Genomic DNA, 56265 nt, shown 5'->3' on the forward strand with positions numbered 1-56265 from the left:
ATGATGCTCGATGAGGAGTCTGTTGAGAAATACATTACCTCACCTTTACTCAATTCAGCCATTTTGACGATCATAGGATCCTCTGCGTTCAGAATACTGACGCCTGTAGGAACTACAACATCTACTTGTGTTCGAATGACGTTAAATAGCTGATCTTCATCGCTAATATGATGCTCTGGAAACAATCCATTTGGATCTACATTGAGGCCAATGCCTACTTGGCAATGGTCGTAAGATAAGCCCTCAATCAACATGGAGCGGTTGTCATTTTCGATGACAGCTAGATCAATCGCTCCATTGTTGAGGACTCTTCGACCATTTTCCCAATTGGAGCTGGATAGACGCGTAATGGATCTTGTTCCAAAGCACAAATCTTTGCTTGTCGAAAGTCCAACATGCGCGTTGGTAAGTCTTGCAAAATGGGCAACCATTTCAGCAACGATAGTTCTGTCTGTGCTCCCACTAATACCAATGATAGGGAGTCGAAAATCATAATGACTAGGAAAGAGGTGCTCGGCGATTGCTTCGCCAACGGGTTGGGGTTTACCGCTAGCAGGCTTTAAATGCATCAATAAACCCGGACCCGCATTGACTTCAACGATTGCTGCATTTTGTTCTTCTAGCGGGCGACCAATATCTTGAGCAACAAGATCAACCCCGGCAATTTCAAGGCCAACAACACGAGCTGCTAGAGCTACTTGGCTTGCAACATCTGGATGCACTAGGTTGGTGACATCAAATGCCACATTGCCATTACTCTAAATTAACACTTTGTGATCACAGGGAGGCACGCTACGCCCGGTGAGCTGTTGTTTTGCAAGTTCTAGCTCCACCGCAGAATCGATGCGGACAGGATTTAGTGGGTGCTCCTCGGCATTGCCACGTCGTGGATCTGAGTTAATTTGTATATTGATTAGTTCTTGTATTGTGTGTTTGCCATCACCAGTAACCCAGACAGTTTCGCCCTTTGCAGCTGCAACTACTTTATTGCCCACTACTAAGAGGCGATGTTCAGCGCCATGAATGTGGCGTTCAACCAATACTTCGCTACCTTCGTCAATTGCTACAGCATAAGCAGCTTCTATTTCCTGTTTGGTGTGAAGGTTGATAAACACACCCCGACCATGATTGCCATCAATTGGTTTGACAACTACGGGCAGTCCAATCTCTTGAGCTGACTCCCAAGCATCTTCTGGGCTGGTTACCGCTCTTCCCTCGGGAGTGGGGACGCCAGCACTTCGGAGTAGGCTTTTAGTTAGGTCTTTGTCTCTCGAGCTGGTTTCGGCAATAGCACTCGTTTGGTCCGTCTCAGCAGTCCAGATCCGACGTTGCTTCGCTCCGTATCCAAGCTGTACCAAATTGCCGCTTGATAAGCGAATGTATGGAATTTCGCGTGCACTTGCAGCATGGACAATACATGCTATGCTTGGCCCCAAGCATAGATCATCACTTAACTCACGCAATTCTTCAATGATGTTATTGCGCTGAGAGATTGGGTCGCCATTGTCTTGAATTAAGGTTAGCAATAGATCACGCGCATGAGTAAAAGCCTTGAGTGTTACTTCTTCTTCAGTGCAGCTCACAATCACTTTGTAAACACCGCGACGCCCCCCATCGCGCGCTCTTCCAAATCCACCAGGGATGCCCGCAAGATTTTGCAGCTCAATCGTAAGATGCTCCAAGATATGACCCGGCCGCGTTCCTTCCTCAACCCGTTTCAGAAATCCACCGGGTTCACCATAACTGCAACGGTGCTCATGAAGACTGGGGAGGCAGTTGTATAGCCGATCATAGAAGCCCGGGATTTTGTCGGAGGGGTAATCCTCGAGTTCGCCAATATCGATTAAAACTTCCAGAGCAGGGTTGTAGCTCCACGTATTTGGGCCACGTAAGTGTCGATGGCTAAGTATTTGAATCGATTTATCGAGTAATTGAGGCATTTAAGGTTAGCAAAGGGGGTGGGTGCCAAGGGATGGATGAAAGAGCCAGCATCCCCAGCTTCTTATTTTTTTAGTTTTCTTTGAAATCCACAAAAAATAGCAAAAATACGTAAAAAAGCTTACTTTATTAATTTAACGGTTTTCCACCCCTTAAAGTTGACATTGCCAATAAATCCAAATAATGGAGCTCCACTATACTTTTGGGATTAATCAAGCCATCCATCCTACCTTTTGCGCCCGAGCTGCCGATAAGATTGGCAAGCTATTCTGAGGGGCGATAAATCCCCATTTAATGGCTTAGAGCACAGTCTAGATGGGGTATTGGCCTGGGTTGAGCTCGATTTAGGTGCTGATCTGCGTTTTGAAAAAAGCCTGCTTCTATTGAGTGAGCAGGGTTTGATTTGGACCGAAGGCAGCAATTTTGAAGTTTGGCATTTCACATTGGCAGTTAACCCCCAGGTTCTGCGCTTACAGTCGAGTTTTCGGCAATTAACGAGAGGGGGCGAGTTTGTTGAGGCGGAGGTTGGCGAGTATGACAAGCAAGTTTGTTCGGTTTGCTTGAGCCCAAAGCCAGCAGACTCTGAAGTCTGTCCAATCTGTGATCCTGAGGATGACAAACCACCATCGACTTGGACGCTGTTTAAGCTGTGGCGTTTTGCAAAGCCCTATCAAAATCAATTGCTACTCGGTTTTGTTTTAACACTGCTATCTACCGGTGCAACACTCATACCGCCATACCTAACTATGCCACTCATGGATCATGTCTTGATTCCGTATGAGCGAGGTAATCCCATTGATTTTCATTTGGTAAGCATGTATCTGCTGGCACTTTTTGGTGCCGCCTTAATTGCCTGGGGATTGGGTTGGTGGAAAACGTATCTGTTGGCATTGGTCAGTGAACGTATTGGGGCGGACCTGCGTAATACCACGTTTGAGCACTTACTGAAGTTATCGCTGGAGTATTTTGGTGGCAATCTAACTGGAGACTTAATCGCTCGTATTGGTGCAGAGACGGATCGCATCTGCGTCTTCCTATCCTTATATGCATTGGACTTTGCGACCGATGTCTTGATGATTACGATGACTGCCGCCATCCTCGTATCGATTGACCCTTTGTTAGCTTTAGTAACCTTAGCGCCATTGCCATTTATTGTTTGGATGATTCATGTGGTGCGAGATAGGTCATGTGGTGCGAGATAGGTCATGTGGTGCGAGATAGGTTACGTTTTGGTTTTGAAAGGATCGATCGGATATGGTTTGAAGTAACCAATATTTTGGCTGATACGATTCCTGGTATTCGTGTAGTAAAAGCGTTTGCTCAAGAAGATCGTGAGCTCAAGCGTTTCGTAGATTCCAATAAGCACAATTTGCAAATTAACGATCGTGTAAATCGCGTGTGGGGATTATTTTCTCCAACCGTCACGCTTTTGACCGAAACCAGTTTGTTGGTGGTGTGGGGTTTTGGTATTTGGCAAGTTGCACATCAAAAAGTAACCGTTGGCGTTTTAATTGCCTTTTTAGCGTACATCGGTCGTTTCTATGTTCGCCTCGACTCGATGAGTCGGACTGTGTCTCACACTCAAAAAGCTGCTGCCGGAGCAAAGCGGATCTTTGATATCTTGGATCATGTGTCCAGCGTGCCAAAACCAGTCAATCCAGCGCCGCTGGGTCCGGTAAAGGGCGGGCTCTCCATGAGAGGAGTCGGTTTTCGGTATGGCAATTGCGCGGTATCCAAGGGAATTGATTTGGATCTCACTCCTGGAGAAATGATTGGCTTGGTAGGCCACAGTGGCTCCGGCAAGAGCACCTTAGTGAACTTAATTTGCCGTTTTTATGACGTGAGTTCAGGCTCGATTGCTTTGGATGGCAGAGACATTCGCAGCATTGGCATTGCAGATTACCGTAAGTGCATCGGATTGGTGTTGCAAGAACCCTTTTTATTCTTTGGCACGATCGCAGAAAATATTGCTTATGGCAAACCCAATGCTGCGCGCGACGAAATTATTGAGGCTGCGCGCGCCGCACATGCCCATGAATTTATTTTGCGTTTACCTTTAGGGTATGACTCGTTAGTTGGTGAGCGCAGCCAATCTCTTTCCGGCGGCGAGCGACAACGTATTTCAATTGCGCGCGCTCTGTGTATTTGATGACACACGTATGCCTTACAAAGAGAAGGTGACCGATACCCAATCTTGGTATGACATCCCAACTTGTAAAGAGCTGGCGTTCCAACCGATTACGTGATGTTGCGCGGTATCTTTATGGCGCCTGGTGTCACGCAAGAGCAAGTCGACTTTTATGTTGAGTTATTCAAAAAAGCTCGCGCTACTCCAGAGTGGAAGGAATTCATGGCTGATGGTGCTTTCAACCAAACTTTCATGACTGGTAAAGAGTTCCGGAATTGGCTCACACTTAACGAGGCTTTGCACAAGCAGTTAATGTCCGAAGCTGGTTTCTTGGCCAAATAATATGCAGTAAATACGATAGGACCTCCATTCGGGGTCCTATTTTTTAAGTAGGCGTCTTTATGACTGGCAGTATTAAGTTGGGCGCTAGCTGGGGTAGTGATGGTCCCGAAGCTGGCTATTTCCCATTTTATGTAAGCTTAATCATCATTATTTCGAGTGCTATTATGCTTTATCAAGCGGCAATTGTGAATAAGAAAAAGAAAATGGAATCCTTTGTCGACAAGGAGTCTTTTGGTCAGGTCTTGGCGGTATTGCTCCCCGCATTTGTGTTTGTGCTGGGTGTTCAGCTTATTGGTATTTATGTTTCCTTGTTTGTCTACATTGCCATTTTTATGGTTTGGTTGGGCAAATATCCAATTTGGAAAGCAGTGGCAGTCGCGCTTGGCGTGAGTGCAGCTCTCTACTTCATGTTTGAATATTGGTTCCAGGTTCCAATGCCACACGGCTCATGGATCAACCCACTCGAATTCTTGGGTGTGAATTAAACAATAACTATTAAAAAAGATTAGAAAAAAAGAGTCCAAGTTAGAAGAAATTAGCGCTCTATTCAGCGGCTTTGCCGTTGCAATGACACCCTTTAATTTATTGCTCATGCTCGCTGGTGTAACACTGGGTGTGATCATCGGCGTTTTGCCTGGTCTTGGTGGTGCGAATGGCATTGCGATTCTGTTGCCGTTGACATTTACGATTCATCATGCTCTCCTGTATCTATTGGGGTGCGTTGTTTGGTGGTGCAATTACTTCGGTACTGTTCAATATTCCGGGCGAACCCTGGTCGGTAGCGACTACCTTTGATGGTTACCCCATGGCACGTAATGGCAAAGCAGGTGAAGCATTAACGGCCGCATTTACCTCTTCATTTGTTGGTGCGTTCATTGCGAACGTGATGACCACGTTCTTGGCGCCATTGGTTGCGAAGTTTGCTCTGCAGTTTGGCCCGCCTGAATTCTTCTCGGTGTACTTGCTGACCTTCTGTAGCTTTGTGGGTATGAACAAGGGCTCACCATTCAAGACCATTTCTGCCATGATGCTCGGTTTTGCATTAGCAGCGGTAGGTATGGATACCGTTACCGGTCAATTGCGTTTGACATTCGGTCATGCAGAATTGATGCGCGGTTTTGATTTCTTGATCGCGGTGATTGGTTTGTTTGGTATTGGTGAGATTCTTCTCTCAATGGAAGAGGGTCTAGCATTCCAAGGCGCAGCTGCGAAGATTCGTGGCAAGGTCGTTCTGGAAACATGGAAGCAGTTGCCGAAATACTGGGCGGCTTCATTGCGCAGTTGCTTAATTGGTTGCTGGATGGGTATTTGGATTAATCAATCTGCAAGAAGGGCATTTTTAGTGAAGCTACCCAAGGATTTGCCTTCAGACGACGCATTGATTCAGGGCTTTGAGGATCAATATCTAGGCTACATTCCCAAAAAGATTGGTCGCGAACCATTGAAGGAATTGGCAATCTTGCATCGAAAAATAAATGATCTAGAAAAATACAAGCGTCAGCTAGGAACGGGTGTATTTGCATTGATGGGAAGTGCTGGAATGAGTGTTTTCTCAAAAAGAGAGCTAATAAGCTTGCTCTCTGAGCAGGCTAAATCCTTGAGGCCTGTTTATGCAATGATCGATGAACGCCTAGAGCACTTAAAGAGTGAGTTGGCTCAAACAAACCAGATCTTTAAGCGTGGCAATGATGCTTGCTATGAAAGAAGGTTAGTGGCATGAATAGATTTCTGCAAAAAATTCCTGGATATCAGGAATATAAGCCTGGGTTAGAGGCCAAAGTATTGAATGAGTTTCCATTATTTACTTTATTGGGTCTACTAGCGATCGCCTTACCAAGCTATTTGGCCAGATTGGTTCTCTCAAATAGAGGGCAAAGGATCGTGGATATTCTTGTAATAGGAACCGAAATATTTTTTAGGGATGGTCTTGACCTTAGCGATTGCTGCATTCATTATTAAGCTATCAAAGGGACCAGCCTATATTGCTGATGCATACCCTTTGTATGATTTCGATAAGCCCAAAGATTAGGTCTTATGGGTTTTTTGGCTGTAGAGTAAAGGCATGCGAAGCTGGTTAATGAAAAGAAATTGTTCGTTTTCGCCAAAACAGGTGGGATTGTTTTATTTATCGATTGTGAGTTTTTCACTCTTGGTGGCTTTTTCCTTCCTATTCATTGGGGTGTGGATGATTATCATCTTTATTTCGATTGAGATCATGGCTTTAACCATGGCCCTATATGTTTACAGTCGTCATGCACTCGATTATGAAAAGATCACCATTATTGGTAAGCAATTGTTATTTGAGCGCAGTTGGGGAGGCAAAGTACAGGTAGAGGAATTTAATACTGTCTGGACGAAGTTGGTGCATAAATAGGAAGGTCGTCGGGATTTAGTGCTGGCAACCTCTACAAAAGAAGTTCCGATTGGCTACTTTGTCGTTGCCAATCAACAAGAGCAGTTTGAACGAGATCTTGGAAGTTATCTTGGACTTTAATTTAAATAAGGAGTGGTCATGAAATCCAATGTATTGGTAATAATGTGTGCAGCTATCGGTATTGCAGTCAGCGGCCTAGCAGTAGCGCAGAATGCTTCAGTAGGCTCGATCAAAATTGAGAATGCCTATACCCGTGCTACGGCTCCTGGCCAGCAAGTTGCCGGCGGCTTTCTGAAGATTGAAAATAAGGGTGCTGCCGACCAATTGGTTTCTGCAAGCTCCCCAGTAGCAGGTGAAGTGCAGTTGCATGAAATGGCGATGGAAGGCAATGTCATGAAGATGCGACAAGTTAAGGACATCCCGGTGCCGGCAAACGGATCGGTAGAGCTTAAGCCAGGCGGTTTGCACATCATGTTTATGAATATCAAGGCGCCATTAGCTGCCGGAGAAACTGTGCCGGTCAAGTTAAAGTTTGCTAAAGCAGGCGATGTTGAAGTCAAAATGCCCGTGAATGCAACTGCACCCATGAAGCATTAACAAGTTCTTAGTTTTGTAAATCAAAAGGCCTCTGAAGTTCAGAGGCCTTTATCATTGGTGCCGAAGAAATAGTTTGAATCAGCTTAGATTTAAATCCAAATCGGTTACCGCACCTTTGCTAGCACTGCTGGCTAGGCTTGCATACTTCGCTAACAGTCCGCGGGTATAGCGTGGCTTGGGTTGCTTCCACGCAGCGCGACGCTTGGCAATTTCTTCATCGCTGACATTGAGCTGAATCAGGAGCTTATGAGCATCAATGGTTACGGAGTCACCTTCATTAATGAGCGCAATCGTGCCGCCAACATAGGCCTCGGGAGCCACGTGACCAACGACCATCCCCCAGGTGCCACCAGAGAAGCGACCATCCGTAATAAGACCTACGGATTCACCGAGGCCTTGGCCAACAAGGGCAGATGTCGGAGAGAGCATCTCCCGCATGCCAGGACCGCCTTTAGGGCCTTCATAGCGAATCACCACGATGTCGCCATCCTTGATCTTTTGAGCCATGATGGCTGCCATCACATCGTCTTCTGAATCAAAGACACGAGCAGGACCAGTAATAGAGGGGTTCTTCAGTCCGGTAATTTTGGCAACACAGCCTTCGGGAGAGATGTTGCCCTTCAAGATAGCCAAGTGACCTTGTTTGTATAAAGGGTTATCTAATGTGCGAATCACTTTTTGATCGGCGCGTGGCACAGAAGGAACGTCTTTTAGAACTTCAGCAATGGTTTTGCCGGTAATGGTCATGCAATCACCATGTAATAGGCCGCCATCTAATAAAATCTTCATCACTTGTGGGATGCCGCCTGCTTGATGTAAATCCGTAGCGAGGTAAGTGCCAGAGGGTTTCATATCCACGATTGCTGGAACACGTTTACGAATGCGCTCAAAATCATCAATCGTCCAATCGATTTCAGCGGCGCTAGTAATGGCCAAGAAATGCAATACCGCATTGGTTGATCCACCAACTGCCATGATCACGCTTACGGCGTTCTCAATCGATTTCTTGGTAATGATGTCGCGTGGGCGCAAATTATTCTTAATGGCTTCCACCAAAACACGTGCAGACTCAGCAGCGCTAGCGACTTTTTCAGCATCTTCATTCGCCATGGCAGAAGAGTAGGGGAGACTCATGCCGAGGGCCTCAAAGGAAGAGCTCATCGTGTTAGCGGTATACATACCACCACAGGATCCACTGCCTGGGCAAGCATGTTGCTCAACACCCTTTAGATCCTCTTCACTCATGCGGCCTGAAGTAAATTCACCAACGGCCTCAAATGCGGAAACAATGTTCAGATCTTTGCCTTTGTAATGACCGGGCTTGATCGTGCCACCATAAACATAAATAGCCGGCACATTCGTGCGCGCAATGGCCATCATGCCGCCAGGCATATTTTTATCGCAACCACCAATCGCTATTACACCGTCTTGCCATAAACCATTTACGCAAGTCTCAATGCTGTCCGCAATCACCTCGCGTGATACGAGAGAATATTTCATGCCCTCGGTACCCATACCGATGCCATCGGATACGGTAGGTGTACCAAACATCTGCGCTTTTGCACCCGCTTCTTCTAGCGCAGTGACAACCGCATCACTTAATTTTTGTAAACCGCTATTACAGGGAGTGATTGTGGAGTGGCCATTTGCAACGCCAACCATCGGTTTAGAAAAATCCTTTTCTTGATATCCCATGGCGTAATACATCGAGCGGTTAGGCGCGCGAGCGACTCCATCGGTGACCATGCGTGAGCGTTCATTAAGGCGTTTCATGCTTATTACTCCAGAAAAGGTTTATTGCAAAAGGCTCTATTGTGCCGTGAGATGCGTAGTTGTTGCACTGCACAATAATGGGTTTAACTACACCCAAACCTAAAATAGTAGAAAAGTACTCACCTTCTTTGCATTTTATAGGTAGTATCTTGTACATAACGATTGTTAGCTCGAAGAGACAATAGAGATTGGTCTATACCCAAAATAAGTTCCCAGCCATTCGTCAAGAGGCTTTTAAAAATGCACGAGAGGCGTTAGGTCTGAGCGTTCAGGATCTCTCGCAAATGTCGTGCTACTCGGTACGTCAGATCGAGCAGATCGAGAACGGCGAGTCCAGTTCTTTTTATGGCGCTCAAGTCAAATTTACTGCTGCAAAAAAAGTCGCTGGCTTATTAAAACTCTCTGAAGAAAATGCCCTCGACTTTAGCGAGGTAAACGCTCTTAAGAAAACTGGGGCATCGACGACTGAGTCATCTGATGTAAAGGTGCAGGAGAGTGCCGTGCCTCCCGCGCCGCAAAGCGTTTCCGAAAAAGATTCTGTGCCAACAACACCTGCACCAAAACAGAAATCGTTAAAGTTAGAAGTATTAAGCTCTGCATCTGTAAAGAGTGCTCATCCACAGAAAAAGATTTTCTTGCTTGTGGCAATTGCAGCAGCCTTTGTATTTTCAATTGTGAACTTGCGCCCATTATTTTTTCCGGAGCCCGTTAAAGAAGAAATTGTGGTGGTGGAAGAAGTGGTGCCGGCGAATCCGCCCACGGATGCTGATGCAAAGAGCGCTCCAGCAAACTCTGAGCCAGCGGCAGTGGTCGCTTCCGCACCAGCTCCTGTGGCTGCCCCCGTTTCTACTGAATGCCCGCCTGCCGATACCAATGTGGCGACTTACAAACCCGATGCTCCGAAAAAAGCAGGGGATATGGTTTATTTACAATCGAAAACGGCACAAACGGTTTGTGTAACCGATGCGAGTGGTAAAACGCAAAATAAAACATTAGAGCCTGGCGTTGGTGCCAGTGTTTACGGCAAGCCGCCATTCAAGGTGTTGACGACTGGACAGGCGGCGGTAGATTTGTTTTATCAGGGCGCTAAGGTGCGCTTATCTAATACGGTTAATAAAACGATCTTATTGGAGTCAGATGAAATCATTCAGCCGATTAGTTCGACAGATTCTCAGTTACGCTAAGGTTGTATTGGCGTCCTGAGAACCTATTCGCAGATTTAAACTGCGGACTCGTTAGTCTCGCCAGTGCGAATACGAATCACTTGCTCAACGGGCGTGACGAAAATTTTGCCATCACCAATTTTTCCAGTGCGAGCAGCTTTTGTAATCGCTTCGATAGCAGCTTCTACGCGATCCCCGGGAACAACGGCCTCAACTTTGACTTTTGGCAAGAAGTCGACCACATATTCAGCGCCACGATAGAGTTCAGTGTGACCTTTTTGACGACCAAAGCCTTTTACTTCGGTTACGGTTAGGCCAGTAACACCAACCTCAGCTAAAGCCTCACGGACTTCATCGAGCTTGAACGGTTTAATGATGGATGTAATGAGTTTCATGTATATCTCCCTAATGCGATGATCATACCGAGAACTGTGAGGACCTGCCAAATTCACCCAATTTCGTGGGTTTGACTCTTCGGTTAGACCCTAAATTGCGAAGTGATGGGGTAGCGCCAGTCCCGACCAAAAGCCTTGGTGGTCACCCGTACACCTGGAGGTGCTTGGCGGCGCTTGTATTCGTTCAGCTTGATCAGGCGAGTGACTTTTTCAACGCTTTCTGGGTCAAAGCCAGCAGCGATGATTTGTTCAATCGACTGGTTTTGCTCCGTATAGCGCTCAACGATTCCGTCCAATACTTCATAGGAAGGAAGGCTATCTTGGTCTCTCTGGTCTGGACGTAATTCGGCGGATGGAGCACGCGTCAAAATCCGCTCCGGAATGACCGGTTGAATACTGTTGCGATAGTCGCATAAACGGTAGACCAATGTCTTGGCAATATCTTTAATCACCGCAAAGCCGCCTGCCATGTCGCCATAGAGTGTGCAGTAACCCACGGCCATTTCACTTTTGTTGCCAGTCGTCAACACCAGACGACCAGTTTTGTTTGAGAGTGCCATGAGCAAGGTGCCGCGGACGCGAGCCTGAATATTCTCTTCGGTAGCGTCTACTGGCATTCCCTTAAATTGCTCGGCTAACGATTGCTCTAAGGCATCCACAGGTCCGCTAATGGGAATTTCATCGTATTGGACGCCGAGATTTTTAGCAAGCTCACGCGCATCGATCCAGGAAATGTCCGCGGTATAGCGAGATGCCATCATGACTGCACGTACCTTATCTGCACCCAAAGCGTCTACAGCGATGGCAAGTACCAAAGCGGAGTCAACCCCTCCTGAGAGCCCAATAATGACGCCAGGAAAGCGATTTTTGGTTACATAGTCGCGTACGCCGAGAACAAGGGCTTGGTAGGCCTGCGCTTCAACACTTAACGGAGGGCAAATTTGGCCTTTTGTTAGCTCGCCAGCTGCGTTTATTGAGACGATTCCAAGACCGGTTTCAAACCGGGGCATTGACATTGCCAGTTTGCCGCTTTTGTCTAATGCAAATGAACCGCCATCAAATACCAACTCGTCTTGACCGCCAACCGCATTCACATAGACCAATGGCATGTTGGTTTGCTCGATATGAGCACGCAATACATCGATACGAAGCGCTCCTTTTTGGAGGTGGTATGGAGATGCATTAGAAACTAATAATATTTTTGCGCCAGCAGCATGTGCTTGTTTTTCTGGCCCAGAATGCCATGCATCCTCACACAGGATCAAGCCATACGAAATACTGTCGCATTCAAAAACGCAGGGCTCGTTACCTGGAACAAAGTAACGAACTTCATCAAACACTTCGTGATTTGGTAATTCTTGTTTGGCATAACCAGCAATCACCTTGCCGTTGCGCAGAACCGATGCATAGTTCTGTAAACCCGAAGTAGACTTTTTGGGGTGACCCACAATCACAGTGAGATCGGGATATTGAGATAGTTGCTGTGTTAACTGAGCAAGCTGCGTTTGTGCCGCCTCAATGAAGGCAGGGCGCAACAATAAATCTTCTGGAGGATAGCCAGTTAGTGAGAGTTCTGGCGTAACAACGAGCTTGGCGCCCTGATTAAAGCCTTCTAGAGCGGCTTTGTGAATACGTTGTGCATTGCCAGCCAGATCGCCCAGTAACGGGTTGATTTGAGCCAAAGCAATTTTTTGCGCACTCACTCCGAATCACAAAGCCTTTGCTAGATAGAAAATAAAAAACGAAATTACGCGTGTTCTTTGTTGTAACGCTCAATACCTTCCAGAATTTCTTTATGAGCCTCAGCAACACCACCCCAGCCTTTTACTTTGACCCATTTACCTTTTTCGAGATCTTTGTAGTGCTCGAAGAAGTGTTGGATCTGATCCAAGCGCAATGGGTTCATATCTTCTGGCTTTTGCCAGTGGGTGTAGATAGGCAAAATCTTATCTTCTGGAACAGCTAAAAGTTTGGCGTCTTGGCCTGCTTCATCTTCCATTAACAAAATACCAATCGCACGGCAGCTAACAACCACACCTGGAATTAATGGGAAAGGCGTAATCACGAGGACGTCAACTGGGTCGCCATCACCAGCAATCGTTTTATTGATGTAACCATAGTTACATGGGTAATGCATTGAAGTACCCATAAATCGGTCTACGAATATGGCGCCACTTTCTTTATCCACTTCATACTTGATTGGATCCGCGTTCATAGGGATTTCAATAATGACGTTGAAGCTCTCAGGGATCTTTTTGCCTGTCTTGACGTTGTCGAGACTCATAAATACTCCGATATAGATTAGTAAATACCCTGATCCTGGATAGGGGGCGCAGGGGTGATTCTGCTACATACTGATACAGCTTAAAGACATAGTTTAAAGCTTTCAGAAACCAGGTCTACCTAAGCGCTAGTAATACAAAACAATAAAGGTCAACTTTAGGGAGTTCAAGCATGAGTAATGTCACTTTAGGCTTGTATTTTGCCTTGGCGTGCGGTGTCCTGGCCGTGATTTACGGTTTTGTGATGCGCGGCTGGATTTTGAAGCAAAGTACCGGCAACGCCAAAATGCAAGAGATTGCAGAGGCGATTCAGCAGGGCGCGGCCGCTTATCTGTCGCGTCAATATAAAACGATTGCAGTTGTCGGCGTGGTTCTGATCATTCTGATGGCGCTCTTCTTGGATTTCGCCACTGCGATTGGATTTGTGGTTGGTGCAGTTCTCTCGGGCGCCTGTGGATTTATTGGCATGAATGTTTCGGTACGCGCCAACGTTCGTACTGCTGAAGCAGCCACTAAAGGCATGAATGAAGCGCTCAATGTGGCATTCAAAGGCTGGGCTATTACCGGTATGTTGGTAGTTGGTCTTGGTCTCTTGGGTGTTGGCTTGTTCTTTGTGTTCCTGGTCTCCATTGGTGCAGGACAAGACCTCTCTTCTGTACTGCATCCATTAATTGGTTTGGCATTCGGATCCTCATTGATTTCCATCTTTGCTCGTTTGGGTGGCGGCATCTTTACCAAGGGTGCTGACGTTGGTGCTGACCTGGTTGGCAAGGTAGAGGCAGGTATTCCAGAAGATGATCCGCGCAATCCCGCGGTGATTGCCGATAACGTTGGCGATAACGTGGGTGACTGTGCAGGTATGGCGGCTGACTTATTTGAAACGTATGCAGTGACCTTAATTGCAACTATGGTGCTAGGTTCACTGATGGTGGCCGGCGCTCCAGTAGCTGCGATCATTTATCCATTAGTACTTGGCGGTGTATCGATCATTGCATCGATTGTGGGATGTTCGTTCGTGAAGGCAACGCCCGGCATGAAGAATGTAATGCCTGCTTTGTATAAGGGCCTCATCATTGCTGGTGTCTTGTCACTCATCGCGTTCTACTTTGTCACGAATTTTGTGATGCCAGATGATGCTTTGGGTATTCTAGGTAGTCAGTGGCGTTTATTTGGCGCGACAGTTGTCGGACTCTTGCTGACTGCAGCATTGGTTTGGATTGCCGAGTACTACACTGGTACCCAGTTCAAGCCAGTTCAACATATTGCTGAGGCCTCTACTAAGAGTCATGGCACGAACATCATCGCAGGCTTGGGTATTTCTATGAAATCTACTGCCTATCCAGTGATCTTTGTGTGTATCACAATCTTTGCTGCCTACTGGTTGGCCGGTTTGTACGGTATTGCAGTTGCTGCAACCTCCATGTTGTCAATGGCAGGTATCGTGGTGGTACTCGATGCTTACGGACCCATTACAGATAATGCAGGCGGTATTGCAGAGATGGCAGGATTGCCACAAGCTGTACGCGATATTACCGATCCATTAGATGCAGTTGGCAATACCACCAAAGCAGTGACCAAGAGGGTTATGCCATTGGCTCGGCTGGTCTGGCATCTTTGGTGCTCTTCGCTGACTATACCCATGCTCTTGAAGGCATTGGTCAACAGATCTCGTTTGATCTCTCAAACATATGGTCATCATCGGTCTCTTTATTGGCGGCATGATCCCCTATTTGTTTGGTGCGATGGCTATGGAGGCTGTGGGTCGTTGCGCAGGTGCTGTGGTGGAAGAAGTGCGTCGCCAGTTCCGCGATATTCCGGGAATCATGCAGGGTACTGCAAAGCCTGAATATGGCAAAGCTGTTGACATGCTGACCTCTGCTGCAATTAAAGAGATGATCGTTCCCTCATTGTTACCAGTCATTGCGCCAATCGTAGTGGGTTTATTACTTGGACCTGCTGCATTAGGCGGCTTATTAATGGGCACTATCATCACGGGATTATTTGTAGCGATCTCGATGTGTACAGGTGGTGGCGCTTGGGATAACGCTAAGATGTAGGCGATCCCTACAAAGACACTGCTGGTCCCGCTGTTAATCCGCTTATGAAGATCATTAACATCGTGGCGTTGCTCATCGCGCCACTCTTGCTAGTGATCTCACATTAAGCATTGTGTAATTGCTGCAGCAGTAACAATCAAAAACGCCTAGCAATGCTAGGCGTTTTTGTTGATGTGAAGCGCTTGACAATGGGTAGTTCATTGAACTACTATTGAGTCAATGAATTTTGAATGGGATTTGGCTAAAAGTAACGCATGCCAAATTTCCCGAAATTTCGATTTTGCATTGTAGTTGTTTTTACCAAAAGACAAAATGCCATTCGAATTATTTCGGCCAGAAGAGCTAACAGTAGGGAGGTCAAGCGTTATGAAAAAAATTGTGCGGGTAAAAGTTGATCTAAATAACCCTAAAAGCTTCCCCAAAGGCTTTGTGAATAAAAAGTTGCTTGATGAAACTACTGAACGCCTTATTCGCCAGCATCAAAAAGAGGATGATGCCGAGGCAATGCAGGATGCGGCAAAGTATGCAAAACGTGTGCGTGAGCGCATTGGATTATCCCAACAGGAATTCTCAAATCGAATTGAGGTATCCCTCGAAACCATTCGCAATTGGGAGCAAGGTAAACGTTGTCCAACTGGCGCTGCTAAGGCTTTATTAAAGATTCTAGATCGCGCCCCTGAGGTTGCTCTCCTAGCTTTGGGTATTTAAGTAGGCACAAACAGAAACGCCTAGCATTGCTAGGCGTTTTTTTATTAACTACTCTTAACTAACTTATTCAAGAGTTTCTAAATACCGTTGCGCATCTAATGCAGCCATACACCCTGTGCCCGCGCTGGTAATCGCTTGGCGGTAGATGTGATCTTGCACATCGCCAGCCGCAAATACGCCTGGGATATTGGTGGCGGTGGCATTACCTTCAAGGCCAGAATGCGTCTTGATGTAGCCGTTATTCATATCTAACTGACCTACAAAGAGTTCGGTATTAGGTTTGTGACCAATTGCAATGAACGCACCCGTTACTGCAATCTCTTCGGTGCTGCTATCGTATTTCTTAATGCGCACACCCGTAACACCCTTGTCGTCACCAAGCACTTCATCCAGCATCGCATTTAACTTGAGCTCGACTTTTCCTTCGGCTACTTTTGCCATTAAGCGATCATTCAAAATTGGCTCGGCGCGAAATTTATCGCGACGATGTATCACGGTAACTTTTTTTGCAATACCCGTGAGATAAAGCGCCTTTTCAACTGCGGTATTGCCGCCACCGACAACGCAAACATCTTGATTGCGATAGAAGAAGCCATCGCAAGTTGCGCAACCAGAAACACCGTGACCCATAAATGCCTCTTCACTTGGTAGGCCAATGTATTGTGCGGAAGCGCCCGTGCAAATGATTAGTGCATCGCAGGTGTAGGTGCCAGAGTCCCCAACTAAGCGGATCGGTTTTTCGGTAAGCGCAGCAGTGTGGATATGGTCGAAAATGATCTCAGTATTGAGATACTCGGCATGCTTCAAAAAGCGCGCCATGAGCTCAGGTCCTTGAACGCCTTCTGGGTCGGCTGGCCAGTTTTCAACGTCGGTCGTGGTCATTAATTGCCCCCCTTGAACCAAGCCGGTTATGAGGGTAGGATTTAAATTGGCTCGGGCAGCGTAGACGGCTGCGGTATAGCCCGCAGGGCCGGATCCGAGAATGAGAACTTTGGAGTGTTTTGGGGTATTTGTAGTCATACCCAAATTATAGATTTGCTTGTTTACAATCAGCAGAACATGGCGAGAACCGTATATCCGAAGTCCAAGGCTTCAATGAGCCCCCAGCCACCCGACAGCAACGGGCAGGGCCGGATACCCCGCCTCCTCTTGGAAGCCCGGTGGTTCATCTCTTTGGGCTTGTGCTTGGGCCTATTTGCCATTTTGCTGACCTATTCCAAGTCTGATCCAGCCTGGTCTCATGCCAGTTTTGAGGCTCCCAAGAATCTTGGGGGTCGTTTTGGCGCTTATTTAGCAGACTTAATGCTGTATATCTTTGGGATCTCTGCATTTTGGTGGGTAGCGTTGTTTGGTCGCCGAGTCTTGCAGGGTTGGCGTGAGCTTTGGAGCGTTCCGCTTCCACCCGATCCTGAAGCGAAGCCGGATTCATTATCGGTTCGCTGGCTTGGCTTTGGATTGACCCTAGTCTGCAGTATGGGCCTTGAGTCCATTCGTTTGCATACACTGTTCTGGCAACCTCCTAGACCGCCTGGAGGCATTCTGGGTGAGCTCATTGGCGATCCGTTGCAAATGTCCTTGGGATTCACTGGCGCAACACTTGTTCTACTTTTTGGTCTGTGCGCAGGGCTCTCCCTGTTTTTGCATTTTTCGTGGCTCGACGTTGTAGAAAAAGTTGGGCGTTTTTTAGAGGTCAGCTTTCTGCGTATTCGCGAGCGTCGCGATAGCGAGGAAGATCGCAAGCTTGGTGAAGCGGCTGCTGAAGAGCGCGAAGAATTTGTTGAGGAGATTCGTGGGCGTGTTGAGGTTGCCGCGCCCGTACAAATTGTGCGTGCGCCAATTGAGATTCCCAAGAGTGCTCGTGTTGAGCGCGAAAAACAACAACCGTTCTTTGTGGATATTCCCGATTCAGAATTGCCACCATTAGCATTGCTTGATCCAGTTCCTGAAGCTAAAGAAACGATTTCTGCTGATGTCCTGGAATTTACCTCTCGCTTAATTGAACGCAAGTTAGCCGAGTTTGGCGTTCAGGTCACTGTGATTGCGGCTTACCCAGGCCCTGTGGTTATTCGCTATGAGATTGATCCAGCCGTTGGTGTAAAGGGCAGTCAGATTGTTAATCTCTCGCGAGACTTAGCGCGCTCTTTGGGCGTGGTGAGCATGCGTGTGGTTGAAACCATTCCCGGTAAAACCTGCATGGCTTTGGAATTACCAAACCCCACACGTCAATCTGTTTACTTATCTGAGATTCTGACTTCGCAGGTCTACAACGACAACCACTCCTTGTTGACTCTGGCATTGGGTAAAGATATTTCGGGTAGCCCAATGGTCGCAGATTTGGCGAAGATGCCGCACTGTTTGGTAGCGGGTACTACTGGTGCAGGTAAATCGGTAGGTATCAATGCCATGATCCTGTCATTACTCTTTAAGGCGAAGCCTGATGAAGTGCGCTTGATCATGATTGATCCGAAGATGCTAGAGATGGCAATCTACGACAAGATTCCGCATTTGCTTTGCCCCGTCGTAACCGACATGAAGCAAGCGTATAACGCGCTGAATTGGGCAGTAAACGAGATGGAGCGTCGTTATAAGCTCATGAGTAAGTTTGGTGTTCGTAATCTTGCTGGCTTTAATAAAAAGATTCTGGAAGCAGAAGAGCGTGGCGAAAAGCTCACTAATCCATTTAGCTTGACCCCAGAGGATCCAGAGCCAATCTACAAGGCACCAGTCATCGTGATCGTGATTGATGAGCTGGCTGACCTGATGATGGTCTCTGGCAAGAAGATTGAAGAATTGATTGCGCGCATCGCGCAAAAAGCACGTGCCGCAGGAATTCATTTGGTGCTGGCAACGCAACGTCCGAGTGTGGATGTGATTACGGGCCTGATTAAGGCGAACGTACCAACCCGTATTTCGTTCCAAGTCAGTAGCAAGATTGATAGCCGAACCATTTTGGATCAGCAGGGCGCAGAAGCGTTACTCGGTATGGGCGATATGTTGTACATGGCGCCTGGAACTGGACTGCCAGTTCGCGTTCACGGGGCATTTGTATCGGATGATGAAGTGCATCGTGTCGTTGAGTGGCTCAAGGAGAGGGGCGAGGCCAATTATATTGATGGCGTTCTTGAAGGCGCTGATGAGTCTAACGTCGATGCTTTAACGGGTGAGGGTGGTGGTGAAGCCGACCCTCTGTATGACCAAGCGGTGGCGCTTGTTCTAGAAAACAAGCGCCCATCGATTTCTTTGGTTCAGAGACACTTGCGCATTGGATATAACCGTGCAGCGCGACTGTTAGAAGATATGGAAAAGGCTGGTTTAGTGTCTAAGATGGGTAATGGCGGGAACCGCGAGATTTTGCATCGCTCCTCTGAGTAAGGTTTGATTTTGCAACGACATATTTCTGCAGCAATTATTCAAATTGCTATCGGTATCACTAGCATCCTCTTCTCAGGAGCTGCTATTTCTCAGAGCGAGAGTGGTTCTGAGCAACTACGCAATTTTGTTCGCAATTCCAAAACGGCTGAGGGTGATTTTGTGCAGCAACAATTGCGCGCTCCTAAAGCAATTGAACCTCAAGACAAAGGTTTAAAAGTGGTTCGCCAAACTCAAGGGCATTTTGTCTTTCAACGTCCTGGCCGCTTTGTATGGGACACCCAAAAACCCTATGAACAAAAACTAATTGCCAACGGCAGTCAACTTATTTTGTGGGATAAAGATTTAAATCAAGCGACGTTTCGTCCAGCGGGTCAAGCCATTGCCTCAACTCCTGCGGCGTTTCTCTTTGGAGAAACATCGCTAGACCGGCATTTTCAATTGGTAGATGGCGAGGAGCGTTTGGGTATGAAATGGGTAGCCCTCGTTCCCAAAGCTGATCCCAACGCCAAGAAGCAAAGTGATCTGCCCTATACCAAGATATCGATTGGAATGAGCAACGGTCTGCCCAAAGCACTTGAATTGATGGATGGCTTAGGAAGCGTTGTTTTGGTAACTCTTGAAAAGATTCAAATCAACGTCAATCTGCCTGCCAATCGTTTTAATTTCACGCCGCCTGTCGGCGCTGAAGTCTTGCGCTTAAACTAGAGCCTATCTCCCTTTCTGAGCAATATATGATTGATCCGCAATTACTTCGTAAAGATATCGCCGCAGTTGCAGCGCGTTTGGCTACTCGTAAATTTCAATTGGATGTTGAAAAATTCAACACGCTGGAATCAGAACGAAAGTCGTTGCAAACGCGTACAGAAGAGTTGCAGGCTAAACGCAACCAATTGTCTAAAGCAATTGGGATGAAGAAGGGCAAAGGTGAAGATGCTTCTGCAGAAATGGCAGAAGTTGCCCAAGTAAATAGCGATATGGAATCTGGCGCGGTACGACTGAGTACCCTACAAGCTGAGATTACTGATTTCTTAATGGGTATTCCCAATTTGCCGGATGAGTCAGTACCTACTGGTAAAGATGAGACCGAGAATCAAGAAATAAAACGCTGGGGCGAGCAGCCAATATTTGATTTTGAAATTAAAGATCATGTGGATCTTGGTGGTCCACTAGGTTTAGATTTTGAAGTGGCCGCCAAAATAAGTGGCTCACGCTTTGTGGTATTAAAAGGACTCATTGCTCGATTACATCGTGCTTTAGCGCAGTTTATGATTGATACGCATGCTAGCCACCATGGCTATCAAGAAGTTTATGCGCCCTATATGGTGAATGCCGCTTCCATGCGTGGAACTGGGCAATTGCCGAAGTTTGAGGAAGACCTTTTCAAGGTTCCCCGTCAAATGGGTGGTGAAGCGCAGTCAGACAATGCGGGTGGCGAGGCGAATACCGAAAACTTTTACCTCATTCCAACCGCAGAAGTGCCAGTAACCAATTTAGTCAGGGATGAGATCGTGAATGCGGATTCACTTCCCTTAAAGTTTGTTGCACATACACCGTGTTTTCGTTCCGAAGCGGGAAGCTATGGGCGGGATGTGCGCGGGATGATTCGCCAACACCAGTTTGATAAAGTTGAGTTGGTGCAAATTACAAAGCCTGACAACTCGATGCAAGCGCTAGAGGAATTAACAGGTCACGCAGAAAGAATCCTTGAGTTACTCGAGTTGCCATACAGAAAAGTATTGCTCTGTACTGGCGACATGGGCTCTGGTAGTACTAAGACCTATGACCTCGAGGTTTGGGTGCCATCGCAACATGCTTATCGTGAGATAAGTTCATGCTCAAGCATGGGGGATTTCCAAGCACGTCGTATGCAAGCAAGATTTAAAGCGGGCCAAGGGAAGCCAGAGTTAGTTCACACCTTAAATGGTTCGGGATTGGCCGTCGGTAGAGCCTTAGTGGCCTTGATCGAGAATAAACAGCAAGTTGATGGCAGTGTTGCGATTTCGAAGGCATTACAACCCTATTTGGGTGGCTTGGGAGTGCTCAAACCCATTTAATTTTGATTGGTAGACTTTCTGAAATGAATCGACTCTTCAGCAATCTCATTTGGGTTAGCGCCATCATGATTGCTCAAGACGTTTTTGCTATCGAGAAAACCTATCGATGCGAGGTTCTGAGTGACGCTTATATTAAAACTAACGGAGAGCTAGCCGTTATTTAGGATAGCCCTAGAGTCGGTCAAGAATTTGCGGTGTTCAAAAGAACTGGCGAGGTGATTGGAGATGTGATTGACTCTCTAAAAACCCGAAGATAATTGCCTCTGGCAGTAGCAGTAACGCATACAAAGTTATTTGGGTGCAAAAGTCTGCTGGTAAAAATGGTGCATTTGTTGATTATCTAAGTATCGAAGAGTTTGTATCCAGCAGTAAAAAGCCCTTTGGGTTTTTTCTGGTGGACTGTTAATGACTGGCGTTTGCCAGCAATAGCAGGCATTATTATTTCCAGCAGGTTTAAAGTTGTATAAGCCTGTAGGCATCGGAGAGGTGGCAGAGTGGTTGAATGTACCGCACTCGAAATGCGGCGTAGGATAAAACCTATCGAGGGTTCGAATCCCTCCCTCTCCGCCAAATGCTATTTAATTCAGATAAATTCATGATGAAGATCGATCGTTTATTGTGCTCTAGCGCCATCATTTTGACTGCTGCCGCATGTTCAACGCCGCCCAGTCAGTTTGGGATGTATCAGCAATCGGATGGAACCGTTGGCGTACATGCGCCAAAGGATGCCAAGGAAAGCGAAGCTCAGGAAGTGGCAACCGCTGAGTGCAAGAAGCTTGGAAAAAGAACGGCAACGATTATGGATAGTCGAAAAACAGTCAATGACCGCTTTCCGATGACTTACAACTATTTGTGCCGCTAATTTAACTCAGCAACCATTTCTTGATGGACTTGTTCACGCACATAGCATCTAGGGCAAGACCAAAAAATTCAGAACCGTTCGTGACCATGCTTTCAATGGCCTCGACTTTTCCAGATTTGATGCCTCTTAAATAGGTGGCGACGCGATAGCGCAAGAAGTGCTCTGTTTCACCATCTTCATTTTCAGTGGTGCAAAGTTCTAGACTGCCGTAGCGGGTTTCAGGATTGATATTCAGAGTCGATAGACTCAATGTGCCTACGAGTTTCTCTGGGACAGGAATGGGCACATAGGAGTAGAGGGAGATCAACATTTCTTCTTCATCGACCTCAATGATGTGATCGATATCTAATACATCTTGCTCGGTGAGTTCGGTTTCTCCAGAATCACCACCTCCAAAGGTGGATTCAAACTGCAACATTGCAGTATTGCTACCTTAGGAAATTTCAATCATGTTTGGATAGCCTAATAAACCTTTCCACCAATACATTAGTGAAAATGTGCAGGGGTTGACCTCAACCAAGCCTTTGCTAGTGGATTTTGCGAAGTAGAGACCATAAACTCATCATCCTTTTCCAAGCCGTATTGATCGACTTTAGGCGACTTTGTTGCCCCCTTTTTTTAGTTACTTTTTAGCGGCTGGTTTCTTCGTGATTACCTTTTTGGTAACGACTTTCTTGGCAGCAGGTTTTTTGGCCGCCACCTTCTTGGTAGCAGGTTTAGATGCCTTTTTAGCTAATGACTTTCCAGATGGTTTTTTGGCAGACACTTTTTTGACCGCTTTTACTGCTTTAGTAGCTATTTTCTTTTTTACTGCTGACTTTTTGGTAGCCATAGTTCAATCCTTTATGAGGTGATTCTTGATGGTGATGCTCAGTACTTACCGTATTACTGCAAATTGTTTGCAAAATGATTAAATCAGCCTGAGGTCAACCATGCTAATTACCAGAGTAAAAATAGGGTTGAATGGAAATATAAATTTTTTTGAATGTATTGTTCTTGGTAATTCAGGTTGCTACACTGTAACTGGGCAGTATTGATTAACTTAATTCCATAAAGAGAGATTTCATGTTTCCCGAATATCGCGACTTAATTACCAAATTAAAAACAACGGATCGTCATTTTTCACATTTGTTTGATAAGCACAATAATTTGGATGCCAAGATCTTGCGCATGGAGGGTCACCAGGAGCCGAGCACTCCAGAGGAAATCGAAACCCTCAAGAAAGAAAAACTATTGCTTAAAGACCAGATTTATGCAGTACTTAAGAAAGCAAGCGCAACCTAGATAAGTTACTAAGCTTTCTTCAAGAAGCAGGCTTTGAGCAGCATATTGCCTGCTTCTGTTTTGTAGTCGACCTCATGATCGCCTGACACAAGGCGAATTCCTTTGATTTTGGTGCCGACTTTAAGGGTAGTTGATGAGCCTTTTACCTTTAGGTCTTTTATAAGGGAAACAGTATCACCATCACTCAAAAGATTGCCGTTGGCATCTTTAACAATTAACCCTATCTCTTCCTCAGAGATAGCCTGCATCGGCCATTCATGGCCACATTGGGCGCAAACATAATTGTCCCCATCGGGATAAGTCATATCTTCCTGGCAGGAAGGGCATTTTGGGAAATTTTCGGTGCTCGTTGCCCCATTTTAATCTAGCCATTTAGAATCAAGGTAAATGAAAAGAGTAATTAAAGTTTGCCTATATGCATTGCTGCCTTTGGTGCTGGTCGCTCTACTTGCAGTCTGGTATATATCTACATCGATTAAGCCAGATCAATTAACCCAATTGATTGGCTCTACTGTTAAATCCGCCACAGGCCGTGACCTGAAAATTGCTGGCCCTGTGAGCCTGCGGCTCTTTCCTTCGATTGGTATTACTGCACAGCAGGTTTCTCTGAGTAATGCTCCTTGGTCAGCCAATTCAGAAATGCTTAACGTAAAGCGAATGGAGTTCGATATTGAGCTGCTGCCTTTGTTAAGAGGGGTGGTAGCGTTCAATACTATCAACTTTACCGGAGTGGATGCTTTGCTTCAAACCAACAAGGCAGGAGAGGGTAATTGGAATTTTGATTCTTCGCAAACGTCGAATCTAGGTCCAGCCATTGCTTCACAATCTGTTGACAGCGCAACTTCTGCTCAAACGGATTCATTGCGTATTCAGAACATCAATGTGGCGGATGCAAGAATTCAATACCATGCCTATGGATCTTCTCCCAAGCTGTTTCAAGCCTCTAGCTGTCCTTATCTGGCGGAAGTAATAAAAACAGTATTTCGGGGCAAGTCCAGTATGAAAACTATCAGTTAGGTATTAAAGCGAAAACGGGCAATCTACAAGAGATTTTGAATCAATGGGATGTGCGTCCTGTCAAAATGCCTGTCCAACTCAATCTCTCTGTGAATGGAAAGGTTTTGCAGGTTGATGGAGAGACTGATAAAAGGCCAAACATTGAGCCAAGCTTTAGCCTGCAGATACAGTCAAAATCGTTTGAATTTGCACCCTTGGCAGGGTCGGCTGTGATTGCGGCATCAAGCCCCTCTAATAAGTCCAGCTCAGTAGCAATACCATCATCAGTAAATTTTTCTTTAGCGATGACGTGCTGCCGTTTGAAGTAATGCCTCAAGCAAAGGGTACGCTATCTGTTGATATAGATGAGCTGGGTATCTCAGGGCAATTACCAGTTACGGGCTTAAAAGGCAAATTTGTATTTAATGGCTCAAATATTGGTGTGAGCGCCCTCAGGTTTGGGGTTGGCAATAAAGGTGCTGTCGAGATTCAAGAAAATCTCTCAGAATTGCAAAGTGCCAATTCGACAGTATCGCTAAAAGGCATTGCCCAGGGATTTACTCTGGAACAGCTGATGGACATCCTGGGTTCGTCGGCAAAAGTCAAAGGAGGGGCCACTGAAATTGCATTGAACTTGCGTAGCTCTGGCATCTCATTGCATCAATTGCCAGGAAAAGCAAATGGAGCAGTGCGAATTGCGATTGCCGAAGGCGTATTGGATGCAAGCATTGTGAATGCAGGTGGCGATTTATTGAGTACGGTTGTGAATGCCGTTAATCCGATGCGAAAACGAGCTGACCAAACGACTTTGGAGTGTGCGGTAGCCTATTTACCGTTGAATAACGGCGAAATTATTTTGAATAATTCATTTGGCGTAGTTCACTGATCGTCTGAATATGACGATGTCAGGCTCGGTTGACTTAAAAACAGAATTTCTCAATATTAAGATCGACCTAAGAGTCGGTCGGGTTTAACAACGGGCGTCAATCTTGGTGGTTTAGTGCAGTTGTAGGGAACCTTAATGAACCCACAGGTAGGACTTAACAAAGAGGGTGTCGTCAATAGTGCCGTATCGATTGGATTGGGAATATTGACGGGCGGTGCAACTGTTTTAGCTGAAAACGCGAAGTCGTTGGCGACCAAGAATACGGTTCAGCCTTGTAAAACCGCACTGCACTCTTGGTCGGATATCTATCCTGGTGTAAAGAATTAGAAAACTAAGCCGCTGACAAACAGGCTGAATAGTGAAATAAAAATGCTGGCAAAAAAAGCGGTCCAAAAGCTGGATACCGTGAAGCCTGATACTAGTGCGCCAACAAGCATCAACACCAACGCATTTACCACTAACAGAAAAAGCCCCATGGTGACTACTGTTAGGGGTAGCGTGAACAGGATCAGCAGGGGTTTGACTACAGCATTCGCAAAGCCCAGAACCAAGGCCGCAATCAATAAGGAGCCACCATCTGCAAATTTAATGCCGCTGAAGATATAACTGGCCACCCAGAGCGAAAGGGATGTTAAGCTCCACTGGACCAGAAATAGCGTTAAGTTGTTCATGATGGGATCATCAAAATGATTAATAGCAAAGATGATTAACGGCGCATTCAGAATACGATAGCGCTTCTATGGTAACAGCCGATTAATAGTGCGGTGGGATTTCATCTTTGAGGCTGGTGGCGCCATGCCCGCCAGAGCTGGCCTGTTCTTTCGTTGCCTTTAACTCACGATACAGAAATTCAATTTGTTATTTCTGTTTGTAAACTGTCTCATTAAGTTTTCCAATAAGGTCTTCAGCAAAGCTGAGCTTGATTTCGAGATTGGTGATTCTGTCCTCAGTCATTTTTGATTTCTTCTAGTGGTTAGCGAGCTCGAAGCGGCCATCTTCCATCTCTGATTGTGGCCTGATCCAAAAATCATGAGATTGCATGGACTCATAGACATAGGCTGGTTCAAGAGTGGTTTCAATATTTGCCAAGAAAATGACCCTATAAAAACCACCGGTCTTGATATGTCTGAGTTTTGTCCCTGGTTTATATAGGCCATCATCGGGGTTGGCCATTTTGGGTTTACTCATTTCTAATCCTTAAAAAGGATATCAGTAGATTCTAGACTGTGGCACGATAGTCGGCGCTAATCATGACCCCGTCTTTCAGGGCTCTACTTGCAAGTGCCAGGATTGCATTATTAATATGCTGGGCTTAGAGGAGTAAGCCAGATCCAAAAACCTGATCATCTGGGTCTTGGCATTGCCATGGTGCTGCTGGTACGGTGCTTTACTGGCGCGGCATATATTGGGACTAGTAGCTACGTCATGATGACAAATTCTGAGTTTCCCGCAAAGTCTGTTGGGGAATTTATAGCGTTAGCTAAAGCGAATCCAGATGCCTATAACTATGCAAGCGCTGGAAATGGTAGTGCCTCGCATCTAGCGATGGCCTATTTCGATAGCATGGCTGGAATTCAGCTAGTGCACATAACCCACCAAAGGGGCTGGCGATGCAATTGCCGAGCTCTTAGCTGGTCGCGCTCAAGCTGTGATTGCGGCCAATGTTGCGGCACTGCCTTTTGCCAATGACCCAAGAGTTCGCTTTTTAGGAGTTTCCTCCGAGAAGCCTTCACCTTTTGTTCCTGGCGTTCCACCAATTGGTAATACCGTGAAGGGGTATGTTTTTGATAGTTGGTTCGGTCTTTTGGCCCCTGCTGGCACGCCTATTTCTGTGATCGGCAAAATGTAGTCCGAAATGGGTAAATTGCTTAAACAACCTGAAATCATTGAGCGTATGCGTCGCCAAGGGATCGAGATAGGAAATTTAACTTCTGCTGAATTCAATCAACTTTTAGTTCGGGACTATGTTCGGATGGCGAAGGTGGTGAAAGTCTCCGGTGCTAAGACGGATTAGTTGTCAGTTAATTCTATGACCCGAATTACTGAATTACGTTTGCCTCTTGATCACGGTATAGATGATCTTGAGCTTGCTCTTCTAAAGAGATTAAGTATTCCATAGAAAGATCTAATCTCATTCAAGATCTTCAAGCGTAGCTATTCTGCGTTGAGCATACTGATTCCAATGCACGAGTTTCCAGTCATCTCTAGGATCCCATCGTTTTTGCATACGTGCTTTTGCTTCACTTTCCTCAAGGACAATCCAAGCAATGGAGATCTTGGTTTGCGGTGGAATTCCTAATGCATCAGGATTCAACATTCTGCCACTCTGAATTTCCCGGGAAAATGGTCCAACCAGAATCACGTTAACTCCTAGAAGTAGGTTTTCTCGGGCAATATCAAGCAAACCTTGGTATTCCCAATCGCGGAGATTTTCAAGATAGTAGGGGCTATCTCGATCATTGGGTTTGGGTGATCAACTCCATGACATGAGCGCTATACGAGCCATACGCTGTGTCTTTATCCAGAAAGAAAAAGTCTTCGCTTGTCCTTTCAATGATTAGAGGGAGGGCTTTTTGACCAAGGTCGACTTACCAGTTCCTGCGTGACCAGCAAAAAGAATGAGGCGTGGGGCGGTTGGGGTAAGTTTGCAGACCATGTAACGCTAGTCTCGCAGAATTTCTTGGAAATTTCTTCCATTTTTTGGAAGAGACGATAATGTCGCCATGGCTTTAATCGTACTTACTGATGCAAAACTGGCTTTTGGCCACGTTGATCTTCTTGCAAATACTGCATTCTCACTGGAATCTGGTGAACGTGTTGGCTTAATCGGTCAAAATGGCACCGGTAAATCCTCTCTATTAAAAATTTTGGCTGGTATTGAAAAGATGGATGATGGTCTTTTGCAATATCAGCAGGGTCTACGTATCTCATACGTTCCTCAGGAGCCGATTTTTGAGGCCAAAGAAACCATCTTTGAGGCAGTCTCAAAGGGTGTTGCGGAAGCAAAAGCACTCAGAGAAGAGTATGGGGCTCTGAGCGTAGGCGATTGGGATGATGATGCTCATCACCGTTTAGATGAAGTGCAATCCAAACTTGAGGCATTGAGCGGTTGGAACTGGGAGCAACGCGTGCATGAAACGCTGGATCGCCTCCATTTGGATGCAGACCAAAAAATTAGCAACTTATCGGGGGGTACCAAGATGCGAGTGGCATTGGCTCGTGCACTCGTCGAAATGCCTGATGTCCTGCTATTAGATGAACCAACGAACCATTTGGATTTGGATTCGATTGCGTGGCTGGAGGAGTTGTTAAAAGAATACCAAGGTTCCGTAATATTAATTACCTACGATCGTGCATTCTTGGATAACGTATGCACGCAAATCGTAGAGTTGGATCGCGGTATTTTGCGAAGTTATCCTGGAAACTTTACGCAATATGAAGTTCTCAAGGAACAAGAGCTCAATGCCGAGTCCTTGGCTAATGCGCGTGCAGATAAATTATTGGCGCAAGAAGAGGTGTGGATTCGGAAAGGCGTTGAAGCTCGTCGCACTCGCAGTGTTGCCCGTATAGCTCGCTTAGAAAAGCTGCGTGCAAGCCGAGCTGAGCGCAGAGATGCGATGGGGCAGGTGAAGATGGCGGTTTCTGCTGGAGAGCGTAGCGGCAAGATTGTTGCGGAGCTGGAGAACGTCTGCAAGTCATACGATAGACCCATTGTGAAGGATTTCACAGCGACGATATTGCTCGGCGACAAGGTCGGGTTGTTGGGTCCGAACGGTGCTGGTAAAACCACCTTACTCAAATTAATTCTCGGAACAGTTAAGCCTGATTCAGGTACCGCCACGATGGGAACACGTATTGAAGTGGCTTATTTTGATCAAATGCGTGAAGGCTTAAATCTCAATGCCTCGCTAGAGGATTACATTAGCCCTGGTAGCGAGTGGATTGAGATTAATGGCAATAAAAAACATGTCAAAAGTTATCTAAGTGATTTCTTATTCGCACCTGAGCGTACAAATTCTCCAATAAGCACTCTGTCTGGTGGCGAGCGCAATCGCCTGCTGCTAGCCCGCTTGTTTGCCCGACCAGCCAATGTCTTAGTGCTCGATGAGCCCACTAATGACTTAGATATTGATACCTTAGATTTGCTGGAGCAATTATTGCAAGACTATAAAGGGACTGTTTTCTTAGTCAGTCATGACCGTTATTTCTTGGACAATGTTGTTACCAGCATCATTGCGCATGAGGGTGATGGATATTGGCGTGAGTATGAAGGTGGTTATGAGGATTGGAAGATTCAAAAAGCCCGCTCAGAGCAGATTCGTGCGAATAAAAATACGGCTAAGCCATCAACGAAATCAGAGACAAAAGCCCCCCGCACCCGAATCGAAAGCGGCCCCTAAAGGTAATGTGCAAAAGCTTAATGGCAAAGAGCGGCAAGAATTGGAATCGTTGCCTCAGCAAATAGAGGAATTGAAGTCTGAGCAGGCTGATATTGGAATTGAAATGAGTAATCCCGATCTATACAAGAATGATCGGGAATTAGCAGCGAGTATGCAGGCGCGCTTAGCGAAGTTACTGTTCAGTTAGAGCAAAAACTGCAACGCTGGGAGCAGCTTTTAAGCCGCTCCGAATCCTAAGGGTTGCTTATTCCCCGCGCTTGAGGCGGGCACGTAACCCTGCTATCTCATCGAGTAGATCCAGCGCTAAAGCGACTCCGGGAACATTCAACTCGAGATCATGGGTTAAGTGAGCGGCCGTCTTGGCGCGTCTTAATGAATCGCCGCCAAAGCGCCATTTTCTGGAGAAGAGCCAGAGGGGCTAAGGACTCCCTCGGTTACCCAAGACATAATTAATTCTTCCGGTGTACGGGATGCATGAGAAAGCTCCACAATGCTCATATGCACTTCATTCTCAACGACGCTTCCCTCAATCCAAGTAATGTTGGTGGTATTGATATTTGTCATGGCATCATCCCTTCAAATGCGTTCTTGGGTTGAAATCAAATGCTTTCTCAAATTGCTGGTATGCCTCTTTAAGTGCATCGGTATCCGCTGGAGGTAGGGTGATAGTCGGAACTACAAAGAGGTCACCAGATTCTGCGCTAGGAATCCCCTTGCCCTTTAAGCGCATCTTGCGTCCCGCAACAGTCCCCGCCGGAATCTTGAGTCCAAGGTAGAGCCTGAGGAGTGGGGACATTTACTGTGGTGCCCAACGCGGCTTCCCATGGCGCCAATGGAATATCGATAAAGATATCTTTACCATCCACGCGGTAAATGGGGCTTGGGTGAAATTCAATTTCTAAATACAAATCCCCGGCGGGGCCTTCGCCGATACCAGGGCCACCTTGTCCCGATAAGCGCAGATTTTGTCCAGCCTTTATTCCTTTTGGAATGCTAACGGCTAACTTGCGCTCTTGAGTGCTGACATGACCCTGAGAATTACCGGTTTGGCATACTTATAGACTTCCATTAAAGGACCGGTGCCTCCTTTCATTGAGGAGCCTAGTGATTTTTCAAAAATATTTGCAAGGCCGCCAATTTGGTTTCCAGGGCTAACTTGGCCGTTAATTTGCACATCTCGACCAACCGAATATTCATCTTTCCACCAACGAATACGTTTGATGAGCTTTTCACCAATCTCCTTGCTTGCTGCGCGACGGGTGAGGGGTGTTCTACACCATAAATTTCTGGGGTTTCAGACAAGATGCCAGTGCCACCATGACGAGACAAGATATCAATCGCAGCGCCTAATGCTGGGTTTGCAGTGATAGAAGAGAAGCCATCGGAACCACCACATTGCAAGCCGACAGTGAGATGGCTTGCTGATACCGTTTGGCGTTTAGCCTTATTTGCTTCTGGCAGTAGCGCTTTCACCGCTTCAATTCTAGCCTCAATGGTCTTGCGGGTACCGCCTGATTCTTGCATGATGAAGGTGTGCAAGGTAGAGCCTTCCTTTAGATCTTCCTGCTCCATTAACCCTTTCAACTGATTGCGCTCACATCCAAGTCCTACGATTAATGCTGCGGCAAGGTTAGGATGGCGGGCATATCCTGATATCGTGCGTCGTAGTAATTCCATGGGCTCATCGCTCATTTCCATGCCACAACCAATACTATGGCTGAAAGCGACAACGCCATCCACATTCGGAAAATCTTTTAAGCGTTCCGCAGTGAAATATTCTGCAATTTTGTTTACTACAGTGGCAGAGCAGTTGACGGTCGATAAAATTCCAATAAAGTTTCTTGTGCCAACCTTGCCATTTGGTCGAACATATACCTAGCGAAAACTTTACGAGCCGCAGCCAAGTGCCTGCTGGCTACAAAATTGCCGCCAAAAAGATACTCAAAGGTGAGCCAATTCTCAAATACAACGTCACTGTTGGATTTGCCAATACCGACATTGGGTCCGGCACAATGGTGCACAGCCACAATACAGAATTTCGGGAATTTGATCGCGATTATGCGCATGCCAGCGAATACAAACCCACTCAAATGCTTCCTGAGTCTGAACGAGCCACCTTCCAAGGATATCAGTGCCGATGCCCACATCAACACGAGCGACAACAATATTGTCATTTGGATGTAGACGAATGATCGGCCCAATAAGGCGCTTTTCAGAAATTTCAATCATGGAACACTTTCGATATAGTAAGTTTTTATTCTGGTGTAGCGCCTGATTCTTAACGATGGGGCCCCACTTTGCGACTTCGGATTTGATGTATTCGCTGAGTTGGTTTGGCGTGCTTGTAATGACTTCAAAACCTTTGCTGCTGACTTGTCCTTTAATTTCTGGATTATTGAGTACGCTAATTAATTGAGAATTCAACTTATCAATAATTGCTTTTGGAGTATTGGCGGGTGCAACAATTGCATAAACTAACTCCACTTCATATTTCGGCACATATTCAGAAATTGCCGGGATTTCAGGTGCATTGGGTGATCTTTTGAGGCTAGTGATTCCGAGTGGAATTAATTTTCCGTTGGGACATATGGAAGTGCCGCTGGCGCACCAACGAGAGCGGTCTCAATTTGTCCGCCCAGTACATCGGTTGTTCTCCTTATTTAGTGTTTATTTTTAATGTTATTTCGATTTTGGCGCTAGGCAATTCATGAAAATTACTCAAGCAACTTTTTTCCTGTATCGATACCGTTGATCGAGCCCATCAAAATGGCTAATGATGTAGTGATTGATATAAAACAGTATTGCTGAGCTTGCGCGATGAGCAGGGGCGTATTGGGCGGGTGGCGTCAATTGCCCCAATGATGACTGGTGAGACCCTCGATAGTTTGTGCGCAAGTTTAGGGTACCTCTTGGATAAGGTGCGCAAATTCGAGTGGAATGATCCGCGCCATTTCTCAATCCAATTTAATACCGTTCTGTATGGTAACCATTCAGCAAAATCTTGTCTTGAAATGGCATTACTAGATCTATACACACAACGTGAATCCGTGCCATTGTGGAAGTATCTTCGCACCCTTAATCCGAATGTCAATAACCTAGAGTTAAAAGCCATCCCCATTCTTCGAATGTTGGGAGGCAGTCTTGAAAAGGAGTTGGAGGATGCAAAAATATTTCGGGAGTCAGGGTTTAAGCATTGGAAAATAAAGATCGGGTCCATTATCCCATCATTAGTGATATAAAAACTGCAGATTACTGGGGGAGACTATATGTTTAAAACTATATCTAAAAATAGAGTGTTGAGATCGGTATTCAGCACGGTGATTGGGGTGGCATTCTCCACCTCCGTCTTTGCGGCCTATCCTGACAAACCAATCAAAATGCTGATTGGTTATGCCCCAGGCAGTTCAACAGATATTGTGGGTCGCATGATTGCAAATGATCTCAGTATGGTTTTGAAGCAGCCAATTGTTGTCGAAAATCGTGGTGGTGCGGCGGGTAGCTTGGCTGCTGATGCGGTCGCTAAAAGTGCGCCAGATGGTTACACCATTCTTTTTGCTCAAAATGGACTTGCAATCAATGTGGCCGCTAATCCGAAGTTACCTTTTAACGGTCAAAAGGATCTCGTGCCTGTTGTTGGTGTTGCAGCGACTCCGCATATATTGATTGTGAATAACAATTCACCTGCAAAGACTGTGGCTGTTATTCCAGAGTCGCCTCGGCATCAAGCTCACCAACATTCCGTACAAAGGCACTGGTCCAGCGTTAACCGACCTGTTGGGCGGGCAAGTCGACCTCCTTTGCGACCAAACTACACAAACTATCCATTACATCAAGGATGGCCGCGTAAAAACCTATGGGACAACCACTCTCAAACGTTTACCAGCCATTCCGAACTTACCAACTCTGAACGAGCAGGGCCTCAAAGGCTTTGAGATAAAAGTTTGGCATGGTGTTTACACACCAAAAGGTGTTCCAAAACCTATCTTGGATAAAATTAATGCAGCTTTGAAGAAGGCATTGAATTCTCCTGAAGTAAAGAAACGTTTAGATGATTCGAATATTGATATTGTTCCAGCAAGCAAAATGACGCCCAAGGGACTTCAAGATCATCTTGACTCTGAAATCAACGTCTGGGGTCCAGTCATTCGTAAAGCCAATATTCCAGACTAAGTTTGTCAACGGATGTCTGAAAATAAAAAACCAGCTTCGGCTGGTTTTTTTATTGGTGATTACTCATCAGACATCCATCAAAACGCTTAACCTGGTCTAAACAAATATCCTGAACGTGCTTTTTGTTTGCGCTTCTGCAAGAAAGCCTCCAGCAAACTGACTATTGCCCAAATTGCCAATACAGGATCTAGCAGGTAATCCCACAAGTTCGTGGACTCATGCCAATGCACTGACCAAGCAATGATCGCCAAACCTATCAACCAAACACCCTTGACCCAGTTGGCAAGTCCACAGATAACCGCAAAGACCAGAACGGCAACTAGAAAAGTAGTAGAACCATATCCCCAAGCATAGGGATCAACCATACCAACCCCGAGCGCGAAAGGATAAAAGCCTAAAGCAATCAGACTAATACTGAAAGAAAAGGCCATGGGGGTTTTTGAAGGTTTTGGAAGTAACGTGCTCCAGAGTAATAGCATCGTTACGACACTCAAATCACCGATCACTCCTCTCACATACGCAGCCAAAGGAAGCTCTAGTGATAAACCCAAAGGCCAGAAAAAGAGGTTTACCAAAACGAGCAACAAAAATACTTTAGCAAGAGAAGGAAAGGCTTTCTGAGAAATTTTCTGCAAAAGCCAGATGATGACTACCCCACAACTAATTGCCACTTCGCCCAAGGCAATAGCTTGCGAAATCGAGTGCATTTGGATATTCATTTTGAAGACTCCTTTGCGCTTTCATCTGGAGCATTTTGATCTTGCGGCAATTGACCAAAGGTACGCTTTAGCCAAGCACTGGGAAAATAGATATGGCGGATTTTTTTACGATCCCAGGTATATACCAAATGCGCATCATGACCATTGCTTGAAATGAGGTATGGGTACGAAAATTCTTTGCGCTCTTGATCCGGTAATGCCTCATCGTTTTCAAGCGTCTCCACCACATGCCATTGGTTGGATTGCGGATGATTCATTAAGAGCACTAAGCGGTGTCGCCCTGCTTCAATATTATTGAGCACCAAAATACGAGCACTATTCTGCAGCTTTAATGTGGCAATTGCCGAATTGGGATTGGCTATTTCCAAATCCGCGGCAGGCTGCCATGCTTGACCAGCATTTTGTGTCTCACCCATCGGAATCTGCTTGGGCATGCCAGCACTACGTGTTTGGCGAAAATAAGCTGTTGCATCCTGAGGCCCATTGACAAAAACAGCTGGTTGAATGGCTCCTCGACCAGAACTCATACGGCGCTTATCCATCACCTGCGCACCTTCGATCCACAGAAACTCTCCAAAACGGCCAATCCATTCATGATAGGCCGGCAATCCTAAGCGGCCATCCACAAATGTCAGTGCGGGTGACTTCACTAGCGTACTGAGATTGATCAGGGGTGACGTTATTAACCGCTTCGGCCTGCCCCACGTTAAACCATCGTCATCTGAAATGATGGTCGAAATTGAGCTACCCGCCCAACCACCAATCGATACCGTCACAAAGAATAATTGCAAACGACCATCAGCCATCCGCGCTGGCACAGGATTGCCCAATTTAGCGATGTAACGTGACAAACCATTTTCTGCTGATACACGATCAATCACCACCGTTGGCGCTGCCCAAGCATTCGACTTTGTGTCATAAACGGCTGTATTAATCACGACATCTGCAGCGCCCTCCCTGCTTCCAGCAAACCAAAATGCCCGCACATTACCATCACTGAGTGCAATGATTGAGGCGGCATGAACAGATGCCGCTCCAGTATCCGGCAACCAATCTGCCCGCAGGCCTGGAACGGATGGATTTACAGCCGTTTTTGATTTTGCTAAAGAGGGATTGGCTTGCTTTACTTCTGGGGTGATATCTTTATCCGCATCCGTATTTGCATTTACAGAAACTTCGCTGGTTTGAAATGGGGCCCAAGCAGGTCGGCCATCAATATGAATAAAACCAAGCACTGCGGCAAGCAATAAAAAACAAAGTGCTATTACACGACTCATCGACACGCATCCTTCACATTCAATACATCAGCGTTTGATGCTGGCGTTGCAATTAAGTATTCCATCACAAAAAGGTGTTCACCCACTTGCCCCATTAGCATGGCTTTTATTTCGTCATTGGAATGGCGGGCTCTCATCTCCATTCGTTGTCCAACAATCTGGCAAGATTCACAAATGGCTGGTAATGTCCCAACAGGCGTGTGCACAGCAACGATGGGGTAGGCTTTGGTGAGAACCTCGAGATTGCTCGCATCTTTAGCAAGGTAGCCATGAAGTTGTGCGCCCGGCAGAAGCAATCGATACTCCTCGTCTTTAGCTCGATAGTCACAGGGAATCCACACCTCTTTGCCCTGGACCTGTGCAATCGTCTGCGCAGAAAAACGACCCAATTGCCCCTCCAACGGACTAAGGCTGCTTGTTAAAGCGCAGTAGCTGAGAAAACATCCAATGAGCGCCAATGCTTTGGTTTGATTTTTTCTGAATAGTCCGATCACCACTAATACAAAAGCAATGATCATCAACCACCAATGGATGGGAAGATATGTCCAAGATCCCGCATCTCCCATGAGGTCTGACATTTTTAGATTAAAGGCAATCCAACTCAGGGCCGCCAAAATTATTCCCTGCAATACCAAGGCAATTCTAAATCCCCATAAGGGCAATTGCTCCCAATGTATAGCAATGAGCGCCGCAAATGCAGGCATCACCGGAAGTAAATAACGACCAGAACGTTGGCTTGGCAAACTAAAAACAATAAAGAATGCAGCGATCAGCAGCAAAAGCAATACTTCTTCAGCATTTAAAAAACGTCGTCCCTTCCAGCATTGTAGGAGCGTTAAAATCAAGACAAACGTCAAGAGTCCTGCATTTGCTAAAGAGGTTACGATCAACATCCAAATACTGTCGCCACCCCATACTAAGTCCAACAAATAGTTAGAACTGCGAGCAGCAAATTTGCCGGCGTTTTCGCCTAATACGAACTCTCTCCAAACCGCATCTGGCTGTGGATCTAGAACAAACCACAAACTGAAAACACCCAATGCCAGCAGAACGATCAGAATCAATTTGTACAGATCCCGAATGAGCGTTTGCGGGATGCTCCACTGGCGCAAATTCCAGTAATACAATCCCAGCGCTAACGATCCAGGAACAATATACGCAAAGGATTTTGCAAACAGCGCCAGACCAAAACAAAGGCCCGCAAACAGTGGAAAGAGAAATTTCGACTCAAAAGTGCTTTTACCCCAATGCAACAGAGCTAAAAATGGAGCTGTTAACCAGAATACTTCTGGAGGATCTGTTAAAAAGGGTCGCCCATAACGATATGTCGCAAAAAAAGAGAGCCAGACCAAGGCTGCTAATGCCCCCGTTTGCGATTTGCCACTAAAACGACGTACCGCCAAAAATAGTAAGAAAGCAGTCAAACCGGTATAGAGAACATTAGGCCAACGCAGGTTCGCTAAAGTCCATTCGTTTGCCCAACCGGTACTCACAATACCCTGCCAAAAAATCAAGGGTGGCTTGGTATTTTTAATGCCGTCCATCTCAGACTGGAGTGGCAGCCAATTGCCAGACTCAGCCGTCATGCGAACAATGTGCATATAGGGATACTCATCCCCGTTTTTAGGTGCAAAGCGGCTATCTAAACCATATAAATAGGAAAAGACCGCCAAAACTAGCGCCAAAAGTGCATACCGCAGAGTAAATGAGCCTCGCATGCCTATAGTTTATAGGCTCAGGAGGGCTGCCCCAGAAATACCCACTAAGTACGGTCTATACACTTTTTGTTATTTACTTAGCAGAAATCCATCTGAACCCGATAGTCCAGGCCAATACATTCTTGGTTAAGATACGGTAAGAAAAATCGTCAGACATGTTTTATGCCATTAACAACATCGGAGATCATTCCAATGCGAATCCTCCAACTGAAAACAGCCCTAGTACTAAGCAGTTTTCTGTCCGTTGCAATCCCACCAAATCTCACGCATGCTCAATCAACAGATGCGACCAAGCTCTATCATCGCGGCTTAGCAGCAACTTGCGCGAACTGTCATGGCTCCGATGGCAATGGAGTACTTAATGGCGGCATGCCACTGATCAACAATTTGACTAGCGAGCAAATTCTGGCGCAACTAAAGGCATTCAAATCAGGTGCTCGCGAAGGCACGATCATGCCGCAATTAGCCAAAGGCTATACAGATGAGCAACTCGAAATCATCGCCAATCAACTTGGCAAGAAATAATTAGGAGATCATGATGGATCGTCGACATTTTATTGGCCACAGCGCCGCTGCAATCGGTTTAGCTGCTGGCTTCTCTGGGCAAGCGCGCGCCAATCTTCAAAAAGCTGAAATTTTGGTGATAGGTGGAGGTTATGGCGGTGCAACTGCTGCCAAGTATTTGCGTCTTTTTTCAAACAATACCGCCAAGGTCACATTAATTGAGCCTAACGCATCTTTTATTTCCTGCCCACTATCAAATCTCGTAGTGGGAGGATCGCGAACATTGACGGAACTTACTAGTCCTTACGATAACCTCAGCAAACGCCATGGCATCAAAATTATTCAGGATAGCGTTACTAGTATTGATCCCGATAAAAAAACCGTGAAACTTGCTTCAGGCAAAACACTGCCATACGATAAGGTTGTAGTCTCTCCAGGAATCAGTTTGCTATTTAATAGCATTGATGGTTTAGCACAAGCCAACAAAGCCGGGGTGACATTGCAAGCATGGAAAGCCGGTCCCGAGACCGTTGCCCTCCACAAACAGCTTGCGGCGATTCGTGATGGTGGAACATATGCTATTAGCATTCCAGAAGCACCCTATCGCTGCCCTCCAGGCCCTTATGAGCGTGCCTGCCAAGTGGCGAGTTTCTTCAAACAAAACAAGCCTAAATCAAAAGTATTGATCTTGGATGCAAATCAAGATGCTGTCTCCAAAGGCGCGCTATTTAAAAAGGTTTGGGCGGAACAATACTCCGGAATAGTGGAATATTTACCAAAGCACAATGTCACCGCTGTAGATGCGAAGACTAAGACCATCAAATTTGAAGTCCAAGATGACATCAAGGCAGACGTACTCAATTTGCTACCCGCAATGAGTGCTGGTGATATTGCCGTGAAAACCGGCTTGGCAAATTCCAATGGGCGCTGGGTCAATGTCAATTACATCAACTTTAAATCCACCGCCCAAAAAGACATTCATGTATTAGGCGACGCTATTCAGGTAGCGCCACTAATGCCGAAATCGGGCCATATGGCAAATCAGCATGCTAAGGCTGCAGCAGCAGCCATTGTTGCGGAGCTTAGTGGCTGGGAAATAAATCCATCACCAGTACTCACCAATACTTGCTATAGCTTTGTGAACGCTAAAGAAGTTGTTCATGTGGCCAGCGTGCATCAGTACAACGTAACCGAGAAGACCTTTAAGACAGTTCCAGGCTCTGGCGGCGTTTCTCCCGGACCGTCCACACTGGAAGGAGTCTATGCCTGGGGATGGGCTCACAACATCTGGGCAGACACACTCGGTTGACGCAGATCAATACTTACAAAAAGGGGCTAACTAACCTCTTTTTTATTGCTTTACTAAGTGAGATACCTATACTGACCATATCCCGTCCGATTTTTGATCTACGTTGCCATCACTGCCGTAACACGCTTAATCATTGATTTAGTGAATACCAAGCATGAAGCAGATATGGCGATTCTATTGATGGGCGTCATCATTCTCGTACTGGCATTAGCTAATGCTGTCGTTCGCTACGCCTCCTTTAAATTTCCCAGCAGACATAGCGAAAACGAATAACTACAGGTCTGGATCAACCCCAGCGTCGAACTGATAGGAGTGCACCCCTATTTAGACAGCTGCGCACATAGTCAATGCTCGTGCGCAGCGCGTAATAGTCACTTGCCAGGCGCTTTGAAACGTTAATATTAAGAGCCTGGTACTCAAAAAGATCCAATCTTTTAAGATACTCATCCTGCTTTGATTGATCAAAGTTGGTCAACAACTCTTGCTCAAATGCCTTTAACTCTCCATAAAGACGGTTAATTTTGTTGTACATCCTTCGCGTTCTGAAACTTGGCAAAACTTGCAGAGCGGGATAAGCAACGACCAAGAAAGGTAGCAATATAAATATCAAGCGGTTGATTAATTCTGCCAACCAAAATGGAAAATACGAAGTGATTAGTGGGTAGCGATTTTTTTCATAATGAATGGCTACAGGGCTCTCGGGCAACAAAGAATCTTTAAAAGAGGGGAGCTCCCCTTTCTTGGTAAAGAATGACTCTCGGCCATTAATTTCTCGCGCAGCCTCTAAAAATAAAAATTGAATGGCTGGATGCATCCGATCATCAATTAACAAATTCGTGGTAGTTGCTACTAGCTTTATATCTTCATTCGGAAAATTTTGCTCCAAACTAAAAGATCCTTCTGGGACCTTCAATATTTGCAAATACGGAATAAGCTTCGCAAAGGCCTCTGCTCGTCTAAACGTAATTAAATGCAATGTGGGATCAGTCAATAACGCTTGAATGTTGGGCGCCTCAAATGCATCTACGATAAAAGCGGCATCTATCTCACCGCCCTTGAGGGCTTTGACAGCCTGATCTCCAGGGAGCTCCAACAATTGCAGATTGGTACGATCTAAACCGGACACCTTGAGAATGCGCATCGCCTGGGCATGGGTACCACTTCCCTCAACGCCCACCGATATTTTGCGATTCGCAAAATATTTGGAATGTCCTTGAATTACTTCAAAATCGGCTCGATTAACTTCAGCGCCTCGATAAAAAAACCAAGTGGGATCGTACCCAATCGCGCCCAAGGACTGAATACCAGTAGTGGTTTTAGGGTGAGCAACGCCGGCTTGGACAAAAGCTGCTTGAACAGGATCATTGCGGTCACTTAAGCGGGAAAGATTTTCTTGAGCGCCGTTGGTTGGCATTAGCTCAAGAGTGACTCCTTTCTTAGCAAAGAAGTCAGCGTATTTCTTGCCCAATGCCTCATAGGAGCCGCCAGACAATCCGGTTGCTAGAATGACATGCCTTGGTGGTGGATCCGCATACCACCAGATACCCATCACAAAGTATTCGCGAAAGCTTTTTAGGTCTTGCTGAAACTGTTCAGAAGAAGTGGTCTGACTTTATATAGTTTTTACAAGAAGCTTGGCCATTACTTATTTTATTGCTCATGTTTATTTAAAACTTGCCATGAGCCATTACCATGCAAATATCGCAAAAGCCAATGATAATATTCTTATGAATAATCAGTACAAGATCTAGATTTAAATATGCAATTTCTTAGAAAATCCCACGACAGGGGCTATGCCGATCATGGCTGGCTAAAGAGCTTTCACTCATTCTCCTTTGCTAGTTACCATGATCCCCGCTTTATGGGTTTGGGGAATCTTCGCGTGATTAATGAAGATCGCATAGCCCCTGAAATGGGCTTTGGCAAACATGGCCACCGTAATATGGAAATTATCAGTTATGTATTGTCAGGTGAGTTAGCACATCAAGATAGCATGGGTAACATTAAAGGCATTCCGCCTGGTGATGTGCAACGCATGAGTGCTGGCACGGGCGTTACCCATAGTGAGTTCAACCACGCAAAAGATCAAACAACCCATTTTCTACAAATTTGGATTGAACCAAACGTTCTGGAGATAGCGCCAAGCTATGAACAAAAAACGATTCCTTCTGCTAACAAAATTGGCAAACTTTGCTTAGTGGCCTCGCCGGATGGGGAGGCCAAATCCGTATCAATATCAGCAGATGCAAAAATGTATGCGGGCTTATTTAACGGGAATCAATCAGCAGAGTTGACATTAAATCCGCAACGTAAAGCCTATGTTCATTTAATCAGCGGATCTATTCATGTGAATGGCCAAATTCTGCATGGTGGAGATGCGCTAATGACTCAAGAAGAAAATCGCTTAACCATCTCCAATAGAAAAGACGCCGAGGTATTGGTATTTACCTCAGCGCCTAATCTCCTTGCCCATAAGGCTTAATCAAGCCTTATCTTTGCCTTTTCAATCACTGCTTTCCAACGAGCAATGTCGGAAAATATAAGTCTGAAAATTGTTGGGTGTTCATGGGAGCTATTTGCACGCCGGCTTTTTGGAACCGCTCTTTCATTTCTGGCGTATCCAATATTTCCAAAATGGAATTATTTAATCCCCTGATGATTAATTGAGGCGTCACGCTGGCACAAATACCCCTTGCCATAGAGCCATCTCATAGCCTTTGACGCCCGCCTCTTGCATCGTCACCAATTCAGGTGCGCCGCTGAAACGATTTTTACTAGTCACAGCTTAATGCTTTTACCTTGTCGCCTTTGCGCAAGGGAAGGCCAACAGGCATTCCGGCAAAGTAAAAATCAATTTGACCGCCAACTAAGTCGGTCGCTGCAGGTGATCCACCTTTATACGGAATGTGAATCCTGTGGTTGCCAAAAGCAACTCACCAGCCATATGATCCGAGTTGCCAATTCCTGAAGAACCAAAACTTAACTTACCGGGATCTGCTTTTAAAAGTGCAATAAGAACAGATCGAACAACTGTGATACAGCTCCAGGACCAGCATTTGCCATTGTGGCTTTAGAGCCATTCGCTTTGATGTAAGCCTCAAGCTCTTTAAAGTTATTTGGAGGAAGATCCTTTTTGCCCAGCAAGACCATTGGCACATCCGCAACCTGTCCGATGTATTCAAAATCTTTCATGGGGTCGTAGGGAAGCTTGTCATAGAGGGCATTCGCCGTTGCCATGCCCATATGGTGGATATAAATGGTGTAGCCATCCGGTGCAGCACGGGCAACCTTAGTGGATGCAATAGTGCCGCCAGCTCCCGGTACGTTCTCCACCACAACTGTTTGACCCAAAGCTTGACCCATTGGCACGGCAATTAAGCGTGCAATCGAATCTGTGGGGCCACCAGCTGCAAATGGAACAATCATTTGAATGGATTTGGTAGGTCAATTCTTTTGCGCATAAGCAGTAGTGCTAATGAGGGCGCCAGCGAATAACGCAACTGCAACACTCGCTAGAAATGTTTTTTTAATATTCAATTTAGTCTCCATACGGTGAATTCCGAATCTAAATTTCGCCAGTTTTTTGACAAAAGTGATAAGGGTAGCCTATTAGTGTTTACCACCAAGCGCCAAGGCCTTTTGAGCCAGCAACACTACCGGACGATCAATCATCTTCCCATCCAGCTTGACCGCACCGCCGTGCGAGGCGCGGTCGGCCTCGATAACGCGTTGAGCCCACCGTATATCCACCTCTGTTGGCATAAATGCTGCTTGCACAATAGTCACTTGCTTAGGATGGATACATAATTTACCACCAAATCCCATCCGTTTAGCGCGTTGTGCATCATTGGCAATGCGGGGGAGGCCGTCTGTAGAGGGTGTAACCCCGTCAATAGGAGGGGCAATCTGCGCGAGACTGGAAGCCAGCACGATTTGATAGCGCGCGGTCTGCAATTCAGTTTCTTGCGTGTCGCAAACCATTCCGAGATCAGCCTGCAAGTCCAAATTTCCCAATGCAATACGAAGCACTTGATTTGCGTTAGCAATTTCTCTGAGTCGATCCAATCCTATGGCAGTTTCAATCATCGGAATAATGGCGGTATTCGGCAACACTAAGGCGGCACCATTGATCTGATCCAGCGATTCACTCTTGGGGATCAGCGTGCAGCCCATGTGCAATTCTTGTGCCAGCATTAAGTCGGCAGAATAAAACTTGCTTCCTGGAGAATTGGTGCGAATGACTAAGCGTTTTCTTTGCTCGATAGAGAACGTAGACCACGCTTGACGAATGGCATTGCGAGCAACCTCTTTATCTTCTTCAGCAACAGCATCTTCTAAATCCAAGACTACGGCGCCGGCACCGCTATCGAGTGCTTTCATAAAACGTTCTGGACGAGTACCAGGAACAAACAAAAAGTTTGAGCTAAGGCCCAGCGGGGTGTCTATAGGGTTCATGAAGGCTTATGTTTGAGGAAGTAGAGCGTCTATCTTGGCTTGTTTACGAATATTCCACAAGCGATCTATGGCAACTTGCATCTCCTGTGGATTGGCGCCACCGCTAAAAGCTGCTAGACGCAGGGCTTTGTCAGTGATTTCTGGGCGGGAGGGTGTATTGCCAGGATCACCTTTGGGTTCATCTACCCGACCATCCAATATTTGGCCATTCTGTAAATGGACTTTGACTTTACCAATCCAGCGTTGTGGATAGGCGCTGTCCACTTCAGAATCGAGTGTCATCGCGACCCGATCTCTAAATTGGCAGATTTCATCATCATGAAAATGGCGCTCAAATTCTTGTAAGCCAGCAAATTGATAGTGGGCAATAAGAGCGAGCACGGTTCCCATCGAAAACTTCGATTGGTGAACGGTTGCAGGATCAGTTACTGGACCCAAGACATCAATAGCACCCTGGTGAACCAGTGTTTCAACTTTAGCAATATCACGCGGTTGAAGTTTGTTTTGGAGCATTACTTGTAAGAGAGCATCTGCGGCAGGGCGCGTACTGGGGCGGTAGTCACCGTGTCGGAAAGCGACTCGGTTTTTCCGAGCCACTCTTGAAGATGGGTAATGGTTTGAGGTTCGATTCGCATAAGATCCATTATGCCAATCTTGAAGAAAAAACTTAGCCGATCAAAATAGTGGCAATGTGGAGTAAAAGCCCTGCTAAGGCTGAGCCCCCTAAAACAGTTATCACCCCTTTTTGAAATTGAAAGAGTGCAAGGCCCGCTAATCCGCAAATAGCAATTGAGAGCCAAGAAATCGAGCCACCTAGGCCGTGTGGGAAAAACACGTGGTACGCAAAAAATAGATCAAGGTTTGCAATCACACCAACCACCGCTGCAGTAATGGCACTTGACCGTAGGTGAGATAAACCCAGGATAGGCCGATCAATATCAGTAAAGAGGGCAAGACAAAGAGAGTGCCTGAAGGATGCCTCCCCAACTACGATGCATGAGCCAGCCTATTATAGGTAACAAGCTGTTGTGCTTCGGGCCAGGGTAATAGCATGCAGTAATTTATGGCATGTAAAAAGCGTCGCTCAGAAATCCAGCGACGCTTCTCAACTAACTAATGAAGCTTAGCTTAGCCCAAAACTTGAGAGCTTGGCTAAATGAGATCGATGGCCCAGAAGATGCAGAACCGCTCAAGCATCTTCCATTCCGCCAATCACTTGGCTAAAGCCGTTATCAACATAAATAATTTTGGCAGTAATGCCGTTCGCTAAGTCGGATAACAAGAATGCAGCGGTATTGCCGACATCATCAATGGTCACATTGCGGCGCAGCGGGGCAGTTTGTTCAACAGCTTCGAGAATCTTGCCAAACCCTTTAATGCCGGAAGCTGCCAGGGTTTTAATTGGGCCGGCAGAGATGCCGTTTGCTCGAATACCTTTGGGACCCACGGAGCCAGCAAGATAACGGACGGACGCTTCCAGCGAAGCTTTTGCTAAACCCATGGTATTGTAGTTCGGAACATTCTTTATTGACCCTAAATAGGTCAGGGTCAATAAAGAGGATTTATCGCGTAGCATCGGTAATGCTTCTTTTGCCATGGCAGGAAAGCTGTAGGCAGAAATGTCATGAGCAATTTTGAAGCCCTCGCGCGAGAGACCCTCTAAGAAATCACCAGCAATGGCTTCGCGTGGTGCAAAGCCAATCGCGTGCACAAAACCGTCAAACTGAGGCCAGGATTTCGCTAGGTCCTTAAATAGGGCGGAAATTTGTTCGTCACTACCGACATCACAATCAAAAATCAGTTCGGAATTAAATTCTTTTGCAAAATCTACAATCCGATCCTTGAATCGCTCACCAACGTATGTAAAGGCAAGTTCAGCACCCTCACGATGGCAGGCCTTGGCAATGCCATAGGCTATCGAGCGGTTGGATAGAAGGCCGGTAATGAGGATTTTTTTGCCGGAGAGAAAGCCCATGATGTGTCCTTTGCTTCAAATATGATTTGCTATCTACAATTGTTGCATATATGCCAGCTCAGACCTTTTTTCGCGCAATCGCCCGCTTAATGCTTTTAACCCTCTTGATGGGGGTGGGTTGCCACTCAGTATTGGCCAGCCAAGGGATCGCGCAGTACGGTAAGCCAAAGTATCCCGAGGGATTTGCTCACTTTGACTATGTCAATCCCAATGCACCCAAGGGTGGCACCTTGGTTCTTCCTAACCCAGGGCAACGTACGAGTTTCGATAAATTCAATCCCTTTACCTTGCGCGGCATTTCTGCGCCGGGAATTGATTTGATGTTTGAGTCTTTAGCTGAAGGAAGTGCAGATGAAACCTCGAGCGTCTATGGATTACTTGCTGACAATATTGAAGTAGCAAAGGATCGTCGGTCTGTGACGTTTCATATTCGAAATGAAGCGAAGTTTTCTGATGGCAGTCCAGTGTTGGCTGCTGATGTGAAAGACAGTTTTGACATGTTGATGAGTGGCAAAGCGCATCCACGTTACAAAACGACTTTTGCCGACATTGCAGCGGCGGTGATTGTGTCCGACCGGGTGGTGCGCTTTGAATTTAAGAGTGATAACTCGGAGCTGCCTATTCTGGCAGGAACGTTGCCGATCTTTTCGCGGAATTGGGGTAAGAAGCCTGATGGGACGATGATTCCATTTGACAAAATGGCCTTTGAGCAGCCGATCGGAAGTGGCCCATACTTGATTGAGTCATTTAAAGCTGGAAAGTCTATAACGTATAAAAAGAATCCACAGTACTGGGCTAATCAACTCAGCAAACCCTTAAACATCCGAGTTGGTTTCTATAACTTTGATCGGGTGCTCTATAAGCTCTACAGCGATGATGCGATTCGATTAGAGGCATTTAAAGCAGGAGAGTTTGATGCACTCGTCGAGTACCGCGCCAAGATTTGGGCGAAAGGCTATGTTGGTCCTAAGTTTGATAATGGCACGCTATTAAAGAAAGCATTTTTGAATTACAATGGCGCAGGCATGCAAGGTTTTGCGATGAATGTGCGCAAACCGCTTTTTCAGGATGCACGAGTTCGACAAGCATTGGGTTTAGCACTGGACTTTGAGTGGCTAAATCGGCAAATCTTTTTTGATCAGTATGGCCGTATCAATAGCTTTTTTACGAATAGCGATTTGAGTGCGAATTTTGATGGTCCGCGTAAACCAACCGAAGCAGAATTGAAGTTACTTAGACCGCTTAAAGCAAAGTACCCACAGTGGGTTCCCGATGCGGTATTTGGCCCGATGCCTGCGCCGCCCTCAACGAAACCACCAGGAAGCTTAAGACAGAATTTACGTCAAGCACGCGAACTATTGATGCATGCTGGTTGGCAATATCGGGATGGTGCATTACGCAATGAAAAGGGTGAGCCCTTCCGAATTGAAATGGTGGAGAACGGCGGATTCTTTCTCCGAGTCCTATCGGCGTATGGACGTAACCTCGAAAAGCTGGGCATTCAGTTGGATATTCGTACGAGTGACTTTGCTTTGTATCAAAAACGCATGAACGAATACGATTTTGATATGTCCACGGTGCGCTTTCAAGATTCACAAAACCCTGGTAGCGAGCTATGGGACCGCTTTGGTAGTCAAGCCGCAAAAGAAAAGGGTTCTGACAATGTCATCGGCATTCAATCGCCGGTAGTCGATGCCTTGGTTGAGGAGATTACGAAAGCTCAAAATCGCAATCAATTGCAAACTGCTGCGAGAGCTCTCGATCGTGTGCTATGGAATAGTTATTACGTTGTGCCGCAGTGGTACAACCCCACCCATCGTGTAGCCTTCCGAAAAGAGATGCGCTGCCCAGAGCCACCTTTGTATTACCAAGCGGAATCTTGGATCATGCAGAACTGGTGGAAAGAAGAGGCTAAATAATGCAAGCTCAAATGCGCGCTTATATCATCAAGCGTTTATTGCTGATGATTCCAACGCTACTAGGGGTCTTAACATTAACCTTTGCAGTAGTGCAGTTTGTGCCCGGTGGCCCAGTAGAGCAGATGGTGTTAGAGCTCAAGGGTAAGGGTGATGCTGCCGTCGGTGGTGCCGAATCCTCTGGATCCGGAGCAACCTATCGCGGTCGACAAGGAATCGATGCGCAACGTTTAGAGGAAGTAAAAGCGCTGTATGGCTTTGATAAGCCGCCTCTCGAGCGTTATTTCATGATGCTAGGTCGTTTTGCTACTTTTGATTTGGGGCAAAGTTATTACCAGCATGAAAGTGTCTGGCGTTTAGTGGTCTCTAAATTACCGGTGTCAATCAGTATTGGGTTGTGGGCCTTCTTTATGACGTATTTAGTGTCGATCCCTTTGGGTATTACTAAAGCGGTGCGAGATGGCACCCGCTTCGATGCGGTAACGAGCACGATGATCTTGGTGGGCTACGCTATTCCCGGTTTTGTTTTGGGCGTATTGCTCCTAGTAATTTTTGGCGGAGGAAGTTTTTTACAAATATTCCCACTGCGAGGTTTAACTTCTGATGACTGGAGTGATCTTAGTGTGATGGGTAAGGTCATGGATTACTTATGGCATTTAGTGCTCCCCATTACTGCATCTGTCCTAGGAAGTTTTGCGGTGGTGACGATGCTGACCAAAAACTCATTCTTGGAAGAGATTCGTAAGCAGTATGTGTTAACTGCTCGAGCAAAAGGCCTGACTGAAAAACAAGTGCTGTGGAAGCATGTCTTTCGCAACGCCATGTTGCCCTTGGTTACCGGTTTTCCTGCTGCATTTATTGGTGCGTTCTTTACGGGTTCGCTCTTGGTTGAGACCTTGTTCTCATTAGATGGTCTTGGCTTACTCTCCTACGAATCTGTGATGCGGCGTGACTATCCCGTTGTATTCGGTACCCTTTATTTATTTACCTTGATAGGTTTGTTCACCAAGCTTATTTCGGATTTTTGCTACGTTTATGTCGATCCTCGGATTCGGTTTGGAGCGGGGGGCGGTTCATGAGTCGTTGGCAGCGCTTTCGAAATAATCGTCGTGGCTATGCCAGCCTTTGGATCTTTCTGATTCTGTTTGGCATCTCGTTGTGTGCTGAACTCATTGCAAACGATAAGCCTTTAATTGTTCGCTATGACGGTCATTTTTACTTTCCGATTGTGAAAAATCTTCCAGAGACTGCTTTTGGCGGAGATTTTGCAACCCCGACCGATTTCTTGGATCCCGATATTCGTCGCATCATAACGAGTAATGGCAATTGGGCAATTTATCCACCAATTACGTACAGCTATGAGACCTTAAATTATTTTTCTCAAGTTCCAAATCCAGCGCCACCATCCTGGCAAAACTGGTTAGGCACGGATGATCGTGGGCGGGATGTGCTTTCAAGGCTAATTTATGGCTCTCGCCTCTCGATCTTATTTGGCTTAGCGCTCACCATTGTTGGTGTCACCGTTGGAGTAATTACGGGAGCGCTCATGGGATTCTTTGGCGGTAAGTTTGATTTGATTTCTCAGCGTTTGATTGAGATCTGGTCCGCAATGCCCGAGTTGTATTTATTAATTATCTTTGCATCCATTTTTAATCCCAGTGTTCTTTTGCTGATTGTGTTGTTGGCTGCTTTTGGTTGGATGGGTTTATCGGATTACGTTCGTGCAGAATTCTTTCGTAATCGTGCCCTGGAGTATGTTCGCGCCGCAAGAGCACTTGGCCTCACAAATTTGCAAATCATGTGGTGCCACATTCTGCCCAATAGTTTGACTCCAGTGATTACTTTTTTACCGTTTCGCATGAGCGCGGCGATTTTATCGTTAACGAGTTTGGACTTCTTGGGTTTAGGGGTTCCACCGGGGACGCCGAGTTTGGGAGAATTGCTATCGCAAGGCAAAGGAAATTTAGATGCCTGGTGGATATCCCTTTCCACCTTTATTGTTCTGGTTACAACACTGCTGTTATTAACATTTATGGGTGAAGCTCTGCGTGATGCTTATGACTCCCGTAAGGCAGGCCTGATGAGCGGAGGACGCTCATGAGTTTGCTGCGTTATGAAGATCTTAGTATTTCCTTTGGCGCAGGGAGACGCGAGAAATTTGCCGTCAGTCATTTGAATTTAGAGATTGGGATTGGTGAGCGCGTCGCGCTTGTAGGCGAATCCGGCTCAGGCAAAACCTTAACAGCCTTAGCTCCTTTGAGGTTAGAGCCTGAAGGTGCAAAGGTAGCAGGTAAGATTCTCTGGAGCAAAAAAGAAGGTGATGGTGTCGTCGATTTGCTCTCGTTATCAATCGATGCGATACGTGCGATTCGTGGTCGTGAAATAGCGATGATTTTTCAGGAGCCGATGACGGCACTCAATCCGCTCTTTACGATTGGCAATCAAATTATCGAGGCCGTTCAAATCTATCAGCCCTTGCTATCCAAAGCAGATTGCATTGATGCGGCAATCGATTTACTTAAAAAGACCGGAATCCCTGAACCCGAACGGCGGTTTTATTCCTACCCGCATCAACTATCAGGCGGTCAGCGTCAACGTGCCATGATCGCGATGGCATTGGCGTGTAAGCCGCGTTTATTGATTGCGGATGAGCCAACAACGGCATTGGACGTGAGTCTGCGTTTGCAAATTTTGGATTTGCTTAAAGAATTGCAAGAAGAATCTAAAGAGCATGGCGGCATGGGTATCTTGTTAATTACTCATGACCTGAATTTAGTAAAACACTTTGCGCAACGGGTGGCTGTGTTAAATCAGGGTAACCTGATGGAGGTGGGCTCAACCAAGCAGGTGTTTGAACATCCAACAGATCCATACACAAAAGCATTGGTCAACAGTGAACCTGTGCGGCAACTTGCTCCGGTGATGCCATTGGCTCCCGTGCTATTAAAAACGCAGGCATTATCCGTTGCTTATCCAGGTTCCGAGACAACTTCCTGGTTAAAAAAAGCGCCAGCACATAAAGTGCTGAAAAAAGTAGACTTCCATTTAAAGCAAGGTCAAACCATTGGTGTGATTGGCGAGTCTGGGTCAGGCAAGACTACGCTGGGTATGGCAGTGCTCGGCCTATTGGGCGATACTGCGGCGCAGGTAACGGGCGATGTTGATGTGCTGGGCAAAGATTGGCAATTACTTAAGCCGGCTGAACGTCGCGCGATGCGCTCTAGTTTGCAGGTGATCTTTCAGGATCCGTTTGGATCCCTATCGCCGCGCATGAATGTGTTGCAAATTATTGCTGAGGGGCTTGATATACATTACCCAAATCTTTCAGCAACTGAACGAGAAACGCGTGTCGTCGATATGCTGAAAGAGGTCGGTTTAGATCACTCAGTATTAACGCGTTATCCCCATGAGTTCTCGGGTGGTCAACGTCAGCGTATTGCCATCGCACGCGCTTTAATTTTGCGCCCCCAGATTTTGGTGCTGGATGAACCTACCTCAGCATTGGATGTTTCTATTCAGAAACAAGTACTCGCTCTGTTGTCGGAATTGCGGAAGAAGTACAACTTGGCGTACCTGATGATTAGTCATGACCTGGCTGTCATTCGAGCCATGTCGCATGAAATCATGGTTCTCAAAGAAGGCAGGGTCGTTGAGTTTGGCGATACCGAAACCCTGATCAAGCACCCCAAGCAGATCTATACCAAAGAGTTGTTTGCGGCGGCCGAGCGTTCTTAGGGGTCGAAAATACCCTCGAAGTGGGCCTATTTTGGTGCATTGGGAGGGGTTCTCTGCGTTTTTTATAAGAAAAATGCTTATTAAACAGAGACTTATGATTGATCGAGGGTCTTGGTAAAGATCGGGTTCTTTGTTAAACTGGATCGATGTCACTGAAAAAGACACTCCTTTTTTCGATCCTGGGTCTATCTCTCGGTCTTACGGTCTCGTTGCCAACGCTGGCTGCGGATGCCGTCTCCCCTGCTAATGAGGCGACTACACCGTCTGCCGAGGCAATAGTTCCTAAAGAAAGTATGTTCCAGGCGGGGAGGGCGTACATCGCTCGTGTATCCGATCGGTTGGCGGATACCGTGACGGAAAAATCCGACGAGTTGATTAATCGCGCCATGGAAGTGATTGGCGTGCGCTATCGCTGGGATGCTGAATTGCCGCAGTCAGGTTTAGATGGCAGCAGCTTCGTTGGTTATGTGTTCAAAGATAAATTGGGTTTTTTATTGCCACGCAAATCTACACAAATGAGTCGTGTTGGCAAACCGATTAGTCGCGAAGAACTGCAACCAGGCGACCTCGTTTTCTTTAACACCATGCGCTTAACGTTTTCACACGTTGGCATTTATGTCGGTGACAATAAATTTATACATTCACCATCCAAGGGAACTGCTGTCCGCGTCGATGATCTTGGAAGCTTGTATTGGGATAAACGCTTTGATGGCGCCCGTCGCCTCGATGGCAGTGACAACTTAGATGATGCAGAGCGTCAAGAGTTGTTAAACGAGGTGAAGAACCTCAAGCGCAAGTCTCATAGCCTTTAAGCTACGGCCTACAGGCCTGTTATCACAAGCCTTTCAGGCTCTCTTTAATTAGCGCCATCTGCTCTTGAGTGGCAACTTCTCCCGCTAAGATAGCGGCGTTTCTGGATTTGAAATCGCCGCTGCTCATTTGTTTTAGCTGTGGCTGAATCACGATATCCGCACTCTTCAATTCGAATTGATTAATACTGCGTTGCATGATGGAGATGGTTTGCTGTAGCACTCCGAAGGTACCACTTGCATCTTGATGAACAGGCTCAGAAGAAATATTGACAGCGATGACTAAAGTAGCGCCCATCTGTCGCGCATAACTGACTGGTATAGGGGTTACTAAACCACCGTCGACATATTCTTTGCCTGCGATGACGGTCGGTTGAAAAACACCGGGCACGCTACATGAGGCTCTTACTGCTTGACCGGTATTGCCTGTACGAAAGAGTACCCCCTTGCCGGACTGCAATTCAGTAGCAACAATTCCGAGAGGAATGCGCATTTGCTCAATCGTTTTATTTTGTACCTCGCGGTTCACCATATTTTGCAGTGCGTCGCCCTTAATGAGTCCGCCAAACCGTCCAGCAAAAGGTAGACCCCAGTCTGCAATCGTGGCTTCATCTAAATTGAGAGCAAGACGATTCAGATCATTGCCCGTCGCACCCGAGGCGAGGAGGGCAGCGATCACGCTACCTGCACTGCTGCCAACCACATATCGGGGCGAATACCTTGCGCCTCCAGGGCTTTAATTACCCCAACATGAGCAAATCCACGAGCGGCCCCCGCCCCTAGGACGAGTCCAACTACCGGTTTTTTGCTTCCGACCAGGCTGCAAGAGCTCAGGCCACCAGCGCAAAGGAGGGCGCCAAGGCCCATTAGATTGCGCCGCTGAAGCGAGACTGGGGGTTTTGATGAATTCTTGTGCATGTGGCTATTGTATTGAGCCTACCTTATAATGGCTCGACGGTGAACGAAAAGGACTTCGTTGCAGCGCAGGCATATTCCATAACTAGAGATGATGAGACGGATTGCCTGTAGTCGCTAGAGAACACCAAAACCCATTACGGAAATACATTTTTAATTCTTCTCAGGACTATTCCTGAAAGCCCGACTTTTATGGATGATCACAACAAGCGCGTTATTGAAACAGCCCTCCTGTGTGCACAGGAGCCACTTACTGTTGCTGACTTATCCCGTCTGTTTGTTGAAGACATTACAACAGCCGACATCGATGAGGCATTGGTCGAGTTGCAGCGTGCTTGGGATGATAAAGGGATGGAGCTCGTTCACATTGCAACGGGTTGGCGTTTTCAAAGCCGCCTATCGATGCGGGAATACCTCGATCGGTTAACCCCAGAAAAGCCACCGAAGTACTCGCGTGCAGTGATGGAAACATTAGCCATCATTGCTTACCGCCAGCCAGTAACGCGTGGTGAGATCGAAGAGATCCGTGGTGTTGCTGTGAGTAGTAACGTCATGAAGCAATTAGAAGATCGTGGTTGGGTTGAGGTAATTGGTCATAAAGATACGATTGGTCGTCCCGGTTTGTATGCCACCACCAAACAGTTTTTAGCTGACCTCAGTTTGACTAACTTGCAAAGCCTCCCCATCTTGGGGGGATGCTGCTCCTATGGCAGCCGCAGAACAGTTGGGTCAAGCAGTGTTGAATTTGATCCAACGGCTACGGTCGAGACAGTTGTTGTTGAAGGTGTTGAGCAAACCACCACAGAAGAAGTGGCGGTAGAAGTAATCGAAGAAATCGCTGAGGCAGAAGTAACCCCCGAGTCTGACGGGCAAGCAGACGAAACAAAATAACGATTAATGACAAGTTCTAACGAAAACGATTCCATTCCAGCAGCACCAGTAGTCACACTGTCTCATACCGATTCCAGTTTTGCCCATGTTGAGGGATCTCAGGGTGGCGGTGAGGGTGGTGAGCGTACGCTCCGCGAAGATCGTGGGTCGCGTCATCCTCGGCGCGCGGGAACGGGCAAGCACCCCTTTAACAAAAAGCGTCCGTTCAATAAAGATAAGCCACGCCGTGAAGGTGGCAGTGCGAACGGTCCACGTGAAGGCGGTAATCATTTAGCAAAGCTAGACCCAAATCCTGCAGACGTTGAAGCGTTATTTGCTTCCGTTGTCTCTGGCGAGTTTGATGCAGCCCTCGATGCCCCAGAAGTATTGGAGATTAAAAATCCTGACGGCTTAAATGAAGCGGAGATCTCGCACCAAACGGGAGCGGAGCGTCGAGCGCAGCGCGCACAACGCTCTCGTGAAGACGAAGATCCTGATGCGCCGACGGAAGCTGAGATGAGTAGCTTGCAGTTTGCCAACATTGATGAGTTGCCTCTGAGTTTGCGTGATGAAGTTTGGTCTGATTTAGATGGCCTAGACGATGATGCGGATGATGAAGATACCGTCAAGCTCCATAAAGTATTGGCTGATGCGGGGATGGGTTCGCGTCGCGATATGGAGGACTTGATTGTCCAAGGTCGTGTGTCTGTTAATGGATTACCAGCGCATATTGGTCAACGCATTGGACCAACTGATCAGGTTCGTATTAATGGCAAACCAGCGTATCGCAAGATACAGACAAAACCACCACGTGTGATTTTGTATCACAAGCCGGCCGGTGAAATTGTCAGCCAATCCGATCCAGATGGTCGTCCAACGGTGTTTGATCGTTTGCCAAAACCACGTCAAGGTCGATGGATTGCGGTGGGTCGTTTGGACTTTAATACAGAAGGCTTATTGTTATTCACCACTTCAGGTGAATTAGCAAATCGATTAATGCATCCACGCTATGGTGTTGAGCGTGAGTATGCAGTCCGTATTTTGGGTGAGCTGAGTCAGGACAACACTGCGCAACTCAAGAGCGGCATCAAACTGGATGATGGGCAAGCACGCTTCTTGCGTTTAGCCATGGGTGGTGGCGATGGTGCAAACCGTTGGTACCACGTTGCGTTAACTGAAGGCCGCAACCGCGAAGTGCGTCGTATGTTTGAAGCGGTAGGGCATACCGTTTCCCGGTTGATTCGGACACGCTATGGTATGTTCATACTACCTCCCCGTTTACGACGCGGTAAGTGGGAAGAGGTTTCTCCAGAGGGCGTAGCAAGTCTGATGAAGTCTGCTGGGTTGAAAGTACCCCAGCCTCAAGATAAGAATCGCAATCCCAACGCAAATGGTCAGAATCGACATGCGGCAAGCGGCGATTTCCAGCCTGATCCGATGCAGACTTCTGTTTCCTATTGGGGTTCGCGCGACGCTCTAACCTTGGCAAGCGGTCATCACGGCATGACGCATCAAGGTAAAAATGGCAAGCCTGGCGGAGGGTCTGGAGATGGGCGCGGTCCATTCCGCGGTCGTACCCAAGCCGGTAGGCCAGGCCAAGGCGGTGGGCAAGGTGGAAACGGCCAAAATCGTAATAAAGCCAAAAAAGTCCACCATGGGCAGTCTGCGTTTGTGGCAGGTAATCCGCAAAGTCCTGGAAATGGGCCTAAGAGAAGTGGTACCAAGGGTCGAAAGCCCTTCAATAAGGGCCCCAGAAAGCCTCGAAATCCTGGCGAAAGCTTCTGATTTCTATCAGTTTTCTCTAAAAATCCGCTATAATTTACGTCTTGCAACACAAACCTGTTGCAAGTGTTGTTACCGACTGATGTTGCGATCAACGTAAGTCGGCCTGTTCTGAATTTCGAGAATATGGGCTTTGAAGCCCATTTTTTTTTGCCGTTTTAGATTGAAGGGTGGTTGTGAGGGATCAGAAGATCATTGCTGCAGAGTTGGAAAACTTAGGCTACACGCTAGTAGATATTGAGCGTGAAGCTGGGGGGTTGCTGCGCGTCACAATTGAGAACCCAGATTATGAGCGTTTGATTACGGTGTCAGACTGCGAAAAGATAAGCCATCAATTGAGCTACACCTTGCCTGTAGAAAACATCCCGTATGAGCGCTTGGAGATCTCCTCCCCGGGGTTGGATCGTCCCATTAAAACGGCGATGGATTTTGAACGCTTCGCTGGTATGGAGGTGGATCTGAAATTGCGTGTTGCTGTTGGTAACCGTAAAAATTTTCGT

Annotated in this window: 53 protein-coding genes, 1 tRNA gene and 16 pseudogenes (2 of these 70 running past the window's edge); 38 read left to right on the top strand and 32 right to left on the bottom strand. The window is 46.5% G+C overall.

Going from position 1 to position 56265, the window contains the following annotated elements:
- Positions 1-1940: pseudogene (locus tag BQ1619_RS10565) on the bottom strand (cyanophycin synthetase) (it extends 256 nt beyond the left edge of the window).
- Between the two features lie 209 nt (positions 1941-2149).
- Between BQ1619_RS10565 and BQ1619_RS02520 the strand changes: the two are divergent.
- The 6 genes and pseudogenes from BQ1619_RS02520 to BQ1619_RS02545 all read left to right on the top strand — a co-directional run.
- A pseudogene (locus tag BQ1619_RS02520) lies at positions 2150-4084 on the top strand (cyanophycin metabolism-associated ABC transporter); the annotation flags it as partial.
- Positions 4062-4408 (top strand): annotated as a pseudogene (locus BQ1619_RS02525) (tripartite tricarboxylate transporter substrate binding protein); the annotation flags it as partial. The pseudogenes BQ1619_RS02520 and BQ1619_RS02525, both read left to right, overlap by 23 nt.
- 59 nt (positions 4409-4467) lie before the next feature.
- Positions 4468-4893 (top strand): tripartite tricarboxylate transporter TctB family protein, encoded by a 426-nt coding sequence (locus BQ1619_RS02530; RefSeq protein ID WP_114662063.1) that lies wholly within the window; start codon positions 4468-4470, stop codon positions 4891-4893.
- A gap of 82 nt (positions 4894-4975) precedes the next feature.
- A pseudogene (locus BQ1619_RS02535) lies at positions 4976-5717 on the top strand (tripartite tricarboxylate transporter permease); the annotation flags it as partial.
- A 768-nt stretch (positions 5718-6485) separates the two neighbouring features.
- Complete coding sequence (locus tag BQ1619_RS02540; RefSeq protein ID WP_231968444.1) at positions 6486-6782, top strand: DUF2244 domain-containing protein; 297 nt, start codon at positions 6486-6488, stop codon at positions 6780-6782.
- 138 nt (positions 6783-6920) lie between these two features.
- Positions 6921-7379 (top strand): copper chaperone PCu(A)C, encoded by a 459-nt coding sequence (locus tag BQ1619_RS02545; protein ID WP_114662065.1) that lies wholly within the window; start codon positions 6921-6923, stop codon positions 7377-7379.
- A 78-nt stretch (positions 7380-7457) separates the two neighbouring features.
- Here the strand turns inward: BQ1619_RS02545 and ilvD are convergent, their stop codons facing one another.
- The gene (gene ilvD / locus BQ1619_RS02550) at positions 7458-9152 is read right to left on the bottom strand and encodes a dihydroxy-acid dehydratase (protein WP_114662066.1); all 1695 of its coding nucleotides are present in this window, start codon (positions 9150-9152) and stop codon (positions 7458-7460) included.
- 188 nt (positions 9153-9340) lie between these two features.
- Between ilvD and BQ1619_RS02555 the strand changes: the two genes are divergently transcribed.
- Entirely contained in the window at positions 9341-10336 is a 996-nt protein-coding gene (locus BQ1619_RS02555; protein WP_114662067.1) for a helix-turn-helix domain-containing protein, read from the top strand.
- Positions 10337-10371: 35 nt separating this feature from the next.
- Here the strand turns inward: BQ1619_RS02555 and BQ1619_RS02560 are convergent, their stop codons facing one another.
- The 3 genes from BQ1619_RS02560 to ppa form a co-directional block, all read right to left on the bottom strand.
- Positions 10372-10710 carry a P-II family nitrogen regulator gene (locus tag BQ1619_RS02560; RefSeq protein ID WP_114662068.1) on the bottom strand — a complete coding sequence of 113 codons (339 nt, stop codon included), beginning with the start codon at positions 10708-10710 and terminating at the stop codon, positions 10372-10374.
- Between the two features lie 83 nt (positions 10711-10793).
- The gene (locus BQ1619_RS02565) at positions 10794-12413 is read right to left on the bottom strand and encodes an NAD+ synthase (RefSeq protein ID WP_114662069.1); all 1620 of its coding nucleotides are present in this window, start codon (positions 12411-12413) and stop codon (positions 10794-10796) included.
- 44 nt (positions 12414-12457) lie between these two features.
- Positions 12458-12994, bottom strand: a complete 537-nt coding sequence (gene ppa, locus BQ1619_RS02570) for an inorganic diphosphatase (RefSeq protein WP_114662070.1) — start codon at positions 12992-12994, stop codon at positions 12458-12460.
- Positions 12995-13164: 170 nt separating this feature from the next.
- On the opposite strand from ppa, the pseudogene BQ1619_RS02575 reads away from it, so the two are divergent.
- Positions 13165-15156 (top strand): annotated as a pseudogene (locus BQ1619_RS02575) (sodium-translocating pyrophosphatase).
- A 259-nt stretch (positions 15157-15415) separates the two neighbouring features.
- A complete protein-coding gene (locus tag BQ1619_RS09565; RefSeq protein WP_114662071.1) occupies positions 15416-15757 on the top strand; it encodes a helix-turn-helix domain-containing protein in 342 nt (113 codons plus the stop codon).
- 63 nt (positions 15758-15820) lie between these two features.
- Here the strand turns inward: BQ1619_RS09565 and trxB are convergent, their stop codons facing one another.
- Positions 15821-16777: a thioredoxin-disulfide reductase gene (gene trxB / locus BQ1619_RS02590; protein ID WP_114662072.1), complete on the bottom strand. Its 957-nt coding sequence runs from the start codon at positions 16775-16777 to the stop codon at positions 15821-15823.
- A gap of 75 nt (positions 16778-16852) precedes the next feature.
- Here trxB and BQ1619_RS02595 point away from each other — a divergent pair, with 75 nt between their 5' ends.
- The 6 genes from BQ1619_RS02595 (at position 16853) to BQ1619_RS02615 (ending at position 22045) form a co-directional block, all read left to right on the top strand.
- Complete coding sequence (locus BQ1619_RS02595) at positions 16853-19129, top strand: DNA translocase FtsK (RefSeq protein ID WP_415065897.1); 2277 nt, start codon at positions 16853-16855, stop codon at positions 19127-19129.
- 9 nt (positions 19130-19138) lie between these two features.
- Positions 19139-19834, top strand: coding sequence for an outer membrane lipoprotein carrier protein LolA (locus BQ1619_RS02600; RefSeq protein WP_231968445.1), 696 nt, complete (start codon positions 19139-19141; stop codon positions 19832-19834).
- 26 nt (positions 19835-19860) lie between these two features.
- Complete coding sequence (gene serS / locus BQ1619_RS02605; protein WP_114662074.1) at positions 19861-21183, top strand: serine--tRNA ligase; 1323 nt, start codon at positions 19861-19863, stop codon at positions 21181-21183.
- Between the two features lie 23 nt (positions 21184-21206).
- On the top strand, positions 21207-21347 hold the full coding sequence (locus BQ1619_RS08605) for a hypothetical protein (RefSeq protein WP_162784580.1): 141 nt from the start codon (positions 21207-21209) through the stop codon (positions 21345-21347).
- A 316-nt stretch (positions 21348-21663) separates the two neighbouring features.
- Positions 21664-21753, top strand: a tRNA-Ser gene (locus tag BQ1619_RS02610).
- Positions 21754-21778: 25 nt separating this feature from the next.
- Positions 21779-22045 (top strand): hypothetical protein, encoded by a 267-nt coding sequence (locus BQ1619_RS02615; protein WP_231968446.1) that lies wholly within the window; start codon positions 21779-21781, stop codon positions 22043-22045.
- Position 22046: 1 nt separating this feature from the next.
- Here BQ1619_RS02615 and BQ1619_RS08955 read toward each other — a convergent pair whose 3' ends face one another.
- Together BQ1619_RS08955 and BQ1619_RS08960 are read right to left on the bottom strand one after the other, a co-directional pair.
- The gene (locus tag BQ1619_RS08955; RefSeq protein WP_197711828.1) at positions 22047-22463 is read right to left on the bottom strand and encodes a hypothetical protein; all 417 of its coding nucleotides are present in this window, start codon (positions 22461-22463) and stop codon (positions 22047-22049) included.
- Between the two features lie 207 nt (positions 22464-22670).
- Positions 22671-22877: pseudogene (locus BQ1619_RS08960) on the bottom strand (histone); the annotation flags it as partial.
- A 233-nt stretch (positions 22878-23110) separates the two neighbouring features.
- Between BQ1619_RS08960 and BQ1619_RS02625 the strand changes: the two are divergent.
- The gene (locus tag BQ1619_RS02625) at positions 23111-23329 is read left to right on the top strand and encodes a YdcH family protein (protein ID WP_114662075.1); all 219 of its coding nucleotides are present in this window, start codon (positions 23111-23113) and stop codon (positions 23327-23329) included.
- A gap of 8 nt (positions 23330-23337) precedes the next feature.
- Here BQ1619_RS02625 and BQ1619_RS02630 read toward each other — a convergent pair.
- Positions 23338-23661 (bottom strand): annotated as a pseudogene (locus BQ1619_RS02630) (zinc ribbon domain-containing protein YjdM); the annotation flags it as partial.
- Between the two features lie 55 nt (positions 23662-23716).
- Between BQ1619_RS02630 and BQ1619_RS02635 the strand changes: the two are divergent.
- A complete protein-coding gene (locus tag BQ1619_RS02635; protein WP_114662077.1) occupies positions 23717-24346 on the top strand; it encodes an AsmA family protein in 630 nt (209 codons plus the stop codon).
- A 40-nt stretch (positions 24347-24386) separates the two neighbouring features.
- On the opposite strand, the gene BQ1619_RS02640 is transcribed toward BQ1619_RS02635, so the two are convergent.
- Positions 24387-24662: a hypothetical protein gene (locus BQ1619_RS02640; RefSeq protein ID WP_114662079.1), complete on the bottom strand. Its 276-nt coding sequence runs from the start codon at positions 24660-24662 to the stop codon at positions 24387-24389.
- On the opposite strand from BQ1619_RS02640, the gene BQ1619_RS02645 reads away from it, so the two are divergent.
- A complete protein-coding gene (locus BQ1619_RS02645; protein ID WP_114662081.1) occupies positions 24654-25211 on the top strand; it encodes an AsmA family protein in 558 nt (185 codons plus the stop codon). The genes BQ1619_RS02640 and BQ1619_RS02645 overlap by 9 nt on opposite strands.
- Positions 25212-25346: 135 nt before the next feature.
- On the top strand, positions 25347-25538 hold the full coding sequence (locus BQ1619_RS02650) for a hypothetical protein (protein ID WP_114662083.1): 192 nt from the start codon (positions 25347-25349) through the stop codon (positions 25536-25538).
- On the opposite strand, the gene BQ1619_RS02655 is transcribed toward BQ1619_RS02650, so the two are convergent.
- The 3 genes from BQ1619_RS02655 to BQ1619_RS02665 form a co-directional block, all read right to left on the bottom strand.
- Complete coding sequence (locus BQ1619_RS02655; protein ID WP_114662085.1) at positions 25535-25885, bottom strand: phage holin family protein; 351 nt, start codon at positions 25883-25885, stop codon at positions 25535-25537. The genes BQ1619_RS02650 and BQ1619_RS02655 overlap by 4 nt on opposite strands.
- Positions 25886-26069: 184 nt before the next feature.
- Positions 26070-26165, bottom strand: coding sequence for a SlyX family protein (locus BQ1619_RS09570; protein WP_231968447.1), 96 nt, complete (start codon positions 26163-26165; stop codon positions 26070-26072).
- A gap of 12 nt (positions 26166-26177) precedes the next feature.
- Entirely contained in the window at positions 26178-26399 is a 222-nt protein-coding gene (locus BQ1619_RS02665) for a hypothetical protein (protein ID WP_114662087.1), read from the bottom strand.
- Positions 26400-26576: 177 nt separating this feature from the next.
- Here BQ1619_RS02665 and BQ1619_RS10570 point away from each other — a divergent pair, with 177 nt between their 5' ends.
- From BQ1619_RS10570 to BQ1619_RS08610, 3 genes and pseudogenes are all read left to right on the top strand, one after another.
- The gene (locus tag BQ1619_RS10570) at positions 26577-26900 is read left to right on the top strand and encodes a tripartite tricarboxylate transporter substrate-binding protein (protein WP_114662089.1); all 324 of its coding nucleotides are present in this window, start codon (positions 26577-26579) and stop codon (positions 26898-26900) included.
- A pseudogene (locus BQ1619_RS10170) lies at positions 26815-27060 on the top strand (tripartite tricarboxylate transporter substrate-binding protein); the annotation flags it as partial. The gene BQ1619_RS10570 and the pseudogene BQ1619_RS10170, both read left to right, overlap by 86 nt.
- Positions 27061-27066: 6 nt before the next feature.
- A complete protein-coding gene (locus BQ1619_RS08610; RefSeq protein WP_162784582.1) occupies positions 27067-27225 on the top strand; it encodes a hypothetical protein in 159 nt (52 codons plus the stop codon).
- 117 nt (positions 27226-27342) lie between these two features.
- On the opposite strand, the gene BQ1619_RS08965 is transcribed toward BQ1619_RS08610, so the two are convergent.
- Complete coding sequence (locus BQ1619_RS08965) at positions 27343-27573, bottom strand: hypothetical protein (protein ID WP_231968448.1); 231 nt, start codon at positions 27571-27573, stop codon at positions 27343-27345.
- Between the two features lie 361 nt (positions 27574-27934).
- On the opposite strand from BQ1619_RS08965, the pseudogene BQ1619_RS02685 reads away from it, so the two are divergent.
- A pseudogene (locus BQ1619_RS02685) lies at positions 27935-29848 on the top strand (ATP-binding cassette domain-containing protein).
- A gap of 7 nt (positions 29849-29855) precedes the next feature.
- Here BQ1619_RS02685 and BQ1619_RS09580 read toward each other — a convergent pair.
- The 6 genes and pseudogenes from BQ1619_RS09580 to BQ1619_RS10575 all read right to left on the bottom strand — a co-directional run.
- Positions 29856-29951, bottom strand: a pseudogene (locus tag BQ1619_RS09580) (chaperone modulator CbpM); the annotation flags it as partial.
- 29 nt (positions 29952-29980) lie between these two features.
- Positions 29981-30175, bottom strand: coding sequence for a MerR family transcriptional regulator (locus BQ1619_RS09585; protein ID WP_231968449.1), 195 nt, complete (start codon positions 30173-30175; stop codon positions 29981-29983).
- Between the two features lie 4 nt (positions 30176-30179).
- Positions 30180-30407: a DnaJ C-terminal domain-containing protein gene (locus BQ1619_RS09590; RefSeq protein WP_231968450.1), complete on the bottom strand. Its 228-nt coding sequence runs from the start codon at positions 30405-30407 to the stop codon at positions 30180-30182.
- Positions 30313-30603 carry a DnaJ C-terminal domain-containing protein gene (locus BQ1619_RS09595; protein WP_331851907.1) on the bottom strand — a complete coding sequence of 97 codons (291 nt, stop codon included), beginning with the start codon at positions 30601-30603 and terminating at the stop codon, positions 30313-30315. The genes BQ1619_RS09590 and BQ1619_RS09595 overlap by 95 nt, the downstream gene beginning before the upstream one ends.
- Before the next feature lie 47 nt (positions 30604-30650).
- Positions 30651-31480 (bottom strand): annotated as a pseudogene (locus BQ1619_RS09600) (UxaA family hydrolase); the annotation flags it as partial.
- Positions 31481-31582: 102 nt separating this feature from the next.
- Positions 31583-32200, bottom strand: coding sequence for a tripartite tricarboxylate transporter substrate-binding protein (locus BQ1619_RS10575; RefSeq protein WP_415066244.1), 618 nt, complete (start codon positions 32198-32200; stop codon positions 31583-31585).
- 212 nt (positions 32201-32412) lie between these two features.
- Between BQ1619_RS10575 and BQ1619_RS02715 the strand changes: the two genes are divergently transcribed.
- The 3 genes and pseudogenes from BQ1619_RS02715 to BQ1619_RS10180 all read left to right on the top strand — a co-directional run bounded on the left by BQ1619_RS02715 (position 32413) and on the right by BQ1619_RS10180 (position 33781).
- Positions 32413-32850: an enolase-like domain-containing protein gene (locus tag BQ1619_RS02715; protein ID WP_114662096.1), complete on the top strand. Its 438-nt coding sequence runs from the start codon at positions 32413-32415 to the stop codon at positions 32848-32850.
- A 207-nt stretch (positions 32851-33057) separates the two neighbouring features.
- Positions 33058-33249: pseudogene (locus BQ1619_RS10175) on the top strand (tripartite tricarboxylate transporter substrate-binding protein); the annotation flags it as partial.
- A 97-nt stretch (positions 33250-33346) separates the two neighbouring features.
- The gene (locus tag BQ1619_RS10180) at positions 33347-33781 is read left to right on the top strand and encodes a tripartite tricarboxylate transporter substrate-binding protein (RefSeq protein WP_269460093.1); all 435 of its coding nucleotides are present in this window, start codon (positions 33347-33349) and stop codon (positions 33779-33781) included.
- A gap of 86 nt (positions 33782-33867) precedes the next feature.
- On the opposite strand, the gene BQ1619_RS02725 is transcribed toward BQ1619_RS10180, so the two are convergent.
- From BQ1619_RS02725 to BQ1619_RS02735, 3 genes are read right to left on the bottom strand one after another with little or no spacing between them, the layout of a single operon-like run.
- Positions 33868-34500: a hypothetical protein gene (locus tag BQ1619_RS02725; RefSeq protein WP_231968451.1), complete on the bottom strand. Its 633-nt coding sequence runs from the start codon at positions 34498-34500 to the stop codon at positions 33868-33870.
- Positions 34497-35777, bottom strand: coding sequence for a sialidase family protein (locus BQ1619_RS02730; RefSeq protein WP_114662099.1), 1281 nt, complete (start codon positions 35775-35777; stop codon positions 34497-34499). The genes BQ1619_RS02725 and BQ1619_RS02730 overlap by 4 nt, the downstream gene beginning before the upstream one ends.
- Positions 35774-37495: an ArnT family glycosyltransferase gene (locus tag BQ1619_RS02735; RefSeq protein WP_114662101.1), complete on the bottom strand. Its 1722-nt coding sequence runs from the start codon at positions 37493-37495 to the stop codon at positions 35774-35776. The genes BQ1619_RS02730 and BQ1619_RS02735 overlap by 4 nt, the downstream gene beginning before the upstream one ends.
- Positions 37496-37657: 162 nt before the next feature.
- Between BQ1619_RS02735 and BQ1619_RS02740 the strand changes: the two genes are divergently transcribed.
- From BQ1619_RS02740 to BQ1619_RS02750, 3 genes are all read left to right on the top strand, one after another.
- A complete protein-coding gene (locus BQ1619_RS02740; RefSeq protein WP_231968452.1) occupies positions 37658-38020 on the top strand; it encodes a c-type cytochrome in 363 nt (120 codons plus the stop codon).
- 13 nt (positions 38021-38033) lie between these two features.
- Positions 38034-39308 (top strand): NAD(P)/FAD-dependent oxidoreductase, encoded by a 1275-nt coding sequence (locus BQ1619_RS02745; protein WP_114663484.1) that lies wholly within the window; start codon positions 38034-38036, stop codon positions 39306-39308.
- Between the two features lie 93 nt (positions 39309-39401).
- A complete protein-coding gene (locus tag BQ1619_RS02750) occupies positions 39402-39581 on the top strand; it encodes a phosphate-starvation-inducible PsiE family protein (RefSeq protein ID WP_231968453.1) in 180 nt (59 codons plus the stop codon).
- Positions 39582-39594: 13 nt separating this feature from the next.
- On the opposite strand, the gene BQ1619_RS02755 is transcribed toward BQ1619_RS02750, so the two are convergent.
- Entirely contained in the window at positions 39595-40857 is a 1263-nt protein-coding gene (locus BQ1619_RS02755; RefSeq protein WP_197711830.1) for a TAXI family TRAP transporter solute-binding subunit, read from the bottom strand.
- Between the two features lie 210 nt (positions 40858-41067).
- On the opposite strand from BQ1619_RS02755, the gene BQ1619_RS02760 reads away from it, so the two are divergent.
- Positions 41068-41790 (top strand): pirin family protein, encoded by a 723-nt coding sequence (locus tag BQ1619_RS02760; RefSeq protein ID WP_114662103.1) that lies wholly within the window; start codon positions 41068-41070, stop codon positions 41788-41790.
- A gap of 292 nt (positions 41791-42082) precedes the next feature.
- Here BQ1619_RS02760 and BQ1619_RS10580 read toward each other — a convergent pair whose 3' ends face one another.
- The 7 genes and pseudogenes from BQ1619_RS10580 to fabI all read right to left on the bottom strand — a co-directional run bounded on the left by BQ1619_RS10580 (position 42083) and on the right by fabI (position 45738).
- The gene (locus tag BQ1619_RS10580; RefSeq protein ID WP_114663485.1) at positions 42083-42220 is read right to left on the bottom strand and encodes a tripartite tricarboxylate transporter substrate-binding protein; all 138 of its coding nucleotides are present in this window, start codon (positions 42218-42220) and stop codon (positions 42083-42085) included.
- Positions 42221-42314: 94 nt separating this feature from the next.
- A pseudogene (locus BQ1619_RS02780) lies at positions 42315-42728 on the bottom strand (tripartite tricarboxylate transporter substrate-binding protein); the annotation flags it as partial.
- 189 nt (positions 42729-42917) lie between these two features.
- Entirely contained in the window at positions 42918-43763 is an 846-nt protein-coding gene (locus BQ1619_RS02785; RefSeq protein ID WP_114662109.1) for an HpcH/HpaI aldolase/citrate lyase family protein, read from the bottom strand.
- A gap of 6 nt (positions 43764-43769) precedes the next feature.
- Positions 43770-44309, bottom strand: a pseudogene (locus BQ1619_RS02790) (MmgE/PrpD family protein); the annotation flags it as partial.
- On the bottom strand, positions 44276-44407 hold the full coding sequence (locus BQ1619_RS10185; RefSeq protein WP_269460101.1) for a hypothetical protein: 132 nt from the start codon (positions 44405-44407) through the stop codon (positions 44276-44278). The pseudogene BQ1619_RS02790 and the gene BQ1619_RS10185, both read right to left, overlap by 34 nt.
- 247 nt (positions 44408-44654) lie before the next feature.
- Positions 44655-44926, bottom strand: a pseudogene (locus tag BQ1619_RS09615) (chromate transporter); the annotation flags it as partial.
- 26 nt (positions 44927-44952) lie between these two features.
- Complete coding sequence (gene fabI / locus BQ1619_RS02805) at positions 44953-45738, bottom strand: enoyl-ACP reductase FabI (RefSeq protein ID WP_114662111.1); 786 nt, start codon at positions 45736-45738, stop codon at positions 44953-44955.
- An 89-nt stretch (positions 45739-45827) separates the two neighbouring features.
- Here fabI and BQ1619_RS02810 point away from each other — a divergent pair, with 89 nt between their 5' ends.
- From BQ1619_RS02810 to BQ1619_RS02830, 5 genes are all read left to right on the top strand, one after another.
- Entirely contained in the window at positions 45828-47657 is a 1830-nt protein-coding gene (locus BQ1619_RS02810; protein WP_231968454.1) for an extracellular solute-binding protein, read from the top strand.
- A gap of 11 nt (positions 47658-47668) precedes the next feature.
- Entirely contained in the window at positions 47669-48733 is a 1065-nt protein-coding gene (locus tag BQ1619_RS02815) for a microcin C ABC transporter permease YejB (RefSeq protein WP_174222090.1), read from the top strand.
- Positions 48730-49755: an ABC transporter permease gene (locus tag BQ1619_RS02820; protein WP_114662117.1), complete on the top strand. Its 1026-nt coding sequence runs from the start codon at positions 48730-48732 to the stop codon at positions 49753-49755. Before BQ1619_RS02815 ends, BQ1619_RS02820 begins: the two co-directional genes overlap by 4 nt.
- Positions 49752-51389 (top strand): ABC transporter ATP-binding protein, encoded by a 1638-nt coding sequence (locus BQ1619_RS02825; protein WP_114662119.1) that lies wholly within the window; start codon positions 49752-49754, stop codon positions 51387-51389. Before BQ1619_RS02820 ends, BQ1619_RS02825 begins: the two co-directional genes overlap by 4 nt.
- A gap of 146 nt (positions 51390-51535) precedes the next feature.
- Positions 51536-52201, top strand: a complete 666-nt coding sequence (locus BQ1619_RS02830; protein WP_114662121.1) for a C40 family peptidase — start codon at positions 51536-51538, stop codon at positions 52199-52201.
- 22 nt (positions 52202-52223) lie between these two features.
- Here BQ1619_RS02830 and BQ1619_RS02835 read toward each other — a convergent pair.
- Positions 52224-53116: pseudogene (locus tag BQ1619_RS02835) on the bottom strand (patatin-like phospholipase family protein).
- Positions 53117-53305: 189 nt separating this feature from the next.
- Between BQ1619_RS02835 and scpB the strand changes: the two are divergent.
- From scpB to rimP, 3 genes are all read left to right on the top strand, one after another.
- Positions 53306-54004 carry an SMC-Scp complex subunit ScpB gene (gene scpB, locus BQ1619_RS02840; RefSeq protein ID WP_231968455.1) on the top strand — a complete coding sequence of 233 codons (699 nt, stop codon included), beginning with the start codon at positions 53306-53308 and terminating at the stop codon, positions 54002-54004.
- Positions 54005-54010: 6 nt separating this feature from the next.
- Positions 54011-55768: a pseudouridine synthase gene (locus BQ1619_RS02845; RefSeq protein ID WP_114662123.1), complete on the top strand. Its 1758-nt coding sequence runs from the start codon at positions 54011-54013 to the stop codon at positions 55766-55768.
- Between the two features lie 173 nt (positions 55769-55941).
- Positions 55942-56265: the 5' portion of a ribosome maturation factor RimP gene (gene rimP / locus BQ1619_RS02850; RefSeq protein WP_114663487.1), read on the top strand. It continues 168 nt past the right edge of the window; only the first 324 of its 492 coding nucleotides appear in the window; its start codon is at positions 55942-55944; the stop codon falls past the right edge of the window.

Origin of the sequence: Polynucleobacter necessarius, assembly GCF_900095195.1 — a bacterium.
GTDB classification, from domain to species: domain Bacteria; phylum Pseudomonadota; class Gammaproteobacteria; order Burkholderiales; family Burkholderiaceae; genus Polynucleobacter; species Polynucleobacter necessarius_G.

Excerpts from the sequence above, each read along its gene's own strand:
- ppa (WP_114662070.1), bottom strand. The coding sequence starts at position 12,994 with ATGAGTCTCGACAACGTCAAGACAGGCAAAAAGATCCCTGAGAGCTTC.
- BQ1619_RS02650 (WP_114662083.1), top strand. The coding sequence starts at position 25,347 with ATGAACCCACAGGTAGGACTTAACAAAGAGGGTGTCGTCAATAGTGCC.
- BQ1619_RS02635 (WP_114662077.1), top strand. The coding sequence starts at position 23,717 with ATGAAAAGAGTAATTAAAGTTTGCCTATATGCATTGCTGCCTTTGGTG.
- BQ1619_RS02745 (WP_114663484.1), top strand. The coding sequence starts at position 38,034 with ATGGATCGTCGACATTTTATTGGCCACAGCGCCGCTGCAATCGGTTTA.
- BQ1619_RS02625 (WP_114662075.1), top strand. The coding sequence starts at position 23,111 with ATGTTTCCCGAATATCGCGACTTAATTACCAAATTAAAAACAACGGAT.
- serS (WP_114662074.1), top strand. The coding sequence starts at position 19,861 with ATGATTGATCCGCAATTACTTCGTAAAGATATCGCCGCAGTTGCAGCG.
- BQ1619_RS02540 (WP_231968444.1), top strand. The coding sequence starts at position 6,486 with ATGAAAAGAAATTGTTCGTTTTCGCCAAAACAGGTGGGATTGTTTTAT.
- BQ1619_RS02615 (WP_231968446.1), top strand. The coding sequence starts at position 21,779 with ATGATGAAGATCGATCGTTTATTGTGCTCTAGCGCCATCATTTTGACT.
- BQ1619_RS02730 (WP_114662099.1), bottom strand. The coding sequence starts at position 35,777 with ATGAGTCGTGTAATAGCACTTTGTTTTTTATTGCTTGCCGCAGTGCTT.
- BQ1619_RS02825 (WP_114662119.1), top strand. The coding sequence starts at position 49,752 with ATGAGTTTGCTGCGTTATGAAGATCTTAGTATTTCCTTTGGCGCAGGG.
- BQ1619_RS02665 (WP_114662087.1), bottom strand. The coding sequence starts at position 26,399 with ATGAGTAAACCCAAAATGGCCAACCCCGATGATGGCCTATATAAACCA.
- BQ1619_RS08605 (WP_162784580.1), top strand. The coding sequence starts at position 21,207 with ATGAATCGACTCTTCAGCAATCTCATTTGGGTTAGCGCCATCATGATT.
- BQ1619_RS02830 (WP_114662121.1), top strand. The coding sequence starts at position 51,536 with ATGTCACTGAAAAAGACACTCCTTTTTTCGATCCTGGGTCTATCTCTC.
- BQ1619_RS02820 (WP_114662117.1), top strand. The coding sequence starts at position 48,730 with ATGAGTCGTTGGCAGCGCTTTCGAAATAATCGTCGTGGCTATGCCAGC.
- BQ1619_RS02735 (WP_114662101.1), bottom strand. The coding sequence starts at position 37,495 with ATGCGAGGCTCATTTACTCTGCGGTATGCACTTTTGGCGCTAGTTTTG.
- BQ1619_RS09570 (WP_231968447.1), bottom strand. The coding sequence starts at position 26,165 with ATGACTGAGGACAGAATCACCAATCTCGAAATCAAGCTCAGCTTTGCT.
- BQ1619_RS09585 (WP_231968449.1), bottom strand. The coding sequence starts at position 30,175 with ATGACAAATATCAATACCACCAACATTACTTGGATTGAGGGAAGCGTC.
- BQ1619_RS02740 (WP_231968452.1), top strand. The coding sequence starts at position 37,658 with ATGCCATTAACAACATCGGAGATCATTCCAATGCGAATCCTCCAACTG.
- BQ1619_RS02595 (WP_415065897.1), top strand. The coding sequence starts at position 16,853 with ATGAGCCCCCAGCCACCCGACAGCAACGGGCAGGGCCGGATACCCCGC.
- trxB (WP_114662072.1), bottom strand. The coding sequence starts at position 16,777 with ATGACTACAAATACCCCAAAACACTCCAAAGTTCTCATTCTCGGATCC.
- BQ1619_RS02545 (WP_114662065.1), top strand. The coding sequence starts at position 6,921 with ATGAAATCCAATGTATTGGTAATAATGTGTGCAGCTATCGGTATTGCA.
- BQ1619_RS02755 (WP_197711830.1), bottom strand. The coding sequence starts at position 40,857 with ATGGGTATCTGGTGGTATGCGGATCCACCACCAAGGCATGTCATTCTA.
- BQ1619_RS10570 (WP_114662089.1), top strand. The coding sequence starts at position 26,577 with ATGGTGCTGCTGGTACGGTGCTTTACTGGCGCGGCATATATTGGGACT.
- ilvD (WP_114662066.1), bottom strand. The coding sequence starts at position 9,152 with ATGAAACGCCTTAATGAACGCTCACGCATGGTCACCGATGGAGTCGCT.
- BQ1619_RS02845 (WP_114662123.1), top strand. The coding sequence starts at position 54,011 with ATGACAAGTTCTAACGAAAACGATTCCATTCCAGCAGCACCAGTAGTC.
- BQ1619_RS10185 (WP_269460101.1), bottom strand. The coding sequence starts at position 44,407 with ATGGATCTTATGCGAATCGAACCTCAAACCATTACCCATCTTCAAGAG.
- BQ1619_RS02530 (WP_114662063.1), top strand. The coding sequence starts at position 4,468 with ATGACTGGCAGTATTAAGTTGGGCGCTAGCTGGGGTAGTGATGGTCCC.
- scpB (WP_231968455.1), top strand. The coding sequence starts at position 53,306 with ATGGATGATCACAACAAGCGCGTTATTGAAACAGCCCTCCTGTGTGCA.
- fabI (WP_114662111.1), bottom strand. The coding sequence starts at position 45,738 with ATGGGCTTTCTCTCCGGCAAAAAAATCCTCATTACCGGCCTTCTATCC.
- BQ1619_RS08610 (WP_162784582.1), top strand. The coding sequence starts at position 27,067 with ATGGGTAAATTGCTTAAACAACCTGAAATCATTGAGCGTATGCGTCGC.
- BQ1619_RS02815 (WP_174222090.1), top strand. The coding sequence starts at position 47,669 with ATGCGCGCTTATATCATCAAGCGTTTATTGCTGATGATTCCAACGCTA.
- BQ1619_RS02760 (WP_114662103.1), top strand. The coding sequence starts at position 41,068 with ATGCAATTTCTTAGAAAATCCCACGACAGGGGCTATGCCGATCATGGC.
- BQ1619_RS09565 (WP_114662071.1), top strand. The coding sequence starts at position 15,416 with ATGAAAAAAATTGTGCGGGTAAAAGTTGATCTAAATAACCCTAAAAGC.
- BQ1619_RS02560 (WP_114662068.1), bottom strand. The coding sequence starts at position 10,710 with ATGAAACTCATTACATCCATCATTAAACCGTTCAAGCTCGATGAAGTC.
- BQ1619_RS02725 (WP_231968451.1), bottom strand. The coding sequence starts at position 34,500 with ATGAATATCCAAATGCACTCGATTTCGCAAGCTATTGCCTTGGGCGAA.
- BQ1619_RS02810 (WP_231968454.1), top strand. The coding sequence starts at position 45,828 with ATGCTTTTAACCCTCTTGATGGGGGTGGGTTGCCACTCAGTATTGGCC.
- BQ1619_RS02645 (WP_114662081.1), top strand. The coding sequence starts at position 24,654 with ATGCCTCAAGCAAAGGGTACGCTATCTGTTGATATAGATGAGCTGGGT.
- BQ1619_RS08955 (WP_197711828.1), bottom strand. The coding sequence starts at position 22,463 with ATGTTGCAGTTTGAATCCACCTTTGGAGGTGGTGATTCTGGAGAAACC.
- BQ1619_RS02785 (WP_114662109.1), bottom strand. The coding sequence starts at position 43,763 with ATGAACCCTATAGACACCCCGCTGGGCCTTAGCTCAAACTTTTTGTTT.
- BQ1619_RS09590 (WP_231968450.1), bottom strand. The coding sequence starts at position 30,407 with ATGTCCCCACTCCTCAGGCTCTACCTTGGACTCAAGATTCCGGCGGGG.